Raw genomic sequence first — 54496 nt, 5'->3', positions numbered from 1 at the left:
CGGCAGGCCGCCTGCTGGAGGGCGAGACCGCGAAGCTGCTGCGCATGGAGGAGGAACTCGGCCGCCGAGTCGTTGGCCAGGCCGAGGCCGTGCGGGTCGTGTCGGACGCGGTGCGCCGCACGCGCGCCGGCGTCGCCGACCCGGACCGCCCGACGGGCTCGTTCCTGTTCCTCGGCCCCACCGGCGTCGGCAAGACGGAGCTGGCCAAGGCGCTGGCGGCGTTCCTGTTCGACGACGAGCGGGCGATGATCCGCATCGACATGAGCGAGTACTCCGAGAAGCACTCGGTGGCCCGCCTGGTCGGTGCGCCTCCCGGCTACGTCGGCTACGACCAGGGCGGCCAGCTGACCGAGTCGGTCCGCCGCCGCCCGTACTCCGTGGTGCTGCTGGACGAGGTCGAGAAGGCGCACCCGGACGTGTTCGACGTGCTGCTGCAGGTGCTGGACGACGGTCGCCTGACCGACGGCCAGGGCCGGACCGTGGACTTCCGCAACACGATCCTGGTGCTGACCTCGAACCTGGGATCCACCGCGATCGCCAATCCGTCGCTGTCGGAGGTGGAACGGCGCGACGCCGTGATGTCGGTGGTGCAACGGCACTTCAAGCCGGAGTTCCTGAACCGCCTCGACGACGTCGTGGTGTTCCACGCCCTCGCCACCGAGGAGCTGACGTCCATTGTGGACATCCAGATCGCCCGGCTGGCCGAGCGGCTGGCGGCTCGCCGGCTGACGCTGGACGTCACGGCGGCGGCTCGCGACTGGCTGGCGTTGAACGGGTTCGACCCCGTGTACGGGGCCCGGCCGTTGCGGCGGCTGGTGCAGTCGGCGATCGGTGACCAGCTGGCGAAGGAGCTGCTGGCCGGTGAGGTCCGCGACGGCGACACGGTCCGGGTCGACGTGCTGGACGACCAGTCCGGGCTGATCGTGGGCCGCGGCGTCTGACGTTCTTTCCCCCGTGGGGCCGGGTAACTTCGGCCCCATGGGGGACTTTCGATACGTGCGGTTCCAGGCGGCGCAGCCCAACGCGCGTGGTGCTTTCGCCGGGGTTTTCGGGCTGTTCAACGGGCTGGCGAGGTCCGGGCGGCTGACCGAGGAACAGGAGTCGTTCCGGCGGGTGAACAACGCCTGGTTCAACGAGGCCTACACCGACCCGTCGACGGTCGACCCGACCGTGTACGACCGGACGATCAATCCCGGCGCGACCGCGTGGTTCAAGTCCGGTGCGACGCATCTCGTGGATCGCGTTTCGGGCTATCTGGAGATCCTCGACGCCCACGGCGTGGCGTGGCAGAAGCTGGAGTCCGACGATCCCGGCCGGATCATCTACGAGGACGGCGACCAGGTCGTCGTTGTGCCGCACGACCAGTGCATCAAGCTGGATTGATGTATTGTCCCTGGTGTGTCCAGGACGCTGCCGCCGTTCCTCCGGCTGATGGCGGACCCGCTGCGCTGGCAGCTGGCGTGTGAGCTGGCTGCCGGTGACCGCAGGGTCCGCGAGCTGGTCGCTGCGGTGGCAGAACCGCAGAACCTGGTCTCCTACCACCTCAAACAGCTGCGCGACGCGGGCCTCGTGACCGCGCGGCGCAGCAGTTTCGACGGCCGCGACACCTACTACCACCTGGACCTGGAGCGGTGGGCCCAGGCGCTGGCCGAGACCGGCGCCGCCCTCACCGTCGCCGCACCGTCCGTGCCGCCAGGCACGAGGGTGCTGTTCGTGTGCACCGGAAACAGCGGCCGGTCGCCGATGGCTGAAGCGTTGCTGCGGCACCGCGCCGGCGACCGCGTCGAGGTCGCCAGTGCCGGGAGCCATCCGAAGCCGTTGCACCCGGACGCGGTGCGGGCGGTGGCCGAGCACGGCATCGCGCTCGAGCACGAGCCGACTCATCTGGACACCGTGCGTCGCAGCCGTTTCGACCTCGTCATCAGCCTGTGCGACCGGGTGCGCGAGGTGCTGCCCGCCTTCGCCGGCGGGCCGCGGCTCATCCACTGGAGCATTCCCGATCCGGCTCGTGAGGCCGAGACGTGGCCGGCGTTCCGGCGCACCGCCGCGGACCTCGCGAGCCGGATCCGACTTCTGGAGGTCTGAGATGACCACCGATCTCGTGAGCGTCAGGTACCTCGTTGACGACGTCGACGCCTCGCTCGCCTTCTACACCGGGAACTTCGGGTTCGAGGTGCGCACCAACTTCGCACCGGCGTTCGCCGACGTCGTCCGCGGCAACCTGCGTCTGCTGCTCAGCGGGCCGACCAGCTCGGCAGGACGGGAGATGCCCGACGGCACCAAGCCCGGCCCCGGCGGCTGGAACCGGATCCATCTGATCGTCGCCGACATCGACGCCGAAGTGGACCGTCTCCGCGAGCGGGGTGTCCGGTTCCGCAGCGACGTGGTGAAGGGACCTGGCGGGCAGCAGATCGTGCTCGACGACCCGTCGGGCAACCCGGTGGAGCTGTTCCAACCGGTCTAGAACCTGCGACGCGCGGAAGTGATCTTCGTTCCTCGGGCCGGACCCACTACGCTTCATTTGTGGGCATACCGGCGTGGGTCTGGTTCACCGTCGCCGCGGTGGCGGGCGTGGCGGGGTTCGCCCTGCTCGCGACCGACCGGGCGCAACGAACCGCGCGTAATCGTGAACGGCGCCGTTGGGCTGCTCTGCGCGGCTGGCAGTTCGAGGAGACAGACCACGTGCTGCCGACTCGCTGGGAGGCGGGCGCCATCGCGTACTACGGCACCGGGCTCGCCCGTGACGTGGTCGCGGGCTCGACCTTCACCGCGGACGGCAGGCGTCAGGTCTACGTGCTCGACCACGAGACCGGCGGCAAGGTCAACTCGGTGCTGGTCGGCGTGCGCTGCCGCAGAGCGCTGTCGGTGGTGATCGAGCTCTGGCTGTCGACGGTCCCGTTCCAGCGCGACAACGACAAGATGCCGATGCCGGACCTGCTCGGGCCGGTGGGCTCGCGCTACGCCTTCGTCACCGACGTGCCGGCCGCCCGCAAGATCATCACGCCGGACCTGATCGACGCCGCCGAGGAGATCGGTGGCGACGTCACGGTCGTGTGGCTGGAGAACGACTGGGTGCTGGCCGCCGCGCCGCCGAACTCCTCACCTGCGCGCCTGGAGCGGCTGCTGCGCGACATCGGCGAGCTCGCGGACGTCATCGACCCGTTCGACCCGGACCCCTCCGAGCGCGAGGAGCCGGTGGCGGAGGACGACGAGGGTGGCGAGGTCTACCGTCCGTCGTTCGGCCGGAAGCAGCCGTAACCGAGACTTTCTCGTAACACTGGGTGATCAAGTACGCGATCTACCGCGCGTCGTCGACTGCTCACCAGCGGTATTCCAGTCCGTCACCAAAGTGGTGTGACCTACGTCACACTTCACTCTGTGTAAAACATTTCCCGGTGATTCAGATACTCCGTGCGTAAGGCGTCGTGTCCCCGAACCCCCCGGAGGGAATCACGATGTACGGAGGAAAGGTAGTTCCGCCCGTAGCCGTCGCAGGCACGGCGTCCGCTGTGACGCTGGCCAACACGGGTGCATCGGTCGGATGGTTGCTGTTCGGCGGAGTCGCTCTGGTCGTTTCGGGCCTTGCACTGCGTCTGCTCGTCCTTCGTCGCCCGACGAAGAACGGAGCGTGATCATCGGCGCGCTTCCGACCCCGACCTAGATCCGACTACCGTGCCGAGGCATGCCAACCGCACTGGTGACCGGATCGACCGTCGGGATCGGGGCCGCCTTCGCCCGCAGGCTCGCCGCAGAGGGATACGACCTCGTGCTGGTCGCGCGCACGGCGTCCGCGCTCGAGGAGCTCGCGCAGCAGCTGCACGACCGTCACGGCGTGCACGTCGACGTCCTGCCCGCCGACCTCAGCGACCACGGTGACCGCGCCAAGGTCGAGGCCCGCCTGGCCGAGTCGCCCGTCGACCTGCTCGTCAACAACGCGGGCTTCGCCAACACCGGCGAGTTCTTCGCCGCGGACGTCGAGAAGCTGCAGGCCCAGCTGGACGTCAACGTCGCCACGGTGCTGCGCCTGTGCAGGGCCGCCATTCCCGGCATGATGGCGCGCGGCAAGGGCGACGTGATCAACGTGTCCAGCGTCGCCAGCTTCCTGCCCGGCCGCGGCACCAGCTACAGCGCCGACAAGGCGTGGGTGACGTCGTTCTCGGAGGGCATGTCCCTCGCGGTCGGACACTCCGGCGTGCGGATCATGGCTCTGTGCCCCGGTTTCGTGAAGACCGAGTTCCACAAGCGGGCCGGCATCGACATGTCGAAGACGCCGGACTGGCTCTACGTCGACGCCGACCGGCTCGTCCACGAAGCCCTGCGCGACCTGCGCCGCGGCAAGGTGCTGTCGATCCCCGGCGCCCAGTACAAGGCGATCGTGAGCGTCACGAAGGTGCTGCCGCGCGCCCTGGTGCGCAAGATGGCCTCCCGGTTCGCGGGCGGACGCGGCCGCACCTGAACGGAACCAGCTGGACCAACCGAGCGTCGGAGCCCCTGTGAGTGAACAGTTCCACGTCGTGCCGGACGAGCTGCGCGGGTACAGCGAGCTGCTGGACCGCAACGCCCAGCACTTCCTGACCATCAAGGATCACGCGATCTCCAAGGGCGGTGACACCAGCGGGTTCACCGGCCTGCTGGCGTTGCTGCATCCCGTCGTGACCGGCGTCGCGAACCTCTACGGGGAGACGTTGGACTTCGCGAACAAGATGATGCTCAAGGACTCCGAGGCACTGAAGAAGACAGCCGACTCCTACGAGAAGGTCGACCTCCACGGCGTCCAGCTGATGCAGAACGCGGGAGGTGGCCGATGACCACGGCCTACGCGGACGTCGAGGACCCGTCGGTCGCCCTCAGGGCGGCGGCGGAGGACCGCCCAGGACGTCAGACCACCAAGGAACTCATCGAGAAGGCCGGCTGGAAGATCCAGGGCGTCAACTGGATCTACGAGAAGGTCACCGGCGAGAACCTCGTCGAGTCGCTGATCAACCCGCTGCTCGGCGACTTCGAGAAGATCGACGCCAACGCCAACGCGTGGGACCAGGTCGCCAAGGCCCTGGACTCCGTGCGCCACAACGTGGGCGAGGGCGTCAACCAGCTCAACCCGCACTGGAACGGCAAGGCCGCGCAGGGTTTCGAACGCCGCATGGACACCATGTGGGTCATCGCGATCGAGGCGGACTCCCAGGTCGCCCGGATCATCGGCAACAAGTTCCAGTCCATGGCCCAGACCTGCCGGACGGCGTGCGGCCTCGCGCTGACGCTGCTCGACATGCTCGTCACCAAGCTGATGGAAGCCGTCATCCTGGCGCCCATCCCGGTGGTCGGCTGGGGCAAGGCCGTGTGGGTCGTCTACGACTGCATCCAGATCGTCGACCGCATCCGCAAGATCATCCTCTCGATCCAGCAGATCATCGAGGGCGTCAAGGGCATGGTCGACGGCATCAAGGCCATGGGCACCGCGCTGATGAAGCTCAAGGACGTCCGTGACGTCAACGACGCCCTCGACGTGGTCGACGGCGTGCAGGACGGCAAGCAGAAGTACGACAACGGCAAGTCGGCCGTCACCGGTGGCCTCAAGAACATCGCCTGGGACGGCTACAAGCTCGGCAAGTCCGGCCACGCCGCGTCCACCCGGTACAGCGGTGGGAACAGCGGCGGTGGCGCAGGTGCGGGTGCCGGTGCCGGCTCGGGCGGGACCGGCAACTCGGGCGGAGGACAGCAGTGACGTTCCCCTACGACCAGGCCCGGTTGCAGGCGCTGTTCGACGACGTCGACGCCAAGACCGCGGCAGCGGTGCAGGTCGCCCAGCAGGCGGCCCAGTACCAGCCGCGGTCGCGCGGTGTCAGCGAACAGGACCTCGCCGAGATCGAGCGGTACGCCCGCAGCGGCAACGCGCCCAAGGAGTTCAAGGACCTCCAGCAGCGCATCGACTCCGGTGAGTTCAGCTGGAAGGACATCGCGTCCGGCCGCGTCATGGACGAGGGCGTGCAGAAGGCGCTCGCCACCGGCGTCCCTGACCTCCAGCGCGCCTACACGGCGATCGAGGAGGGCCAGGACATCGACGACATCATCGCGTCGGGCAACCCGGCCGCTCCCCAGCCGCGCTCACGTCGTGACGACGACGAGGACGACGGCCCGAGCCACTTCCGCCAGGACGCCTGGTAGTCAGGCAGGCCAGTCCATGCTGTTGCTCAGGTGGCTGGTCCCGGTGCCGCGCACGACGTCGAAGGCGACGGCACACGCGAAGGCGAGCGAGCGCAACGGTTCGGCGGCGGTGGGATTGATCTGCACGTGATCCCGCCGGACCCGCCGGCCGTTGCGCTTGGCGCGCCTGCCGGTCTCGATGCGGCCGATGTCACCGAAGAAGCACAGCTGCTGGCCGTTCGCATCGTGCAGTGACTGCCGCCACGCGCCGTGCGTCTTGATCGTCCCGATCAGCTGCCCCTGCGGCGTGCTGACGCGCACGTGCGGCCGGCGCCCGAACCGCTTGCTGATCTGCATGAGCGGCTGGCCGTTGGGCGCCACGGCGTCCAGGTCGAACGTCGTCCAGCCGGAGAAACCGGTGTACCGCAACGGCAGCTGCAACCCGGCTCCGGTGCGCTCCCTGACCACCGCGACCGGGGCGTCGTGCTCGTCGAACACCTCCACCCGGTAGTGCGGCCGGAACAAGAGGCTCATCGCGGTCCACGGCTGTTCGACGTAGAGGGTGCTCACGGTGATGCAGGGTATGCGGCACCAGCCGCCCGTGTGTGCGAAGCTGACGACCCGTGCGAACTGAAGTGGTCTTGGACGCGAACGCGAAGTCGGAACTCGCTCGTCTGGTGAGCGAGTTGGCCGTGGTGCACGGCAAGGTGACCCTCTCCAGCGGCAAGGAAGCCGACTACTACGTCGACCTGCGCCGCGCGACGCTGCACCACGCGGCGGCCCCGTTGATCGGCAAGCTGCTGCGGCAGCTCACCAGCGACTGGGACTTCGTCGCCGTCGGCGGGCTCACCCTCGGCGCCGACCCCGTCGCCTACGCGATGATGCACTCCGCCGCGGCCGCCGGTGACGTGCTCGACGCCTTCGTCGTGCGCAAGGCCAGCAAGACGCACGGCATGCAGCGGCAGATCGAGGGCATCGACGTGCGGGGCCAGCGCGTGCTCGCCGTCGAGGACACGTCCACCACGGGCGGTTCGGTCCTCACGGCCGTCACGGCGTTGCGCGAGCACGGTGCCGAGGTCGTCGGTGTCGCCACGGTCGTCGACCGCGGTACGGGTGCCAAGGAGGCCATCGAGGCCGAGGGGCTGCCGTACCGGTACCTGCTGGACCTGAACGATCTCGGTCTTGCCTGAGGTTCATCCGGTTTATCGAGCGCGGTTCGAGCTACCCCGTCCTAGTCTGGAGGGCGGGGTGGTGCGAATGGCCAGGTTCCTTGCTGAAGCGGTCATGGCGTTGCACTTCACGGTGCTCGCGTTCCTGCTCGTGGGCGGTTTCCTGGCGTGGCGCTGGCGGTGGGTGATCTACCCGCACCTGGCCCTCGGCGCGTGGGCGGTGCTGAGCATCGTGACTCCGACGGTCTGCCCGCTCACGGTGTGGGAGAACGACCTCCGCGAGCTGGCGGGCATGCCGCTGCTGGAGACCGGGTTCATCGACCACTACATCGATGGCGTCTGGTACCCGGAGAGCGCGTCGACGCTGGTGCAGCTCGTGCTGGGGTCGATCGTGATCGTCTCGTGGATCGGCTTCTATGCTGGCCACCGTGCTGCTCGAAGGCTTTCACGCTGTTAAGCACGCGTTGCGCTTCGGTGCCGACGTGCATCCGTTGATCACCACGGACCTCAGCGCCGCGATCAGCCTCGCCGAGACGCACGCACCCGACCTGATCGAGAAGTTCAAGGCCGCCACCGAGGTCGACAAGGCCGGTTTCGTCGTCCGCGTCGGCCGCACCCACCCGACGGGCGTGGCCGGGTTCGCGGAGAGGCCGGACCTGCCGTTCGACCGCGGCGCGCCGATCGTCCTGCTCGACAACCCGCGCAACCTGGGCAACTTCGGCGCCACGATCCGCGTGGCGGCCGGTCTCGGCGCGGGTGGCGTGATCTCCACCGGTGACGTGGATCCGTGGCATCCCAACGTTCTGAGGGGCTCGGCAGGCCTGCACTTCGCGTTGCCGGTCGCCAAGGCGGAGAACCTCGACTTCGACGGCGAGCTGATCGCGTTCGACGCCGACGGTGATCTCCTGACCGGCCCGATTCCCGACAACGCCGTGCTGGCGTTCGGCTCGGAACGCCACGGGCTGTCGCAAGAGGTGCGGGACAAGGCGACCAGGATCGTGCGGTTGCCCATGCGCGAGAAGGTCAGCAGTTACAACCTGACAACTTCTGTCGCCATGGGTCTCTACCACTGGGTGATTCACCGCGCTTCTTGACCGGTCAAGCACGCACCATGACGCAGTGGTGATCGCGAAACTGCTGGCGGCGCGCGCGGGCGTCGCGGAGCGCGCGGTGTACTCCAGGCACCTGCGGCGGGTCTGGGGTGTGCCGGGCACGCTGCTCGGAGCGCGGGCGTGGCCTCCGTTGCTGCGGGACAAGCTGCACGCGAGCTTCAACTACTGGTGGCAGGCGCACCTGCTCGACTGCATGGTCGACGGCTACCTGCGCTCGCCCAGCGAGCTGCGCAAGGCGGCCATCGCCAAGGTCGTGCGGGGCATCCGGGTGCGCAACGTCCTCGGCTGGACCAACGACTTCTACGACGACGTGGCGTGGCTCGGCCTCGCCCTCCAACGCGCCGAGCAGATCGTCGGCGTCGCGAAACCCAAGGCCCTCACCGCGATCGCGGCACAGCTGCGGGACGGCTGGACCGACCACGCCGGCGGCGGCATCTGGTGGAAGCGCAAGGACGACTTCAAGAACGTGCCGGCCAACGGCCCTGCCGCGATCTTCCTGGCCCGCCAGAACGACCGCACCGACCTCGCCCGCGCGCGGTCCATCGTGGACTGGATCGAGGACAACCTCGTCGACCCCGTCAGCGGCCTCGCGTGGGACGGTCTGCACGTCCACCCCAACGGCGAGGTCAGGGAGTACGAGAAGAACATCTACACCTACTGCCAAGGGGTGCTGATCGGCGCGTGCGTCGAACTGGCCAAGCACGGCCAGCAGGCGAAGTGGCTCGAGAAGGCCGCCCGCACGATCACCGCGGTCCACGACGACCTCGCCACCAACGGCGTGATCAAGGGGCAGGGCGGTGGTGACGGCGGCCTGTTCGCCGGGATCCTCACCCGCTACCTCGCGCAGGCCGCGCTGACGATCCCCGAGTTCGAACCTGATCTCCACGACACTGCCGACCTCGCCAGGGAGCTCGTGATCCAGTCGGCGGAGGCGGCGTGGCTGAACCGCCTGATGGCGGTGAGCGGCCCGCTGTTCGGTCCGGAGTGGACGGTCCCGGCGGACGAGCGCGAGGGCCGCGACCTGTCGGTCCAGCTCGGCGGGTGGATGTGCCTGGAGGCCGCGGCGCTGCTGGAACGCCACGGCCTGAACGTCACGACGCCTTGAGGTAGCTCAGCAACGTCCTGGCGTCCTCGCGGAACTGCTCCGGCGAGTCGTCGATCACGAACTCCAGCAACGCGTTGCGCTCGATGCCGTCCCGCGCGAGCTCGGTCAGCACCGGCTTCCACAGGTCCCGGCGCGCCGCGAGCGGCAACCGGTCCTGATAACCACCGGGTCCCCACGAGAAGACGTGCGCGGTCACCGGTTCCAGCGTCCGCACCTCGTGCACCGCCGAGAACACGTCCTGGCCACCGCTCGGCTGCCAGTACGGCACCACGCCGTCGACCTCGTCGAGCAGCTGGACCGCGGACTCCAGCGTGTCGGTCAGTGTGTTGCGGTGGTACTCCAGCGCGATCCGCGTGCCCATCGCGTCCGCGTGCTCGACGGCGTGCTGCAGCGCCTCGATCACCGGTCCGCGGTCAGGGCACTCCGCCGACCCGGTCGTGCCGGCCCAGACCCGCACGAGCGGCGCGTCCAGCTCGGCAGCGGTCTCCAGGATCGGCGCCAGGTCGGCCCGATCGGACACACCGGCCCGGTAGTACGACCCGTACGCGGCCACCTTCAGCCCGGTGTCGAGCGCCCGCCGTGCCGCCGCGAAGTCACCGGGCGGCACGTGCACGTCGCCGCCCCACTCCACGGCCTGCAGCCCGCACTCCAGCGCCAGCTCACCGATCTCGGGGATCGTCAGCTGCCGGAACGTCACGGAGACGAGGCCGGGGATCAGCATCCGCAGGACTGCCGGTGCATCAGCGAGGGCGCGAGCCTGATGGTCTCCGGCGGCCGCTGCGGATCCGCGATCCGGGAGAGCAGCAGCTTCACGGCGGTCCGCCCGATCTCCTCGACCGGCTGAGCCAGGGTGGTGAGCGGCGGATCGATCAACGTGGCCCACTCGACCTCGTCGTAGGCGACGACGGCGAGATCCGTGCCGAGCTTCAGGCCGCGGGCGCGCATCTCGTGCAGCATGCCGACCGTGACGAGGTGATCGGCCGCGACGACCGCGGTCGCCGGGTCGTCCTGGTCGAGCAGCGGCGCGAGCCAGCCGCTCTGCGACACCAGCGCCTCGTCCCACTTGAGGCCCGCGCGGCCGAGGCCGAGCCGGTAGCCCAGGATGCGCTCCTCGGTCGTCGCCACGCCGGCCTTGCCGCAGACGATGCCGATCCGCCGGTGCCCCAGTTCCGCGAGGTGCTTCACCAGACCCGAGGTGGCCTGGACGTTCTCCGGCCCGACCTGGTCGATGTCCTTGGCCACGGTCAGCCGGTCGACCAGCACGGTGGGAATGCCGAGCCGCTTGAGCTCCGGCAGCACGAGGCTCCCGGCGCCAGCCGAAGGTGTCAGCAGCAACCCGTCGACTCTTCGCGAGCGCAGCATCCTGACCGCGGTCTGCTCGGATTCGGGGGTGTCCCGCGTGTCGATCAGCACGAGCGAGTAGCCGTTGCGGGTCGCTTCCGACTCGATGGCGGCGATCAGCTCGGCGAAGTACGGGTGGGAGACCAGCGACACTGCGAGGCCCAGTGACTTCGTGCCGCCCATGACCAGCGATCGCGCGATGGCGTCACCCGTGTACCCGGTTTCGTCGATCGCCTTCTGGACGCGCTCTCGCGTGTCATCGGCTACCGGCCTGGTCTCGTTGATCACGTGTGACACCGTGGTGATGGAGACCCCCGCGAGAGCCGCGACATCCCGCATGGTGACCATGGCCGGGACCTTACCCGTTTGGAGGAAGCCCAGATGGCAGCCGTGCTGTGTGTCGGGCTGACAACTCTCGACGTGACTCAGCGGGTGGACGCCTTCCCTGCTCCTGGGGAGAAGGTCCGCTCGCTCGACGCGGTGCTGTCGCCCGGCGGTCCGGCGGCCAACGCGGCGCGCGCGGTTGCGGCACTCGGCGGAAAGTCGGCACTGCTCACCGCGTTGGGTGCCGACGCACTGGGTGAATTTGTCATGGCGTCCTTGGACCCGGTCCAAGTCACCGCAGTGGCCGGTACGACGCCCGTGAGCATGGTTGTCGTCAGAGACGCAGATGGGGAGCGCACTGTTGTTTCGCGCAACGCGTCGATGCCGGTCGTCGCGCCGGATTTGTCCGGCCTGCTCGCCGCCGCGGACGTCGTCCTCTTGGACGGACACCATGAAGGCCTGGTGATCCCCGTCGCCCAGCAGGCGAAAGCGATGGGATTGCCTGTGGTGCTCGACGCCGGGAGCTGGAAACCTGTCCTCGATCACCTGTTGCCGCTGGTGGACGTTGCCGCTTGCAGTTCCGGTTTCGAACGGTCCGAGGCCGAGGTGCACTCCTACGGGGTGCCGCTGGTCATTCGCACGCACGGTGCGAAGCCGGTGACCTGGTCGCGGAACGGCTCGACCGGAGAGGTGCCCGTGCCCGCGGTGGAGGTGAAGGACACGAACGGTGCCGGTGACGTCTGGCACGGCGCGTACGCCTACGCGCTGGCGTCAGGTGCGGACCCGGTCGCCGCCATCGGCTTCGCGTCGGAGGCGGCAGCTGTTCGGGTCGGTGCGGTCGGGGACTGGGTTGAGAGGCTGGCACGGTGGCAGGACAGCAGGTCAGGTTCGAGGAGCTGCTAGAGCGGGCCCGAGCGCTCACCGATCTGGGCGAGCGCAAGATCCTCGGGATCGGCGGGGCACCCGGTTCCGGCAAGTCGACGCTCGCGCGCAGGCTCGTCGAGGCGCTCGACGGCCAGGCCGTTCTCGTCGAGATGGACGGCTTCCACCTCGCCCAGCGCGAGCTGGAACGGCTCCGGCTGGTCGAACGCAAGGGCGCGCCGGACACGTTCGACATCCCCGGTTACGTCGACCTGCTCGGCCGGATCAAGGCGTGCGGGCCGGACATGATCTACGCGCCGGAGTTCCGCCGCGAGATCGAGGAGCCGATCGCGTGCGCGGTGCCGGTGCACCCCGACGTCCCGCTCGTCGTCACCGAGGGCAACTACCTGCTGCTCAACTACGACAAGTGGAAGCGGGTCCGGATCATCCTCGACGAGGCGTGGTTCCTCTTCATCGACGAGGACGTGCGCGTGCAGCGCCTGATCGACCGGCACCTGCGGTACGGGCGCACCTTGTCGGAGGCGCGGGAACGGGTGCTGCACGGCACGGATCACGTCAACGCGCTGATGGTGAATTCGTCGAAGGGCTCAGCGGATCTGCTGATCACCGAGGTGCTCTAAGAGCACACGATGGTGAAGCAACCGAGGGCGTCGTTGTTCGAGACGTTCTTTCCACCGTCCTTCACGGTGCCCGCCGTCGCCCACATTCCGTATTGGCCGTTGTTCTCACTCGTGTTCTTGCGAACGGTGATGTCGAGTGGAACGGGAATGTCGATGCGCAGGCCGTCTCCGGCGTTGTCGGCGAAGGTGTTGCGTTCGATCACCAACGGGCCGGTGAGCGTTTCCTTCGGGTCGACGAACAGACCGGCGGATTTCATCTTCTCGAACCTGTTGCCGCGGATGACCCCGTTGACCGGCCGGTGGACGCCGAGCCAGTTGCCGCCGCTGAACGTGTTGCGCAGCAGTTCGAGCCGGCCGGTGGCGATCACCTCGAACCCGTCCAGCTCGCTGTCGCGGATGGTCAGCCGCTCGGATCCGCCGACGGTCAGGGGGTTCAGCCTGGTGTTGACGATGTCGGCCTGGACGGCGCCGACGTGGTTGATCCAGTTCGTCTGTCCCTGGTCACCCTGGATGATCAGGTGGGTCGCGCCGATCTGGTTCATGGTGAAGGTGCTGCGCAGCAGGTGGCACCGCGCACCGCAGAAGAGCCGCCACATGTCGAGCTTGCTGCGCAGGAACGTCACCGACGTCGTGCCGGTCCAGTCGTAGACCGCGTTCGAGCTCTGCCGGCCGACGGCCATGTCGACGAACCTGGTGCTGGTCGCGTCCGCCGCGACGATGTTGCCGGGAATGGTGCCGTTGCGGATCGTCGTGCCGTCGACGCCGGTCAGGCTGAGCGCGGGAGAACCGTTCAGCCTGTGCCCGTTGAGGTCGAGATTCACCCCGTTGGCTCCGATGACGAGTCCGGTGACACCCGGACATTCCAGATCGGCGGTCAACGCGATGCTCTGTCTGAGCACGTCACCGCAGTTCGGCATCGCCTCTGCCCGTGTCGGTGTTACTGCGCCGAACAGTGCAATCGAAACGACTAATACGCCGAAAAATTGCATGCCTGAACCCCTTTTGCCTTTCGGTGAAAGGCCAGGGTGGCAGGTTTTCAGCGGGCGTGGTGCTCGCTGACGTGCTCGAGGTCCTCGCTGGTCTCGTCGATCGGCTTGCGCATCTCCTGCCGGTAGCGCCAGATGCCCCACCCGGTGCCGCCGAGGAAGAACGCGATGCTCACGATCAACGCGGCCGTCTCCAGCCACGGCAGCTCCTGCAGGATGCCCGCGCCGTAGTACCCGGCGAGCACCAGCGTCGGCACCCACGCGATGGCCCCGATGGTGGTGGCCAGCGTGAAGCGGCGGACGTCCATCCGCGCGGCACCGGCGATCATCGGCGCCAGCGTGCGGATCCACGGGATCCAGCGGGCCAGCACGACGGCCCAGAACCCGCGCCGGTCGAGGAAGTCGCCCGCGCGTTTCAGGTTCTGCCGGTTCAGCACCTTGCCGCCCTTGCGGGCGAGCACGCGCGTACCGGTGTGCCTGCCGATGTAGTAGCCGACCTGGTTGCCGACAACGGCCACGACGAGCGCCACCCCGGACAGCGCCCACGCCGACAGCTCGCTGTTGTGCTGCGCCAGCACCACGCCGGCGGCGAACAGCAGCGAGTCACCGGGCAGGAACAACCCGAAGATGAACGCGCACTCGAAGAAGATGAAGCTCAGCACGATGACCCACACGGCCACCGGACCTGCGGTCTCCAACGAGGCGAAAGCATGCGCCACGGTGACCCAGCCTACGTCGTGCTGCGCCGGCGGCACGGCGACATCGGTTCAACAGGTCGAGGAAATCTGGATAGCGCACGTTCGGTCACCACGTGAACTCCCTTCTGCTGAGATCACTTTCGAGTGAACCAGTCGAATCGGACTAGCGTGGGGCGTATGGAGACCTTGCTCGACGAACTCCGCGCTGCACTGGGTGACTCCGGCGTGCTCACCGATGCCGACGTCACCGCCGGCTACCAGCGGGACATGATGCCGCTGGCACCGTACGGCAGCCCGATGGCGGTGGTGTTCCCCCTGAACACCGAGCAGGTCCAAGCGGTGGTGCGGGCCTGCGCGCGCCACCAGGTCCCCATTGTCCCCCGCGGCGCGGGCAGCGGCCTCTCCGGTGCCGCGAACGCCGTCGACGGCTGCGTCGTCCTGGTCACGACCAAGATGGACGCCATCGTCGAGATCGACGCCGACAACCGCCTCGCCGTGGTCGAGCCGGGCGTGATCAACCTCGACCTGCGCGGGGCCGTCGAGAAGAACGGCCTGTTCTACCCGCCGGACCCGAGCAGCTACGACTGGTGCACGATCGGCGGCAACCTCTCCACCAACGCGGGTGGCCTGTGCTGCGTGAAGTACGGCGTGACCACCGACTCCGTGCTCGGCCTGGAGGTGGTCCTGGCCGACGGCGAGGTGCTCAGGACCGGCCGCCGCACGGTCAAGGGCGTCGCGGGCTACGACCTGACCAAGCTCTTCATCGGCTCCGAGGGCACCCTGGGCGTGATCACCAAGGCCACGCTCGCCCTGAAGCCCCTGCCGCAGGCTCCCGCGACCCTGGTCGCCGCGTTCAGCAGCACCACCACCGCCGGTGCCGCGGTCAGCCGGATCGTCCGCGAGGGCCTGGTGCCGTCGCTGATGGAGATCATGGACCGCACCTCGATCGAGGCCGTGGAGCGGTACCTGAAGACCGAGCTGGGCGCTGGCCCCGGCTGCGCGGCTCTGTTGATCTGCCAGTCCGACGCGGGCGGTGAGCAGGCCCGGCACGAACTGCAGCAGATCGAGGCCATCTGCTCCGAGGCCGACCTCGTCTACGCGACGCACGACATCAACGAGGGCCGCGACCTGCTGACCGCGCGCCGGGCCGTGCTGACCGCCCTGGAGGTCTACGGCTCCTGGCTGACCGACGACGTGTGCGTCCCGCGCACCCGCATCGCCGAGCTGATCCAGGGCTGCGAGGACATCTCGAAGGAGGTCGGCCTCAAGATCGCCGTCGTCGGCCACGCGGGCGACGGCAACATGCACCCGACGATCGTCTACGACTCGACCTCCGAGGACGAGTTCGCCCGCGCCCAGAAGGCGTTCGACGACATCCTCGCGGTCGGGCTCGCGCTGGGCGGCACGGTCACCGGTGAGCACGGCATCGGCAAGATCAAGCGCGAGTGGCTGGCGAAGGAGATCGGGCCGGTCGGCCTCCGGGTCCACCGCGACATCAAGCGCGCGCTGGACCCGGAGAACCTGTTCAACCCCGGCTCGATGTTCAGCCTCTGACCAGCCCGCGGCCTCAGCAGCACTGCGCCTGGACAGCGCCGATCGGCTCCTGAGCCGCCTTCTCCACGTCCGCGAGCATCTGCTGCCGTTCCGCCGATCCGAGCACCCGGCCGCGGGTCAGCACGGCGTGGATCCGTTGCGTGTTGCGGATGTCCTTGAGCGGGTTGCCGTCCAGCACGACGAGGTCTGCCTCCCCGCCGGGCGTGAGCCGGGTGCCGCGCGTGCCCGCCTTCAGCGCGGCGTGCGGTGACAGGCCCGCCTCGACCAGCAGCTCCAGCTCGTCGTGCACCGAGAAGCCGGAGAACACGTACGGGTTGCCCGCGTCCGTGCCGACCAGCACCTCCACGCCGAGCTCGTGCATCTCGGCGACCTGGTCCGCACGGCGCCGGAAGAACTCGGCCTGTTGCCGGATCTCCTGCGGGGTGACCGGAACCCACCGCTTCAGGCCGTCCCGCCAGAGGTCCCGGTAGAAGGCCGGCATGTACTTCATCCGCGGGTCGTTCTCGAACCGGTCGGCGGGGCTCGCGTACACCCGCATCGCGACCATGGTCGGGCACAGCGCGGACCCGTTGCGCCGCAACAGCCTGGCGAGCTGCACGGCTTTGCCGCGGCTGTGCGACGACGCGGCCTCGCGTTCGAACTCCAGCACCTGCTTGAACCACGCGAACGGGTCAGCCGGGTCGAGCGGCAGGTCCGCGATCCGTTGGCGCAGCTCGGTTTCCCTGGAGCTCGTCGCGAGCGGCAGGCCGTACATGTGCTCGAAGGTCTTCTGTCCCAACGAGCTCGCGTCGCCGAGAGCGACGTGGTTCGAGCAGTGGCCGGCGAACGTGATGTCCTGCCGTGCACACTCGTCCGCGATCGCCGCGAGCGTCGGCCGGTCCAGGTACGAGTACACCTTGACGAAGTCGGCACCCTGGGTCTTGGCGTCACGCACGGCCTGGCGTCCCTCGTCCGGCGTGGCGACGATCAGGGCGCCGGGCAGCGTCGAGTGCGGGCCGTCGATGATCGAGCTGCCCACGACGAGTCGCGGGCCGAAGACCTCGCCCCGTTCGATGCGGGCGCGCAGCTCGTAGAGCGGCGGGAAACCCCACATCTCGCGGATGCCCGTCACGCCGTTGACCAGGCACAGCGGCAACGTGATGCGGTGCAGGAACGCGCCGTGCACGTGCATGTCCCACAGCCCCGGGATGACGAACTTGCCCGGCAGATCGAGCACTGTGGAGCCGCGCGGCAACGGCAGGTCGTGCGAGCCGACGGCGAGAATCTTGTCGTCCGCCAGCACGATGGTGGCGTTGGGGTAGACGCGTGAGGAGTCGACGAGAGTGACGCCTCGCAGCGCGGTGACGCCCACGGAGGCACTGGCCCGGCCCGGTGCGAGCAGGCCCATGCCCGCTGCCGCACCGAGCCCGGCCAGCCAGCCCAGCACTTCACGTCGAGTGGTGTCAGTCATGCCGTTCAACCAACACCTTGACGTTACGTCAGACTCAAATCCTCAAGCACCGCACGTGCTTCCTGTGCCCAGAGCGGGCTGGAGCTCAGCTCCACGAGCTCGGGCACGAGCACGGCGCGGTGTTCGGGCTCCAAGGTGTCGGCGACGTACTTCAGCGCTGTCGCCACCTGCCACGCCGTCCGGCTGGTCAATGCCCGGCGCAGCAGTGCGATGCGGTCTTCTGCCTGGTGGTGCATGGCTCAGCGCGACATCGCCTTCAGCAGCGAGTGCTGGGCGTCGTCGTGCCCGAGCTCCCACATGAACGTGCCGAGCAGGCCGCGGGAGCGGGCGAAGTCCGCGCGGAGGCCGATCGACCGCGGGTTCTCGTAGGAGACGAACTTCTTCTCGGCCGCGTTGTACAGCCACGGCGACCGCGCGACCGGGTGCCAGTACTCCTTCCAGCCGGGAGTTGCCTTCAGCTTCAGCGCCTCCTCGTAGCCGTCGACCCAGAACGCGCTGTCGTAGGCCTGGTAGAGGCCGTGCTGCGGGCCTTCGGTCTGCACGTTGAAACCGCGGCCGTAGAACGGGACGCCGAGCACCATCTTGCGCGGGGAGACGCCGTGCCGTTCGTAGTAGTTGATGGCGCCGACGACGTTGTTCCACTTGCGGTCGGCCGGCGGCATCGGGTCGTTGGAGACCTCGCGGAACGGCGCGTTGAACGTTGCCACGGGCGAGAAACCGGTGCCCATGTCGTAGGTCATGACGTTGATGAAGTCCATGATCTGCGCCAGCTCGCGGAGCTCGAACGACTTCGCCGGGTCGTACGGGCCGTCGGTCTGCAGGCGGCCGGTGGGCAGCGCGGCCGTGACGAGCCTGCGCGATCCGAGCGCCTTGCGGAAGTCGCGGGTCAGGAGCGTCATGTTGCGCTTGTCCTCCGGCCGGTCCCTGATCTCCGCAGGACCGCCGTAGACAGGGAACTCCCAGTCGAGGTCGAGACCGTCGAACGTGCCGTCGCGGAAGAAGAGGTCCACACAGGACTGAACGAGGGTCCTGCGCGATGCTGCGGTCAGCGCGGCGTCGGAGAAACCTCCCGCACCCCAGCCGCCCAGCGAGATCAGGGCCTTCAACGACGGCTTGCGCTGCTTGAGCGAACGGATGTCGGCGAAGTCCTTGGCCGCGGTCGGCGCCGGCATCACGCACTTGCCGTTCTCGATCAGCGCGAACGCGTAGAACAGGTGCGTGATCGGCGTGTCGGAGGGGATCGACGAGATCGGCTTCGAGTCGCTGTACCAGTTGCCGTAGTAGGCGCCGACGACCTTGCGTGGCGCCGCATCCGCCGCAACGACGCCAAGTGAGACGGAAAGCGCGGCCAGCGCGACCGCCAGTCCCTTGCGGAGCAACGACATCCCGGCCTCCACCGCTAGTGGTTTAGACCAAAGCAACCTAGGGGTGGTAGCCGGCGTGCCGCAACAGCGACTTCAGATACGTCTCCAGCTCCGCCGCCGTGCTCTGCTCGGGGTTGGTCAGCGAGTGGTAGAAAAGCGCACCTCCGACCATGTCCAGCACGATGTCGAGATCGGTACCGGGCGGAAATCCGGGACGCAGCAGCTTTTTCAACGCGGCCCGGCGGGGTGCGATGAACAGCTCCCAGTACCGCTTCATCAGCTCGAAGTTGTCCGCCGACGCGCCCACGATCCGGCGCAGCAGCTGGACCGACGTGGGTGTCGACATCAGCGCGGCCCAGCCCTTGATCGTCTCCTCCGGCGGTGCGACGAGCATCCGCTCCGGGTCGAGCGCCGCCACCTCGCGCGGCAGCTCGATCACGTTGAACAGCAGGTCCTCCTTCGTGGCGAACCGGCGGTAGACCGTCGCACGGGTCACGCCCGCGCGACGGGCCACCTGCTCGATCGACGTGCCGTCGAGGCCGCGTTCCAGGAACAGCTCGAAAGCCGCGCTCAGGATCGCGTTGTCCGCCTCGGGGTCGCGGGGACGCCCAGCACTTCGTTCAGCCACGCGGCAAGCCTTTCCTGGTTCGACGGGCCGCGCCACGCCAGGTGCCCGTCCGGTCGCACCAGCAGCGTCTCGCCGGCACGTTCATGGTGCACGACGTCCCCCAGTCGTTCGCGGGCCACCTCCAGGCACGTCGACGGCCCCGCGAGCACCCACCTGCCGACTCGCGTGAACGCGGGCACCCGCTCACCGCCGCGGCGTCCGGCCGCCAGCGGCCCCGAGTACTTCACGTCGAGCTGCGAGGTGAACCGCACGAGCCGCCGTTGCACCGCAGGGAGGTTCAGCACGGGCCACAACACCCGGTCCCGCACGGTCCGGCTCACCACGCCGGGCCCCATCACCAGCCGGGTCGCCGGCGTGGTCGACGCGAGCACTCGTGCCCCGACAGGACGACGTTCGGCTTCGTAGGTGTCGAGCAGCGCTTCGGAGGCCCTGCCCTGCACCACCAGGGCGAGCTTCCAGGCGAGGTTGTCGGCGTCGCCGAGCCCGGTGTTCATGCCCTGCCCGCCCAGCGGGCTGTGGATGTGCGCGGCGTCGCCCGCCAGCAGCACGTTCCCTCGCCGGTAGGTCGCCGCCTGCCGCCGGTGGATGCGGAACGTCGACTCCCACTCCACCTGCTCGATCGGCCCCGGTGTCCACCGCTCGCCGTTCGGTGACATCACCCGCCAGATGCCGCCGGGCAACGGGAAGACGCTCGTGATCGCCGACCCGTCGACGAACAGGTGGATCGACTCGCGGTCGAGGTCCCAGTCCGCGTGAACGTCCCGCAGCAGGAAGTTCTCCATCACCGACTCGCCGTCGAAGGCGATCCCCGCCATCTTCCGCACGGCGGAGTGCGCGCCGTCGCAGCCGACCAGCCAGTCCCAGTCCGACACGGACGAGATCGGCGTGTTCCACTCGATCTGCACGCCCAGCGCGGCCAGCCGGTCGCGCAGCCGTTCCTCCACCCAGGCCTGCGACAAGATCAGCTGGCCGGAGTCGCGCAGGTACTCCATGTTCAGCGCCACTTGGCCGTTGAGCCGCAACGACCGCAGCCGGACCGCCTTGTCCGGCAGGTCGCCCAGCGCCCCCAGTCGTGCCAGCACCTCGGCGCCTCGCGGCTGCACCCCCAGCGCCCGCGACGTCGTGGCCGGGCCCGAAGCCGCGTCCACGATCCGCACATCCACCCCGAACTGCCGGAGTCCGCACGCCAGCGCCAAGCCGGTCGGACCCGCCCCCGCGATAGTAACCATACAAATACAGTACAGCACTGTATTCAAATCGCGCCGGCAAAAAGGCCCGCCGGGTGACGGGCCTCAGTGCGTCAGCGCTCGACGCGCGGGATGACCTGCGTCGCGTCGTCCTGGTGGAGCTGGGCGTCCATGACCTGGGTGATGTCGTCCGCCTCCTCCTGCAGGAGCGACTTCTTCTCCCGGCGCGCCTTGATCACCTCGAAGATGATCGGCACGACCGACAGGAGCACGATGCCGATCAGCGTGATCTCGAGGTTCTTGCGGATGAACTCGACCTGGCCGAGGAAGTAGCCCAGCACGGTCAGACCCGCCGCCCACGCCACACCGCCGATCGCGGAGTAGGTGAAGTACTTCTTGGGGTCCATGCGCCCGACACCCGCCATCGCGGTGATGAACGTGCGGACGATCGGCACGAACCGCGCGAGGACGATGGCGCGCGGGCCGTACTTGTCGAAGAACTCCTGCGTCTTGTCGACGTACTCCTTCTTGAAGATCTTCGACTCCGGCTTGTTGAACAGCGCCGGACCGGCTTTGCGGCCGATGTAGTACCCGACGACGTTGCCGATGAAGGCACACACCGTCAGCAGGATGCAGACGAGCCAGAGCGGCGTCGAGATGTGCCCTGCCGCGACGAAGAGACCCGCCGTGAACAGCAGCGAGTCGCCAGGCAGGAAGAACCCGACGAGCAGCCCGCACTCGGCGAAGACGATCAAGCAAAGCCCGACGAGCATCCACGGGCCGAGCATCGTCAGCAGTTTTTCGGGATCCAGCCAGTCAGGGCCCAATGCAATCGTCACGGGCACAACGGTACAGGTCAGCTGAGCGTGATCACTGCGGCCACCGTGCCCGCTGCCAGGCCCAACAGCAGCGCGAGGCCCAGCACCAGCCACGCGGACATGGGTGCCGGGCGGTCTTCACGAACCGGGACAGGTACGGCAAATCCGGCATTCGTGCTGGTCGCCTGCGCTCGCAAGGCGTCGGTCACCAGCCGTTCCGGATCGTCCGCCATCCACCTAGTCCTTGACCCACTCGCCCCTGACCATCACGTCCCTCGGCTTCAATTCTGCATCCAGCACGACGAGGTCGGCCGCACATCCGGGCTGCAGCTTGCCGGTGTCGAGGCCGAGCAGCTCGGCGCCGCGGGTCGCGGTGGCGTACGCGGCCTCCACGAGCGACAGCCCGCAGGAGTTGACGGCGTTGCGGAACGCCATGTCCATCGTCAGCGTGCTGCCCGCGAGCGACACGCCACCGGCGAGCGTCGGAACGCCGTCGACGACGCGGACCTCCAGCCCGCCGATGTCGTACACGCCGTCGCCGACACCGGCGGCCGCGATGGCGTCGGTGATGAGGACCGTCCGCTTGAGACCGGCGTGGCGCGCGGCCAGCCGGACGGCGGTCGGGTGCAGGTGCACGAGGTCGCAGATGAGCTCGACGGTGACGCGTTCGTCGTCCAGCAGCGCGCCGATCGGGCCGGGCTCGCGGTGGTGCAGCGGGCGCATGCCGTTGAACAGGTGCGTCGCCACGGTGGCACCGGCGTCGACGGCCGGGCGGACCTGCGCCTCGGTCGCGTCGGTGTGGCCGATGGCGGCGATGATGCCCGAGTCCACCAGCTGGCGCACGGCGCTGACGGCGCCCTCCAGCTCGGGCGCGATGGTGATCATCCGGACCGTGCCCTTGCCCGCGTCCAGCAGCTTCGTCACCGCGGTCTGCTCCGGCGGGCAGAGGATGGCCGGGTCATGCGCACCGCACCGCGCGGCGGACAGGAACGGGCCTTCGAGGTGCACGCCCGCGACCACGCCCTCCTGGACCAGCTCGGCCAGCGCGGAGACCTGGTCGGCCAGCTCGGGGACGGGACGTGACACCAGCGAGGCGAGCATCGTCGTCGTGCCGTGCTTGCGGTGGGCCGCGGCGGCCCTGCGCACCTTGGCCGGATCGCTGCTGGTGAACGCGTCACCACCGCCGCCGTGGCAGTGGATGTCGACGAAGCCGGGCACGATCGTGCCGCCACCGGCGTCGGTCGTCGGGCCGTCCGGTGCGGCACCCTCGCCGACAGCGGCGATCCGGCCGTCCCTGACGCTCACCCACCCGTTCTCGAGCACCCTGTCCGGCGTGACGACCCGACCATTGGTCAGGGTCACGTCGACAGGTCCACCCCACGTGCTCATGACGCCTCCAGCATGTCGATGGCCAGCAGCGCCGCGCCGAGGAAGCCCGCCTCGTCGCCGAGCGCCGCGAGCCGCAGCTCCGGTCGGCGCTGGAAGGCGATCAGCCCGTCCAGCCTGTCCCGCAACGGCTCCACCAGCAGGTCTCCTGCGAGTGCGAGCCCGCCACCGAGCACGACGGCTTCCGGGCCGAGCAGCGTCGCCAACACCAGGATCCCCCTGGCGAGCGCGTCCACGGCCTCGTGCCACACGGCGACTGCGTCCTGCTCCCCGCCGGCCACCCTGCGTGCGACTTCGGCGGCACCGTTGACGGGGGTGCCGGTACGCGCGGTGTACCGGCGGGCGATCGCCGCGGAGGACGCCACTGTCTCCACGCAGCCGATCTGGCCACACGCGCAGGGCACGCCGTGGCCGACGTTCACATGTCCGATCTCTCCCGCGTAGCCGTCGCCGCTGAAGATCTTGCCGTCGAGCAGCAGCGCGCCGGCGATCCCGGTGCCGATGGGCATGATCACCGCGTTGCGCAGGTCCTGCGCGGCACCCATGCGGCACTCGGCGAGCCCGGCGGCGCGGACGTCGTGCCCGAATGCGACGGGGACGCCCAGCCGTTCCGTCATGACGGTGCTGAACGGGAACCGGCTCCACGGCAGGTTGGTCGTGTACACGCCGACACCGTTGGCCTCGTCCACGATCCCGGGCGCCACGATCCCCACGGCGTCGATCTCGTGCTCAGAGGCGTGCCTGAGCTCGTCGACGAGCTCGGCGATCACGGCGAGGAGCGGCTCCAGCTCGCCGGGAGTTGCGCGGCGGGCGTGCTTCTGCGCCGCCACCTCCCGCGAGGTACCGGTGACCAGCGCCGCCTTGGTTTCGGTGCCGCCGATGTCGACGGCGACCACGTGTCTGCGTGCCACGGGGACTGATCCTGCGGCATCGAAGCCCTATTGGTCTATACCAAGTACCGGATTGGGGGCGTGTTCCCGCGCACCGGAACCGCCCTCACCGGGCAAAACGGCGTTTTGTCAGCCCGCCATGATCTTCTGGAGTGCGTCCAGGGCACGAGACGCCGTCGACTTCACGGTGCCCTTCGAGATGCCGGTCGCCTCGGCGATCTCGGCCTCCGACAGGTCGCCGTAATAGCGCAGCACGAGGACCTCGCGCTGGCGCGGCGGCAGCTGCTGCAGGGCCTTGACCACGGCCTGGTGCTCGGCGGTCAGCATCGCGAGCGACTCGGCCGACCGCGCGTTCGCCACGTGCGGCGGGGTGTAGTCACGAGCGGTCTTGCGCCGGCGCAGCACGCTCCGCGAGCCGTTGACCACGGCCGTGCGGAGGTAGCCCACGGCCGCCTGGGCGTCGCGCAGACCCTTCCAGTTGCGGTGCAGGCCCGTGAAGGCCTCCTGCACCACGTCCTCTGCCGTCGCGGGCTCGTCCACCAGCAGCAGCGCGAGCCGGATGAGGCGCATGCGGTGCTGCTTGTACAGGTCTTCGAGCGTCAGAGGCCCCGTGGGAGGTCCTGCGACGCCGTCCTTGATTCGCAGGTTGGTCAGGGTGTCCTGCACGCTGCGCGGGGTTTCGTCGCCAACCACAAGGTAGGACGGTACCGGTCACCGTCGCTACGGTGGTCGCATGGCCCGCTTTGCAGTCGAATTGGTGTTCGGTCCCGAGACCGAGAAGCGTCTCTCGGTTCGCCCGGCACACCGCGAGTACATCGCCTCTCTCGTCGAGAAGGGCGTGGTCCTCGGCGCCGGTCCGTACGCGGACGACACCGGCGCGTTGATCATCTACGAGGCGGCGGACGAGCCGGCGTTGAAGGAGTTCATCGCCGCCGACCCGTACACGCCCGCGAACGTCATCACCGAGTGGAAGATCCGCGAGTGGACCCCCGTGCTCGGGTTGTGGCTCAACGACTAGCTGCTTGACCGCCCGGCCCGACCAGGCCTGACGTGTCGCTCGCGGCCATCTGCCGGTCGGCGTCGGCCACCTCTTCGACCGCCTGGCGGTCCACGACCATCGGCGTGAACGCGCGGAAGTACTTCAGCGCGCCCACCCAGCCGGGGACGTGGACCGCCTTCGCACGTTTCTCGACGCCCCGCACGACGGCCTTCCCGACGTTGCGGACGGGGTACTTCTTGCCGGCCAGACCGGGCATGCCCTTGCGGAGCTTGCCGAACACCGGGTGCTCGTCGGCGCTGTTGACCATGTCCGTGGCGATCCACGAGAAGTACGCGGTGCCGACGTCCACGCCCAGGTGCCTGACCTCGGCCCGCAGGCTGTCCGCAAACGCTTCACAGCCCGCCTTGGCCGCCGAGTAGGCCGCGTTGCCGGGGATGTGCACGATCGCCGCCAGCGACGACACGACCAGGCAGTAGCCGCGGCTGCGGATCAGGTGCGGCAGCGCCGTGCGGACCGTGCGCCACACACCGAGCAGATTGACCTCGACGACCCGTTCGAAGGCCTTCGGGTCCATCGAGCGCACGAACCCGGTGGCCGCGATGCCCGCGTTCGCGATGACGACGTCGATGCCGCCGAAGTGCTCGGCGGCTTCCTGGAACGCGGTTTCGAGCGCGTCCCAGTCCGTGACATCGGCTTCCCACGCCTTGCCGCCCGTCTGCCGGGCCACCTCTTCGAGCTGGGCCTTCTCGAGCCCGACGAGCGCGAGACGAGCCCCGCGCGCGGCCAGTTGCCTCGCCACCTCGGCGCCGATGCCCCTGGCCGCGCCGGTGATCAGTACCACCTTGCCCGTGACGTCCATGCCGTCACGGTAACGCAACCTACTCCCAGTAAGCTACTGGCAAGTTAAATTGCACTCAGGCGGTCCACCTCGGCCTGGGTGAGTTCGAGCTCGAGGACCGGCGTGAGGTCGCTGAGCTGCTCCAACGTCCTGGCGGACGCGATCGGCGCGGCCACCGTGGGCTGCTGGGCGAGCCACGCGAGAGCCACGGCGGCCACCGTGGTCCGGTGCGTCTCGGCCAGCTCGTCGAGCACCTCCAGCACCTGCAGGCCGTGCTCGTCGAGGTGCTTCGAGGCCGCACCCGCCCGCGGGCTGTGCACCTCGACCCCTGGCCGGTACTTGCCGGTGAGGAAGCCCCTGGCCAGCCCGTAGTACGGGACGGTCGCGAGGCCGTTCTTCGCGACGACGTCCCGCACGTCGCCCTCGAACTTCTCGCGGCTCACCAGGTTGTACTCGGGCTGCAACGCGACGAACTTCGCGAAGCCCTCGCGTTCCTGGATCTCCAGCGCCCGCGCCAGCCGTTCGGCGCTGAAGTTCGACGCGGCGACGTAGCGGACCTTGCCGTCGCGGACGAGCTGGTCGTAGGCGGCCAGCGTCTCCTCGAGCGGCGTGTTCGGGTCGTCGCGGTGGTTGTAGTAGAGATCGATGTGGTCGACGCCGAGCCGCTTCAACGAGCGCTCGGCGCTGGTCAGGATCGTGTCGCGCTTCTGGTTGTCGAACCCGGCGAGCATGCCGACCTTCGTCGCCACCACGATCTGGTCGCGGTCGGTGCGCTTGGCCAGCCACTTGCCGATGATCGTCTCCGACTCGCCGCCGGAGTTGCCCTCCGCCCAGGCCGAGTACACGTCGGCGGTGTCGATGAAGTTGCCGCCCGCCGCGGCATAGGCGTCGAGCACGGCGAACGACTGGTCCTCGTCGGCGGTCCAGCCGAACACGTTGCCGCCCAGGCAGAGGCGGGACACGTTCAGATCGGTTGTGCTCAAGATCGGCATAACCCGAACGTAGCCGGTGTTGCTGAACGACATGAGCGAGAATTTGGGGAAGTTCGGAGTCTGGGGATCGCGGCACCAGTGGGCGGACCGGGTTGACGAGGTCGCCGAGCTGGAGGCGCTCGGCTACGGCACGTTCTGGCTCGGCAGCTCGCCAGAGTCGGACCTGGCGCTGCCGGAGCAGCTGCTCGGCGCGACGAAGTCGATGACCATCGCGACCGGCATCATCAACGTGTGGCAGACCGAGCCGGAGGACGTCTCCCGGTCGTTCCACCGGATCGGCAGCGACCGGCTCGTGCTCGGCATCGGCGTCGGCCACAAGCAGATCGACCAGGCCTACGAGAAGCCGTACCCGAAGCTGGTGTCGTACCTGGACCGGCTGGACGTGCCCGCCGACAGGGTGGTGCTCGCCGCGCTCGGCCCGAAGGTCCTGAAGCTCGCGGCCGACCGCACCGCAGGTGCCCACCCGTACCTGGTGCCGGTCGAGCACACCGCGCAGGCGCGCGAGGTGCTCGGCGACAAGATCCTCGCGCCCGAGGTCACGGTGGTCGTCGAGGAGGATCCAGAGGCGGCCCGCGCGATCGCACGTGAGCAGCTGGCGTACTACTTCTCGCTCACCAACTACACGAACAGCTGGCAGCGGTGGGGCTTCAGCGCGGAGGAGGTCGCCGCGCCCGGCTCCGACCGGCTCATCGACGCACTGGTGGCGCACGGCAGCCCCGAGCAGGTGGCCGCGAAGCTGCGTGCGCACGTCGACGCGGGTGCCGACCACGTCGCGATCCAGTCGTTGAACGGCCACTACGCCGAACTGGCTGAGGCCCTGCGGCTCAAGGGGTGATCTCGACGCCCTTCCAGAACGCCACGCGGCCCTTGATCTGCGCCGCTGCCTCCTTCGGCTCGGCGTAGTACCAGGCCGCGTTGGCGTTCTCGGCACCGTTGACCTGCAACGAGTAGTAGTTGGCCGTGCCCTTCCACGGGCAGAAGCTGGTGTGGTCGGACGGCTTGAGCACCGACGCGTCCACGGACTCGAGGGGGAAGTAGTGGTTGCCTTCGACGACGACCGTGTCGTCGCTCGAAGCGATGATCTTGTCGTTCCACCGGGCGGTTGCCATGTCATCCAGTGTGCCCGTACCGGCCGGTAGCGTCCGAGCAGGCACTACGCCGAATTGGCCGCCGCGTTGGTCCTGCGACAACCCTCGTAGGATGCGGTCGACACGGCGTTCAGGGCACCTGAGGAGGACGACCGATGCCCATCGCAACCCCCGAGGTCTACGCGGAGATGCTGGACCGGGCCAAGGCGAACGAGTTCGCCTACCCCGCGATCAACGTCACGTCGTCGGAGACTCTCAACGCGGCTCTGCGCGGATTCGCTGAAGCCGAGAGCGACGGCATCATCCAGATCTCGACCGGTGGTGCCGAGTTCGCCTCGGGCACCAAGGTCAAGGACATGGTGACCGGCGCTGTGGCGCTCGCGGAGTTCGCGCACGTCGTCGCGGCGAAGTACCCGGTGAACATCGCGCTGCACACCGACCACTGCCCGAAGGACAAGCTCGACGGGTACGTGCGTCCGCTGATCGCGATCAGCCAGGAGCGGGTGGACTCCGGCGGCAACCCGCTCTTCCAGTCGCACATGTGGGACGGCTCGGCCGTGCCGCTGGAGGAGAACCTCCAGATCGCGAGCGAGCTGCTCGACCTCTCCGCCAAGGCGAAGATCGTCCTCGAGATCGAGGTCGGCGTCGTCGGTGGCGAGGAGGACGGCGTCGACAACGAGATCAACGACAAGCTCTACACGACGCCAGAGGACTACCTGAAGACCGTCGACGCGCTCGGCGCCGGTGAGAAGGGCCGCTACCTGCTCGCCGCGACGTTCGGCAACGTGCACGGCGTCTACAAGCCGGGCAACGTCAAGCTGCGTCCGGAGATCCTCAAGCAGGGCCAGGACGTGGCGGCGGAGAAGCTCGGCCTGCCGGCCGGCTCGAAGCCGTTCGACCTCGTCTTCCACGGCGGCTCCGGCTCGCTGCTCGAGGAGATCCACGAGGCCGTGTCGTACGGCGTCATCAAGATGAACATCGACACGGACACGCAGTACGCCTTCACCCGCCCGATCGCGGCGCACATGTTCACCAACTACGACGGTGTGCTGAAGATCGACGGCGAGGTCGGCAACAAGAAGACCTACGACCCGCGCAGCTACCTCAAGGTCGCTGAGCAGGCCATGGCCGCCCGCATCGCCCAGGCGTGCGAGCACCTCAAGTCGTCGGGCCGCATGATCGCGGGCTGACCCTCTTTGACGATGAAGGGCTCCTTCATCCACGTGAGGTGGATGAAGGAGCCCTTCATCGTTTGTCAGCTCAGTTTGAGGCGGGAGGCCAGCAGTTGGGCTTCCGGGCGGTGGATCACCATGTCGCCGACCGTCCAGAGGATTGCCAGAAGGACGGCCGTGACCGCCGCTGAGGAGAACGAGATCGGCGGCCCCCACAGGTACTCCTGCTGGAACCAGATGCCGACGTAACCGACGGTCGTGACGGCGGCCGATCCGAGCACGGCGGCGGCGGGTGTGGGCATCTTGACCACGTGCGCGGCGTCGATCGCGAGGCCCACGAGGATCAGGAACAACGGCACCGCGGACTTCGGGAAGTCGATGCCCGCGAGCAACGGCCAGATCAGGCACCGATAGGCGACGTAACCGCCCGCGACGGCCGTGGCCGCCAACGGCTTGTCGATCGTGCGCCGCGCGATCACCAGCACGACGGCCGCCGCGACCAGTCCCCACACCGGGTAGACCCAGTCCGCGATCGGCAACGCGAAGTGCACGACCGCCTCGCGTCCGATCGGAACGCCGAGCTGATCGGCGGCGAACTGCAGCAGGATCGGCTCGGCCTCGGGCCTGCCGTTGTCCCAGGCCTGCAACGCGCGCACGCCGTACTCCTGGTGCTGGTTGGGGAACCAGACGTTCTCCAGGAAGAAGAACCACAGCGCGACGAGCCCGAACGTCCTGCCGTTGCCCTCGGGGAAGTACTTCATCCACCCGCGGATCGCGCCGGCCAGCATGACCGCCGTGCCCAGGTAGAGCAGCGCGTGCGACCCGGACCAGCTCGTGATGTCGAGCCCGTTGATCCGGTGGTTGATGACGTCGATCGGCAGGGCGACGAGGAAGATCCCGCACCCGATCTGCATCAGCCTGACGGTCAGCTTGTCGGCGCCGTACCCCGTGAACGTGTGGAACAACGTCAGGCCCACCACGATCACCGTGCCGACCGTGTTGATCAGGTGCGGCGGTGCCAGGTCGTCGCGCAGCCACTTGAAGTGCCACGAGACGTCCCACGAGGACCCGATCAGCTTGAGCAGCAGGCCGACGAGCCACAGCCGGTAGAGCTGCCTGGTGAGCGCTGCCGGTGTCTCCCTGCCCGGCGCGCCCCGCTCCCAGTACTGGTCCCGGAACTGCCTTACCCCCTGAATCATCCGAACATCATGAGCGTTCGTCCGGACTCCAGGAAGCCGAACTCACCCTGGTTTTACCCTGATGTTTCCATTTCGTGTGCACGTTCGGGTGAACGGCGTTGATCTGGACGGGCTAGCGCGGAACCATGCTCGGCCATGAACAAGAAGATCATCGCTGGGGTGCTCGTGGCCGCGTTGTTGCTGGCCGTTGTGGCCGCGGTCATGCGGGTCTTCATCTCGTAGGTCCGGGTTGTGCGGCACGATGGGCCGCATGGTTGAGAACCTCCTCGGGCCCGAGCCGACTCGTCTTCCTGACCGTCCTGAGGCTCAGGCCGCTGCTGACGGTGGTACGGATCCGGCCAAGATCGTGCGGGCCTATCCGGACTTTTCCGAGGCTTGGGCCTTGTTGGCTGAACGCGCGTTGCACGCTGGGGATCCTGTGGCTGCCTATGCGTATGCGCGGACTGGATACCACCGTGGGCTCGACCAGCTGCGTCGGGCTGGGTGGAAGGGGTTTGGGCCTGTGCCTTGGGATCACCGGCCTAACCAGGGGTTTTTGCGGGCGCTTGCGGCGTTGGCTCGGGCTGCTCGGGAGATCGGGGAGGACGAGGAGTGGGAGCGGTGCTCTCAGTTCCTGGCTGATTCTGACCCCAAGGCGCCGGCTGCTCTTGGGTTGAGCTGAGGGTGTCCGTAGGTGGGCGCGTGCCGTAGTCATGTGCCGGTTGATTTCTGGGGCTCCGCCCCAGACCCCGCCAATCTGATCAAAGACCCACCAGCGCCTTCAGCGGGTTGATGGCACGCCGGTTGCGTTGGGCGCGGCGAACGATCAGGCACGACTCGTGACGGGACCCACCCCACCAGCCGGGTATGCCAAGGACTGCTCGGCATCGCCCTCGCGGGAGATCTGTGGTCTCTCTGTGTGAGGCATCGCAGGTTGTGCCTGGTGGTCGTTGGACCAAGACTGACGACCACTAGGCCTAGTGCGGACGAGGTGAGTGGTGGGTGCGGTCAGGGAAGCGGTCGGGCGTGCGCTGACGCGGTGGCGCGGGGCGGCGTTGGTGATCGTGCAGACTGCGCTGTCCGCTGGGCTTGCCTGGGTTGTGGCGACGCTTGTTGTTGGGCACCAGCATCCGTTCTTTGCGCCGATTGCCGCGGTTGTCTGCCTTGGGGTTTCGTTGGGGCAGCGGTTGCGGCGGGTCAGTGAGCTCGTGGTCGGGGTGTCGGTTGGTGTTGGGGTCGGGGACGCGCTGATCGGGTGGATCGGTAGTGGGCCCTGGCAGATCGCCTTGGTTGTGGCGCTGGCGATGTCGGCGGCCGTGTTGTTGGACGGTGGCTCGGTCATCGCGTTGCAGGCCGGGAGCAGTGCGGTTCTGGTGGCGACGTTGCTGCCGCCCAGTGCCGGGGGCGGGTTCGACCGGATGATCGACGCGTTGACCGGTGGGCTGGTGGGGCTGGCTGTGGCGGCGTTGTTGCCTGCGAATCCGGTCACTGTGGCTCAGCGGCAGTTGAAGGCGCTCACCAACACGCTCAGCAGTGCGTTGCGGAACCTCGCCGAGGCGCTGGCGGAGAAGGACGCGGTCAAGGCTGCTGGGGTGCTCGCGGAGTTGCGGACCAGTCAGGGCACGATCGACGACTTCAAGACGGCGTTGCAGACCGGGAGTGAGATCACGAAGATCGCGCCCATCCGGTGGCGGTCCAAGGACGAGCTCGGCAGGTATCACACGGCGGCTGGGCCTGTGGACTACGCGATTCGCAACACTCGGGTGCTGGCTCGCAGGAGCATGGCGGCGTTGAAGGCGGGCGAGCGGATTCCGGACGGGGTGCCGGAGGTGTTGAAGGACTACGCGGATGCCGTGGACTGCCTGAAGGGTGAGTTGGAGAAGGGCAGGGAGCCTCGGCAGACGCGGGAGGCCGTGCGGGACGCCGCGCGGCTGTTGACCGCGCGGCGTCTCGGTGGGGACGGGTTTTCGTCCAAGGTCGTGCTGGCGCAGATCCGGAGTGTCGCGGTGGATCTGTTGCAGGCGACCGGGTTGAGTCGTGGAGAGGCGATGGAGGCGTTGCCGCCGCTCAGCCCTCCGGGCGATGCAGGAGACCGTGCAGGAGTTGGTGAACCTGCTCGTGATCGCGAGGATCGGCCAGGGCGCACGAACCGCCCGTGATGGCGTACCACTCCTCCGCGCCTTCGTAGCGGACCAGTGCGCGGAGCTTTCCGTCTTCGGAGAGTTCGGTGCACAGTTCCAGGTCGCCCGTGATGACGCCTACCTCGTCGGTCATCACGCCGCCTGGGCCCGCCGTGAAAAGCGTGGAGAGTGTGGCCATCAGCAGGTTCCGAGCATTTCCGTCAACGCCGCCTTCTCGCTGGACTGCACAGTCAGGTGGTACTCGTCCTTGATACGTACCCACATCTTGGCGTAAGTGCACCAGTAGGACCGCAGCGGCGGTTTCCAGGAGGCCGGGTCCTGGTCGCCCTTGGCCTGGTTGACGTTGTCGGTCACGGCGATCAGCTGCGGGTGTTGCGTGTCGTTGGCGAAGGTCTGGCGGGTGGTCTGGGTCCAGGACGAGGCGCCGGAGCGCCAGGCTTCCGCCAGGGGCACGATGTGGTCGATGTCCACGTCCGAGGCCGCCGTCCAGGTCGCGCCGTCGTAGGGCGAGTACCAGCGGCCGGAGGTGGCGGCGCAGCTGGAGTCGGTCACGACGTTCGTGCCGTCCCGCTTGAGGACGTACTCACGGGTGTTGCAGGTGCCCTCCTTGGTGATCCAGTGAGGGAACTTGTCCCGCGAATAGCCCGTCATCGAGCCCTCCGTGCGCACCGTCAGGCTCGCGAGCTGGCTTTTGGCGTCGGTGAGCGAGGGGATGCCGATGGGTGTCGCAAGTGCAGGGGAAACAAAACCAAAGGTGAGTGCCAGGGCGGCAACGGAAACACCGATGGTTCGGTTAACTTTTGACATTCTCCCGACCTTCCTTGTTGGAAGTGATCGGGACATACCCTTAGTGACCGTATGGAATTAGGCAATACCTTTGGGTGACACCCAAGTGAACGACGAGCGCCGAGCTAGACGCCTCGGACCAGCCTCAGGTCCTCGGTGTGGCGGTACCAGGTCCACTTGTCGACCGGGCGCGGGTGCTTGTGACCGTCCTGAACGGCTGTCGTGGGGAGGCAGCCGAGCTGGAAGGCGCGGGGGCGGCTTTCGCGGACCCGCGAGCCGATGAGGCGTTTGTTGATGATTCGGATGACCAGGCCCAAGCCGCCGTCCGGGTCCGGGGTGCACTCGATCCGGGAGGCCTGGCCGCGCAGCACGTTGTCCGCGTCGCTGTAACCGACGCCACGGACGGGTGACAGCACGCCGAGGCCCATCAGCACGCCGCCGACGTCGTCGCGGACGAACGGGACGGGATCTACGTCACCGTTCTGGGCGATGTCGAGGGCGCGGGTGGGGTCGGTCGAGAGGCCCCAGAGGGCGGCGACGGGCGAGTTGCCCACCGGGACGTAACCGAGCGCTACCGAGGCGAGCTTTTCCTTGCGCAGCAACCGCAGTGCGACGGCGGCGAGATCGGCGTCGGTACCCACGACGATGAGCCGTTCCGCGTCCAGGTGTTGATCGACGTGGTCCTTGCCGGGGCGGGACGGGACGACGTGGACGTCGTCACGTTGAGTGATCATTGGCAACTGCGAGTTTCCGCAGGCCAACACGATTCCGTGCACGGTCATCTCCTGGTCTACCCTCGCTTACCGGCGTTCGCTCGAACCAGTCCAAGCGCTTGGAGTTTCACATGCCGGCCGTCGTGCTGATCGGTGCCCAGTGGGGCGATGAGGGCAAGGGCAAGGCCACCGACATCCTCGGTGAGCGTGTCCAGTGGATCGTCCGCTACCAGGGTGGCAACAACGCGGGTCACACCGTGGTCCTTCCGGACGGCCAGAAGTTCGCCCTGCACCTCATCCCGTCCGGCATCCTCACGCCCGGTGTGAAGAACGTCATCGGCAACGGTGTCGTGGTCGACCCCGGCGTGCTGCTCGAGGAGCTCGCGGGGCTGGAGGAGAAGGGCGTCGACACCAGCGGCCTGCTGATCTCGTCGGACGCGCACTTGATCATGCCGTACCACGTGGCCATCGACAAGGTGACCGAGCGCTACCTGGGCAAGGCGAAGATCGGCACCACCGGCCGCGGCATCGGGCCCGCCTACCAGGACAAGCTCGCCCGCGTCGGCGTGCGCGTGCAGGACCTGCTGGACGAGAAGATCCTCCGGCAGAAGGTCGAGGCCGCGCTCGACTTCAAGAACCAGGTGCTGGTCAAGGTCTACAACCGCAAGGCGCTCGACCCCGACCAGGTCGTCGACCAGGTGCTGGAGCGCGGTCAGCACTTCGTGCACCGCATCGCGGACACCCGGCTGCTGCTCAACCAGGCGCTCGACCGCGACGAGATCGTGGTGCTCGAGGGCTCGCAGGGCACCCTGCTCGACGTCGACCACGGCACCTACCCGTTCGTCACGTCGTCCAACCCGACCTCGGGTGGCGCGACGGTCGGCTCCGGTGTCGGGCCGACCCGCATCAGCACCGTGATCGGCATCCTGAAGGCCTACACGACCCGCGTGGGCTCCGGTCCGTTCCCGACCGAGCTCCACGACGACCAGGGCGAGTACCTGCGCAAGCAGGGCGGTGAGTTCGGTGTCACCACCGGGCGTTCGCGCCGCACCGGCTGGTTCGACGCCGTGATCGCCCGGTACGCCTCGCGCGTCAACGGCATCACCGACTACTTCCTCACCAAGCTCGACGTGTTGTCCGGCCTGGAGAAGGTGCCCGTCTGCGTCGCGTACGAAGTGGACGGTCGCCGCGTCGACGAGATGCCGATGACGCAGACCGACGTGCACCACGCCGTGCCGGTGTACGAGGAGCTGCAGGGCTGGTTCGAGGACATCTCGCACTGCCGCTCGTTCGACGAGCTGCCGGCCAACGCCAAGGCCTACGTCGAGTACCTGGAGAGCATCATCGGCGCCCGCGTGTCGGCGATCGGTGTCGGCCCCGGCCGCGACCAGACGATCGTCCGCCACGACGTCCTCGCCTAGAAAAGATCGCGGCACCGATTATCTCCAGGTACGACGCTTTTTCACGATTTGGGCGTCGTTGACGAAGGGACACGGCTCGCCTGTAATTCGGGCCGTGGCCCTTTCTCTTGCTCGAAAACCCGCGCTGCAGGTGCGCTGGATCAGCCCTGTCGCGCTGGTTCTTCTGTGGCAACTGGCCAGCTCAACGGGTGTGCTGCCGCCCGAGAAACTGGCCTCGCCGCTGACCGTCGCGCAGTCGGCCGGTGAGCTGATCGCGGACGGCCAATTAGCGGACGCATTCGTCGTTTCACTGGGCCGCGTTTTCTTCGGATTTCTCATCGGCGGCATCATCGGTGTCGCGCTGGGCCTGGTTTCCGGTCTTTCCCGGTGGGGCGAGACGTTGCTGGATCCGCCGGTCCAGATGTTGCGGACGTTGCCGCACCTCGGCCTGATCCCGCTGTTCATCCTCTGGTTCGGCATCGGTGAGGAGCCCAAGCTCGCGCTCGTCGCCGCCGGCGTGGCGTTCCCGCTGTACCTCAACCTGCACGCGGGCATCCGGCAGACCGATCCCGGCCTGGTCGAGGCCGCGAAAGTCCTGGGCTACAGCCGGATCGAACGGATCGTGCACGTCGTGCTGCCGTCCGCGGTGCCGCAAACCCTGGTGGGACTGCGGATCGCGCTCGGCACGGCCTGGTTGTCGCTGATCGTCGGCGAGCAGATCAACGCCGACGCCGGCCTCGGCTTCCTGATCAACAACGCCCGCGAGTTCCTCCGCACCGACGTCGTGGTCGTCGGCCTCGTGGTCTACGCGCTGCTCGGCCTGACCACCGACGCGCTGGTGCGGTTGCTGGAGAGGAGGGTCCTGCGATGGCGAACCCGGTGAGCCTTCGCGGTCTGCGCAAGGCTTTCGGCGCACGAACCGTGCTGGACGGAATCGACCTGGAGATCGCGCCCGGCGAGTTCGTGGCGCTGCTCGGGCGCAGCGGCTGCGGCAAGTCGACGTTGCTGCGGATCCTGGCGGGCCTCGATCGCGAGATCGACGGGGAGGCGCGCGTCTCCGGTGCGGTGTCGATCGCGTTCCAGCAGCCGCGTCTGCTGCCGTGGCGCAAGGTGTGGCGCAACATCGCTCTGGGCCTGCACAAACCGGATGGCCGCTCGATCGCCCTGAAAGCGCTGCAAGAGGTGCGGTTGCCCGATCACGCCGACGCGTGGCCGCTGACGCTGTCCGGCGGTGAGGCGCAACGGGTCTCGCTCGCGCGGGCGCTGGTCCGCGAACCCGATGTGTTGCTGCTGGACGAACCGTTCGGCGCGCTGGACGCGTTGACCCGCCTCGCCATGCACCACCTGGTGGAGGACCTGTGGGCCAGGCACCGGCCCGCTGTGCTGCTCGTGACGCACGACGTCGACGAGGCGTTGCTGCTGGCCGATCGGATCCTCGTGCTCGACGAAGGCCGGATCGTCGCCACGCACCACGTCGACCTGCCCCGCCCGCGCCGCCGGGCTTCCGTTGTGGAGCAACGCACCCGCGTGCTCGCCGACCTGGGAGTGGATGTTGAAACAGCTGCTTAGCCTGCTCGCCGCGATTCTGTTCACGACCGGGTGCTCGGCGGCCGCACAAGACACCCCGGCCGGTGAGGTCGTGCTGAAGGTCGGCGACCAGAAGGGCGGGGCGAAGGCGCTGCTCACGGCCGCCGGTCTGCTCAACGACTTCCCGTACAAGATCGAGTGGTCGACCTTCACCTCCGGACCGCCCCTGCTGGAGGCCGCCTCCGCAGGCGCGATCGACATCGGTGGTGTCGGCAACACGCCGCCGATCTTCGCGGCCGCCGCGAACGCCAAGATCGCCGCCGTCGGCGCGTCGAAGGGCGACGTCGAGGCCGACGCGATCCTCGTGCCGGAGAACTCGCCGCTGAAGTCCGCCGCCGATCTCAAGGGCAGGAACATCGCGGTGGCCAAGGGCAGCTCGGCACACGGCCAGGTGCTGCTCACGTTGCGCGCCAACGGTTTGTCGACCAAGGACGTCACGCTGAACTTCCTCCAGCCGTCCGACGCGTACGGCGCGTTCACCCAGGGCAAGGTCGACGCGTGGGCGATCTGGGACCCCTACACCGCGCAGGCGCAGCAGGAGACCAAGGCACGCGTGCTCACCACCGGTGAGGGCAGGGCGAACGGGTACGGCTTCCAGGTCGCCGGTCGCAAGGCGTTGGACGACAAGGGTAAGAACCCGGCGCTGAAGGAGTACCTGGTCCGCTACTACAAGGCGCAGAAGTGGGCCGACACGCACCGCGAGGAGTGGGCGAAGGCGTGGGCCGCCGAGACGGGGCTCAAGTACGAGGTCGCGCTCGCCGCCGTGAACCGCAACGGCGACCTGCCGGTGAAGATCGACGACACGCTGATCAGGTCAGAGCAGGAGCTCGCGGACGCGTTCACCGAGGACAAGACGTTGCCGGGCAAGGTCGACTTCGCGAAGTTCGTCGACACGAGGTTCCAGGGAGATCTCGCATGAGCGTCACGCTGCACTGGTTCCTGCCGACGTCCGGGGACGGGCGCACGGTCGTGGAGCACTTCCACGCGCAACGGGCACCTGCCGCCGGGGCACGGCGTGAGCCGGACATCGACTACCTGGCGCAGATCGCCCGCACGGCCGAGCAGGTCGGGTTCACCGGCGTGCTCACGCCGACCGGGACGTGGTGCGAGGACGCGTGGCTGACGACGGCCGCGTTGATCGGGCTGACGTCCCGCCTGAAGTTCCTGGTGGCGTTCCGGCCGGGCGTGCTGTCACCGACGCTCGCCGCGCAGATGGCCTCGACGTACCAGCGCATTTCCCGCGGACGGCTGCTGCTGAACGTCGTGACCGGTGGTGATTCCGTTGAGCAGCAACGGTTCGGCGACTGGCTCGACCACGACCAGCGGTACTCGCGCACCGACGAGTTCCTCCAGATCGTGCGCGGAGTCTGGACCGGGCAGCCGTACTCGTTCCAGGGCGAGCACTACCGGGTGCAGGACGCGACAGTGCTGGCCGCGCCGGATCCGGTGCCACCGATCTATTTCGGTGGCTCGTCCGACGCCGCTCTGCCGGTGGCTGCGCGCAACGCGGACGTGTACCTGACCTGGGGAGAACCGCCGGCCGACGTCGCCGCGAAGATCGAGCGGGTCCGTGCGTTGACGGACCGGCCCATCCGGTTCGGCATCCGGCTGCACACGATCAGCCGCGACACGTCGGCGGAAGCGTGGGCGGCGGCTTCGCGGTTGCTCGACGCGCTGGACCCGGCCGCGGTGGCGAAGGCGCAGGAGCAGCTGCGGACGTCGGAATCCGTTGGCCAGCAACGGATGCTGGCGCTGCACGGTGGTGATCTCGGCCGCGGGGTGCGAGGCCTGGAGATCTACCCGAACCTGTGGGCCGGTGTCGGACTGGTGCGCGGTGGCGCGGGAACCGCGCTCGTCGGATCGCACTCGGAGGTCGCCGATCTCATCGAGGAGTACCACTCCATCGGCATCAGCGAGTTCGTCCTCTCCGGCTACCCGCACCTGGAGGAGGCGTACTGGTTCGGCGAGGGCGTGCGGCCCCTGCTGAAGCAACGCGGGTTGCTCGACGGGGACCGCACGCTCGCACTGGCTAGCGCTTGACCTTGGCCTCGACGGCCGTGTCGGGGTTGTCGGCGAACAGGCCGTCGAGCCCCGTCTTGAAGAACAGGTCGTACTCCTCGAAGGCCCGGCCGTACGCGGCCGGGTCGGTCGAGGACCTGAAGTCGGCTGGCAGGAACGAGTTCTCGTTGCGGAACGTCCACGCGTGCACGATCAGGCCGGCCTTGTGCGCGTCCTTGACGACCGTCGTCGGCTGCTTGAGGAAGCCGTTGGAGTCGCGCGGGATGATCAGGTCCTTGGTCAGGCCGACGCCGTCCGCGTACGACCGGATCTCACGCAGACCGGCCGGGGTCACCAGGTCGGCGTAGGTGCGCTTGTCACCGGCCACGACGAAGTCATAGGGCGCGCCGGAGCCGTTGACGAGCTGAACCAGCGGCACCCGCAGCGACTTGTTCAGCTCCTTGAGGTTCGCGACCTCGAACGACTGCACGAACACCTTGGCGTTGCGCCGGTTGAGGCCGTTGCGGTTGAGCACGTCGACGAGCTTCGGCTCCAGCGGGAGACCGATGGTCTTGAAGTACGTCGGGTGCTTGGTCTCGGGGTAGATGCCGATCTCGCGGTGCAGCTCGCGGGACAGGCGCCTGGTGAGGTCGATGACCTCCTGCAGCGTCGGCACCTCGAAGCGGCCGTCGTAGAGGGTGTTGCGCGAGCGGATCGCCGGGATGCGTTCCTTCGCGCGCAACGTCTTCAGCTCGGCCAGGGTGAAGTCCTCGGTGAACCAGCCGGTGATCGACGTGCCGTCGATGACCTTGGTCTTCTTGCGATCGGCAAACTGCGACCTGGTCGACACGTCGGTGGTGCCGCCGATCTCGTTCTCGTGCCTGGCCACCAGCTGGCCGTCCTTTGTGGACACCAGGTCCGGCTCGACGAAGTCCGCGCCCATGCGGGCAGCGAGTTCGTAGGACGCCAGCGTGTGTTCTGGCCGGTACGCCGACGCACCGCGGTGCCCGATGACGATGGGCCCCTTGTCGTCGTGTGCCGACGCGGAGGGCAGGGATGCCACCACCGCGCCCGCGAAGACGAGGACCGCGGCGGCAAGACCACGGGTCCGGATTCTTCTGGGGTACATCGTTCGACCTCCCATTTCGGTTGAGAGCGCACCCAAGCATCGCAACACGAAATGCAGGTGAACGGTTATTCACGAGAGAGTGCGGCTTCCTCCAGGTCCAGCTCCCGCAGCACGCGGAACAGCACCTCGTCGTCGATCTCGCCGGCGTCCCTGGCCTTGATGAACTCGTCACGCTCCGCGCTCAGCATCACCCTGCGCAGCCTGCGGTACGCGGCGGCCGGGCTCTCCTCCTCCTGGCGGCCGAGCCGTTCCCACGCGGCGTTGCCCCGGTGTTCGGCGAGAGCCCGCAGCTGGTCGCGGACGTGGTCGGGCACGTCCTCGATCTCCTCGTCCAGCCTGGTCACCGCCGCCTGTGCGGCCCGGTGCTGGATCTGGGCCTCGGCCAGCGCGTCCTTGCGGGCGTCGTCACCCTCGAAGCCGATCTTGTTGATCACCCACGGCAACGTCGTGCCCTGCAACAGCAACGTTGAGACGGTGACCACGAACGCGCAGAACAGGATGATGTCCCGGCCGGGAACGTCCGGCGGGATCGCGGCCGCCGCGGCGAGCGTCACCACGCCGCGCATACCGGCCCACGCGATCACGGTGACCTGGCCGAGGTGCGGCCACCGCTCGCGTTCGCGCAGGCGTTTGGACAGGTACATCGGCACGTAAGAGGCGGGGTACATCCAGACGAACCGCGCGAGGATCGTGGCCAGCAGCACGGCTCCCGCGCCGAGCAACAGCCCGGCGTTCAGGTCGACGTCGCTGATGATTGCCGACACCTGCAGGCCGATGAGCGCGAAGACGAACGACTCCAGCAGCACGTCCACCGACCGCCACACCGCCGCGTCCTGCAGCCGGGTCGTGTAGGTGCCGCGCGGCGAGTGGTGGCCGACGTAGAGGCCCGCGACCACGACCGCGAGCACCCCGGAGACGTGGGCGGCCTCCTCCGCGAGCAGGTAGGCGCCGAACGGCACGAGCAGACCCAGCGCGCTCTCCAGCACACCCTCGCAGAGCCGTTTGCGCAGGAACCTGACCACCACGCCCACGACCAGGCCGATCGCGATGCCCCCAGCCGTGACGAGCAGGAACAGCCCGACCCCCTTGACGGGGTGCATGGCCGCTCCCGCCGCGGCCGCCACGGCGACCTTGAACGCCGTCAGCGCCGTGGCGTCGTTGATCAGGCTCTCGCCGACCAGCAGCGTCATCGCCCGGCGTTGCAGGCCGAGCTTGCGACCGATCGCGACAGCGGCGACGGCGTCCGGCGGGGCGACCACCGCGCCGAGCACGAGCGCGGCGGCGAACGGCAGGTCCGGGAAGACGAGCTTGGCGGTGATGCCGACGACGAACGTCGTGAACAGCACCAGCCCGACCGCGAGCAGGCCGATGGGCCGCAGGTTCGCGCGGATGTTCAGGTACGAGCTGTCCAGCGCGGCGCTGTAGAGCAGCGGTGGCAGGACCAGCACCAGGATCAGGTGCGGATCGAGCTCGAACTCCGGCACGCCGGGGATGAACGAGACCACGAGCCCGACCGCGACCAGCACCAGTGGCGCCGACCAGTTCAGCCGGCGGGCGATGGAGGTGACGACCAGCGCCCCGAGCAACAGCAGCAGAAGTTCAGGCCCGTGCATGCGCTCATTCTGCGTAAAGATGGAGACCATGACCTGTTCGCACGTGGGAGCGCTGCCCCAGTCGGTGGCGCCGGAGTCGACCGAGGGCTGTGTCGACTGTCTCGCTCTGGGTGAGCACAACTGGGCTCACCTGCGGATGTGCCTTTCCTGCGGGCACGTGGCGTGCTGCGACTCGAGCCCCGGCAAGCACGCGACCAAGCACTACACCGCGTCCCAGCATCCGGTCATGCGCTCGTTCGAGCCGGGCGAGGACTGGCGCTGGTGCTATGTGGACAGTGCTGTGGTGTGAGTCTTTGCAATTCCTTTGGATTGATCGTCTGACGTTGTGATCGGCCCCACAGTACGGTGCGAGCGTGGCCAACCCGGACCTCGCCCGCATCGTCGCGGAGCACGACGAGGAGATGCCCTCGCGGTCGCTCTCACCCAGGTGGGAGCGGGCGCTGTGGATCGCCGGCCTGCTGATCGCCCTGTTGGTGCTCAAGCAGGTGTTCTTCCCGTTCGCCAAGGGGAGCCAGTACTACCTGGTGATCTTCCTGGCGGTGACGCTGCCGCTGGTCTTCCTGTCGTACGGCCGCGGGCACTCGCCGAAGATCGTCGACTGGGTGCTGGCGGCGCTGGCCTTCGTGGCCGGCGCGTATCCGCTGTTCGGGGGCTTTGACGAGTTCCTGAACCGGCAGGGGCAGCTCACGTCGTTGGACGTGGCGGCAGGTGCCGTGCTGCTCGTGCTGATCCTGGAGGCGTGCCGCCGCACGACCGGATGGGTGCTGCCGGTGGTGTGTCTGGCGTTCGTCGCCTATGCCTACTACGGCGGGTTCCTGCCGCCGTCGTGGTCGATCGCGCACTCCGGCGTCGACTTCAACCAGATCATCAACGGGTTCTTCAACGACGCCAGCGGGTTCTACGGCACGCCGTTGGACGTCGCGGCGACCTACATCGTGCTGTTCACGATCTACGGCGCGGTCCTGAACGCCTCCGGTGCCGGGAAGTTCTTCGTCGACATCAGCTTCGCGGCCTTCCGCAAGTCGCGGACGGCACCCGGCCGCACCGCGGCGACCGCCGGGTTCCTGCTGGGCACCGTGTCCGGGTCGGGCACCGCGACGACCGTGTCGCTGGGCGCGGTGACGTGGCCGATGCTGAAGAAGGCCGGATATCCCAAGGAGAACGCGGGCGGGCTGCTCGCGGCCTCGGGCATCGGCGCGATCCTGTCGCCGCCGACGCTGGGTGCCGCCGCGTTCATCATCGCGGAGTACCTGCAGGTGTCGTACCTGTCGGTGCTGATCTGGGCGATCATCCCGACGTTGCTCTACTACCTGGGCATCGCGCTGGCGGTGGAGGCGGACGCGCGGCGGTTCGGAGCGAAGCCGGTCGACGTCGACGCGCCGCGGTTCTCCGATGTGCTGAAGCTCGGCTGGTACCACTTCCTGTCGCTCGGGATCATCATCGTCTTCCTGGCGCTCGACATCCCCGTCTACAAGGCCGTCGTGTACGCGACGGGCGTGGCGGCGCTGTTCGCGTTGATCAACCACCGGCGGGACTGGTTCCGGCTGGTGGCCGACGCGCTGTCGACCGGTGTGCGCTCGGCGTTGCCGGTGATCGCCGTGTGCGCGGCGGCGGGCGTGATCACGTCGACGATCACCAAGACCGGTCTGGGGCAAGCGCTTGCGGGCTCGTTGGTGGACCTGGCGTCGGCGCTGTCCTCGTCCGAGACGGTGGTCCTGATGCTGACGGCGGTGTTCGCGGCCGTCGCGGTGTCGGTGCTCGGTCTGGCCGTGCCGGTGACGGCGTCGTTCATCATCTCGTGGGTCGTCATCGGGCCGGCGTTGATCACGCTGGGCGTGGAGCCGGCCGAGACCGCGATGTTCATCTTCTACTACGCGGTGTTGTCCGAGGTCACGCCGCCGACGGCGCTGGCTGCGGTGGCTGCTGCCGCCCTGACCGGTGGCGACGTCATGAAGACGATGTGGCAGACGTGGAAGTACACGTTGCCCGCGTTCCTCGTCCCGCTGGCGTTCGTGCTCACTGATTCCGGTGCCGCGCTGCTGTTGCGCGGGCCGTTGCTGGACTCGGTGTGGGCCTTCGGTGCGTCCGCGCTCGGTGTGGCCGCTCTCGCCGTGCTGACGGGCGGCTGGCTGTTCGGTCCTGCGCGCTGGCCTGAGCGGGTGTTGTGCGTTCCGGCGGCGGTGTTCCTGCTTTACCTGCAGCCGTTGACGATCGCCATCGGGGCCGGGTTCCTCGTGGTGGCCGTGGCGGTCCACCTGGTTACTCGTGGGAGGGTTCGTGATGCTGCGTAAGTACGCGATCGGCGCGATCGCACTGGCGCTCGTGGTTTCCGGGTGTGGCGGCAAGCGCACGCCCACGACGCCGGACGCGTCGGGTGGCGGTGCGTCGTGCGAGGCGTCCGACGGCCGGATCACCATCGCGACCGGCAACTCCGGTGGCGTCTACTTCGTGGTCGGCGGCGGCCTCGCGAAGCTGATCAGTGACAACACCAAGCTGAAGGCGTCCGCCGCGGAGACGGGCGCGTCCGTGCAGAACATCCAGCAGCTCGTCGGCGGCACGTACGACATCGCGTTCTCGCTCGCCGACACGGCGGCGGACGCGGTGAACGGCACCGGGGCGTTCAACGGCAAGAAGGAGAAGATCGCGGCGCTGTCGCGGATCTACCCGAACTACACGCAGGTCCTCGTCCGCGCCGACGCCGGGATCAACTCGATCGCGGACATGAAGGGCAAGCGGATCTCGACCGGGTCGCCGAAGTCCGGCACCGAGGTGATCGCGGGCAGGCTGCTGAAGTCGGCGGGGCTCAACATCGACTCCGACGTCCAGGCCCAGCGCCTCGACCTGACCAAGACCGCGGACGGGATGAAGGACGGCAGCATCGACGGCCTCATCTGGTCGGGCGGCCTGCCGACGCCGCAGATCACCGACATCACGACGTCGATGAAGGACCGGGTGAAGTTCGTCGACATCACCCCGCTGCTGCCGGAGATGAAGAAGATCAGCCCGGTGTACGACACGGGGACGATCCCGGCTGCGACGTACGGAGTCTCCGAGGTCAAGACGATCGTCGTACCGAACCTGCTGCTCGTGCGCGAGGACTTCGCGGCGAACAACGCGTGCGCCGTGACCAAGCTGATCTTCGACAAGAAGGCTGACCTGGAGAAGGTGCACCCGGCCGTGAAGGACATCTCCCGCGACAAGGCCGCGGCGTCCGACCCCGTCCCGCTGCACCCTGGAGCGAAGCAGGCGCTCGGCTGAACTACGCTGGGGCATCGTGCGCGTCCTGGTCATCGGGTCTGGAGCCCGTGAGCATGCCCTTGTCCTCGCGTTGTCGCGCGACCCTCAGCTGACTGCTCTGGCGTGCGCGCCGGGCAACGCAGGCATCGCGGGGCACGCCGAGATCTACGGTGTGGACGTCGCCGACGCCTCGGCGGTCGCCACCCTCGCGAAGGAGTGGAAGGCCGACCTCGTCGTCATCGGCCCCGAACAACCGCTGGTGGTCGGGGCCGCTGACGCGGTCCGAGCTGCGGGAATCCCCTGTTTCGGGCCGTCCCGCGCGGCCGCTCGCATCGAGGGCTCCAAGGCGTTCGCGAAGGACGTCATGAACGCGGCGGGCGTGCCGACCGCGCACAGCGAGGTCGTGGACAACCCGGCCCGCCTCGACGCCGCGCTCGGGCGCTTCGGCCCGACGTGGGTCGTGAAGGACGACGGCCTGGCCGCCGGCAAGGGCGTCGTCGTGACCTCCGACCTGGCTGCCGCTCGCGCGCACGCGATGACGTTGCTCGACGGCGGGCACCCGGTGCTGCTGGAGTCCTTCCTGGACGGTCCCGAGGTGTCGCTGTTCTGCGTCACCGACGGTGTGACCGTCGTGCCGCTGATCCCGGCGCAGGACTTCAAGCGCGTGGGTGACGGAGACCATGGTCCCAACACGGGCGGCATGGGTGCTTACGCTCCGCTGCCGTGGGCGCCTTCCGGGCTGGTCGAAGAGATCGTTTCACGGTGCGTGCAGCCCGTGGTCGACGAGCTGCGGTCGCGCGAGACGCCGTTCGTCGGTCTGCTGTACGCGGGCCTGGCACTCACGTCGTCCGGCGTGCAGGTGATCGAGTTCAACTGCCGCTTCGGCGACCCGGAGACCCAGTCGGTTCTGGCACTGCTGAAGTCGCCCATCTCCTCGCTGTTCCTGGCCGCGGCCACCGGGAAGCTCGCCGAGCTGCCCGCTCTGGAGTGGGAGAACGGCTACGCGGTGACCGTGGTCGTGGCCGCGGAGGGCTACCCCGGCCGCCCGCGCACGGGTGACGTGATCACCGGCTCCGAGTCCGAGGGCGTGCTGCACGCAGGCACGCGCCGCCGCGAGGACGGTGCCGTGGTGTCGGCGGGCGGCCGCGTGCTGTCGGTCGTGGGCACGGGCAAGTCGCTGGCGAAGGCCCGTGAGCGCGCCTACAAGAAGATCGCGGACATCCACCTCACCGGCTCGCACCACCGTTCGGACATCGCCCTGAAGGCGGTCGACGGCAAGATCACGGTGCCGTGAGCCTGCTCGGCTGCGTTCTCGGCGGGGCCGTGGGCGACGGCCTGGGCGCGCCGATCGAGTTCTCCTCGATCGACGTGATCCGCCGGCTCTACGGGGATGCCGGTGTCGTCGATCTGCCCCAGCTGGAGATCACCGACGACACCCAGATGGTTCTGTTCACTTTGGAGGGTCTGCTGCTCGCGCGGCAGCACGGCATCGACCCGGTGCTGGCCGTGCGCGCGGCGTACGGCCGCTGGCTGCACACCCAGGGCGGCCCTCTCGTCGCAAACGACGGCTGGCTGATGGCGGACCAGCGCCTGCACTCACGGCGGGCGCCGGGCCACACGTGCATCAACGCCTTGAAGCACAACGAGAAGAACAACTCGAAGGGCTGCGGCGGCGTGATGCGCGCCGCCCCCGTCGCCGTGTGGTCCCGCGACGTGCGCGAGGTGTTCACGTTGGCGGCGGAGACGGCGCGACTGACCCACCACCACCCGAGCGGCTACCTGTCGGCAGGCGTCCTGGCGGTGATCGTGCAGGCGTTGCTGGGCGGCACCGACCTGCTGTCGGCGGTGGCCGTGGCACGAGCGGAACTGGTCCGCTGGGAAGGCCACGAGGAACAGACCACGTTGCTGGACAAGGTGGTCGGCCTGGGCCCGCTGACCCCGGAAGAGATCGAATCCGAACTGGGCGGCGGCTGGGTGGGCGAAGAGGCCCTGGCCATCGGCCTGCACGCGGCCCTGGTGGCGCCCGACTTCCCGACCGCCGTGCGCATCGCCGTCAATCATTCAGGCGACAGCGACTCGACGGGCTCGATCTGCGGCAACATCCTGGGCGCCCGCGACGGCGTTGCCGTGATCCCCGACTCCTGGCTTTCCGTGCTGGAACTGCGAGACGTGATCGAACGCCTGGCCCTCAGCTGGTGACGGGAATCCACAACTCGGCCTTGGCCGTGTCCCCGTCGATCTGCGTGCGCAACATCGACGGCCCTTCGACGCTCTGGTAGCTGTTGGACGGGAACCACTGCGTGTAAACGTCCCGCCACATGTACTGAATCGTCTCGGGGTAGGGCCCCTCGCTCGTGAACACGGCCCACGTGTTCTTCGGCACGGTCATCACCTCCATGTCCTCCGGCGCGTCCTTGCTGGTCACGACACCGTGGAAGTAGTCGAGGTGATCCCCCTCCTCGTTGCCCTCCTGGTTGCTGGTGAGCGCCACCAGCCCATCCGGCTCCCCGTCACCGAGCTGTTTCATCCGCTCCAACGCCGGCATCCCGATGCCCTTGATGAACTCCACGATCGCGGGGTTCATCCCCAAGTGCACCAACGGCACCCGCGTCCCCCGCCCAACAACCCGAAACGCATCCTTCTCGACGATGCGGTACTCCATGCTCGTACTCCCCTCGACAATCAGCTTGAACGTGAGAATCTGCTGCGACCGCAACGGCGTCCTGCTGACCCGCGCCTCCTGCGGCCCGACCCCGTGCATGGCCTTGAACGCCCGCGCAAAGGCCTCGTTGGACCCGTAACCCCACCTGACGGCGATGTCCAGCAACGAGTCCTGTCCACTGAGGACCTCACTCGCCGCCTTCGTGAGCCGCCGGCGCCGCACGTACTCGCTCAACGGAATCCCGGCGAGCGCGCTGAACATCCTGCGCAGGTGGTACTCACTGGTGCCCGCGATCCGCGCGAGCTGCCTGACGTCGACCTCGCCGCCGAGGTCTTCCTCGATGCGGGCCATGGCCTGGTTGAGTCGCTCCAACACGTTGCCAACGCTATTGGGGGTGGACGGTCGGCACCCGACTTCTTGTGCCCTGTTCGATCGCCTCGTGCACCTCGTTGACCACCCGCTGGGCAATCGGTGTGAAGGCTCTGACGTACTCCTCCGGACTGTCCGGTGCCCAGTCGCCGTATCCAGTGAGCGTGACCTGGGTGCGGCCTGCCACGAACGAGATCGTCGGCGAGTTGACCACCCGGAAGCTGCAGGCCGCGAAGTCTCCGATCTTCTCCTCGGCCATCACGGCATCTCCGGTGATGTTGCGAGAGGGCGAGATCGGGTTGCAGTCCTTTGCGTCCTTCGCCGCCATGCCGGCCTCGCGGTAGGTCGTCAGGTCGACCTTCAACGCCTTGCCGTTGCGGCGCTTCTGGCCGAACCACTCAGGGGAGACGCGCCTGCACTCTTGCTTGTTCGAGTAGAAGTGACCCACTTCGCCCTTGTCGTTCTCGAACCGGTCGAAGTACTCCTGCTCGTAGTAGTCGGCCTCGACCACGCCGGAGTCCTTGCCCTGCGTGATCTCCTGGAACAGCTTGTTGCTCAGCACGTCGCAGGCGTTGGGCACGCTCTGGTAGCGGCCGGTGTGCACATGCGTCGTCAGCCCCTGCGGACCTTTGGCCCAGCGTTGCCGGCATGACGGCGCAGGCGTCGACCACCGCCAAGTTCCTGTACCTGATCATCTCCGGCGTGGTCTTCCGCGCGATGACGCTGACCTCCGCCGGTTCGGGTGGCTGCTCCGTCGCCTGCCTGCTGTCGCCCTTGATCAGAATTGCCGCAGTGACACCTCCGGCAACCAGCACCGCCGCCGCAAAGATCACGACAACGATCAGTCCGGTGCACCTTTTCTTCGGTCGTCGAGTGTTCCTCCCCGTTCGCGGAAGCTACCGGAATTGCCACGGTCTGCCAGCGGGAACAGAACTCAGAGTGACGTGGAACCAACCAGGGGTGGTCTTCGTCCAACCACAGGTACGTCTTACGCGGGCGTTGGTAGCCTGCGAAGCGGGACCGAACCGTTACCAACCGTACGGGGGTAGGACGTCGTGACACAGGAGAGCGCGGGGGCGGATGCCGCTCTCAGTGCCGTCGGGGCTGTGGCCGGGGGTGTTGTCGGGGCTGCGGTCAGTGCGTTCCAGTCGGCGTCGGCCTTTCTGGACGGCCTGACATCGGGCCCGTCGACGCAGAGCTTCCACGTCAACAAGGACAACGTCCTCAAGGCTGGCAAGATCATCCAGGACCAGGCCAAGGAGCTTCGGCGTGCGCTGGTCTCGGCCCAGCACAATCTTCGAGTTTACGTTGACGCGAAGTCGGCTGGTGAAGTCAGTGAGAACATCGCAGGTTTGTGGAATCGTCGCTTGACGACGGACGATGATTCCTATGTGGGCCGAATCGAGAAGTACGCCGAAAGTCTCGAAAATCTGGGCCTGCAGCTGAAGGAATCGGCCAAGCAGTACGGGTTCACTGACGACGAGATCAACAATGTGTTCGGAAAGATGAAGTGAGCAAAGCATCCCTCAAGATCATCGCCGCAGCGTCGTTGCTGTTGGCCGCCACGGCATGCACGAGCAGCGGGGAGAAGGGCAAGCCCAACCCTACGTCGGGTGCTTCTCCTACTTCAGGATCGTCGGGCTCGGCTCGTGAACTGCCGAAGCGTCCGGCTGAGCTGAAGCTTGATGGTGTCGACGCATGCAAGTTGCTCACCCAAGCCCAGATGGACCAGGTGAAGGTCGCGGAAACGGTGCCGCGAAAGCTTGAGGTGGCAAACCTCGGTGAAGCGCCTGGCTGCTTCTACGAGAACGGTCTCAAATACACCTACGCGGCCAGTCTGATCACAAACAAGGGTGTGCCGTTCTGGCTCAGCGGTTCCGGAAACGTGGACGTGAAGGTCGTGGACGTGGCTGGGTACGGTGCCGCCCAGATCACGCTCACCGGTACTCAAGGCTTCGACTGCGCCGTTGCGGTCGACGTTGCAGAAGGTCAGCAGCTGCACTTCCTGTATTCGCCTGGTAGCGAGAAGGGCGACTCGCAGGAACAGATGTGCAGCAAGGTCAACAAGGCCGCTGCGCTCGCGGTCGAGACTCTCAAGACCTTGAAGTGAGGGGGAGCTATGTCGGGTGAACAGCTCACTGACTGGAACTTCGACGGTTGGTCAAACGAAAAGCTCGCGGACGAGGTCCACAAACTCCAGACCGGCAGCGGTGAACTCGCCCGGCAGTTCGCCAAGGCTTCCGACGTCCTCCGCGATCTGGCGGGCAGCCTCCAGGAGGTGGACCAGGAGCTGCGCACCCAGCTGAAGGCCCTGGGCATCGACTGGGGTGGCGCGGCTGGCGAGCAAGGCCAGCAGCAGACGAAGGTCACCTCGGAAGGGTTCGAGGACGCGGGCCAGGCGACGGTCGGCAACTCCGACGCGATGGCCCGGCAGGGTGAGAGCACCACCTCGGCGCGACACAGCTCACCCGACGCGGAGACGCTGCGCAAGGACTCCGAGAAGACCCTGCTTGACAAGGGCGCTGGTCTGATCGGCATCGAGACCGACCACGCGGCTGAGGTCGAGGCCACGAACCGGGCTCGCCAGCAGGCCATTGACAGCCTCAACGGCTACACGAAGAACAGTCAAAGCGCGATCGACTCGTTCCGCACGCCCAACCCGCCGCCGGACATCGTTGTGGCCAGCGGTGCCGTCAGCACGCCCGTCGGACCTCCCGTGGGCGTACCCCACGCCACCCCTCCGGGCATCCCCGGCGGCCCTGGCTTCCCCGGCACCCCGGGCACTCCCGGCTCCCCAGGCGTCCCGGTCGGTCCCACCCCGAACATCCCGGGCAACTCGACGGGCATCCTCCCCGGCCCCGGCACCCCGAACCCGATCGCGGCGGGCACGGGCCTGCCCAAGCCGTTCCCGAGCACCCTCCCGGTAGGCATTGCCGCGGCAGGCGCCGCAGCAACCGGCCTCGCAGGCGCGTCGACCACGGCACGCGGTGCCCAGGTCGTCGGCGGCGGCCGCGGCCCGAGCCAGGCCCCGAAGACCCCCATCGCCCCGGCTGGTCCGAAGGGTGCGCCGAGCACGATCGGCGCAGGCAAGGGCGGTCCGGGTGCGCCCGGTGCGCCGGGTGGTCCTGGCGCGACGGGCAAGGGTCCCGGCGGCACGATGACGCCCGGTGGCGCTACTGGCGTTGGGCCCGAGGGGAACCGTCCCGGGGCTGCGGCGGCCAAGGGTGGTGCGCCCGGCAAGGGGGCCGGGTCGCTCATGTCGCCTGCGGCCGGTGCGGCCAAGGGTGAGGGCGAGGAGGACGGCGAGCACGTGCGCAAGTACGGTGTCGACTCCGACGACGTGTTCGGCGACGAACGCATGGTGGTGCAGTCCGTCATCGGCGAAGACCCGAAGGACCAGTAATCCCTTGAGCTCACCAGGTTCTGTGGTTTTGTCCACAGTGGAGTTCGCCGTGGTCTGGGAGGCGCAGCGCCTCCCGGCCGCGCACGTCGCGCTGGACACGCGGATTCCCTCCATCACCCACACCGAGAAGGCCGAGGTGGTGAAGCGGGCCTGGGAGTCGCTGGAGGCGCGCGGCCTGGCCGCCAACGGCCGGGTCGTGCCCGAGCTGGCCGATGGGTTTGCCCTGCTGGCCAACGCGACCACCTCGATCGACCTGTGGATCTGGGCCGACCGGCAGATCAGCGGGCTCGCTGCTTCCATCGGGGACGAGGCGATCCTCGCTGTGCAGGATCGGGACGAGATGTGGTTGATCGAGGCTCGTGGCACGGCGCTGGCCGAGGCCGCGGTGTCGGTGGCCGGGGAGATGCCCGCCGGGTTCGGGCGGTCGATCAGCCTGCCCTACGACGAGTTGGTCAAGGCTGCCAAGGACGTCGGGCTGGACGCGCAGCGGTTGATCACCACGTTGGAGCGGCAGGGGATGCGGCTCGGTGATGCGCAGGAGCTCGCCGGGATGCTCGACGGCACGTCGACGCGCGGGCAGTTCGGTGCGCAGCGCAACGGGCGGCGGGCCGGTCGGGTGGTTTCGTTCCACGACACGCACAACGGACGGTATCTGCGGCAGCTCAAGCCGAGCAGTGACGGGCGGCAGTGGTGCACGATCACGCCGGTGGACAACCATCGGCTCGCCGCGGCCGTGTGGGAGCTTCTGCAAGAGGTCTGAGCGGAACGGCAAAGTCGGCGCCTGCGTCCTAACAATCACCCGGCCGTGCGGAGCAATTCGTTCTAAGGTCGGCGTGGACACGTTTAGGGGGTAGGCGCATGGCTGTGGCCAAGTTCAACAGCGAAGCCATGGAACAGTGCCGCACGACGGTGAGCAGTCAGGCCGGGCAATTCGGTGCGATCGGTGACGGCTTTTCCAATCAGTACGGCAATCCGGACATTTTCGGGAAACTCGGCGCATCCGGTGCGATCTCGGGCGCGGTGACCGCGATGGACCAGGCGGGCAGCCAGGAGTTCGAGGCGGCCGAGAAGGTGCTGCGCAAGGTGGAGACCGCGCTCGACGCGATCCAGACCAACGTCGCGGACACCGAGGAAGCCAACAAGAACGCGATGAGGGCGGTGTGACGTGAGCGCGATGGACGAGGTCGCGGCGCTGCCCGGCGGGGCCGAGCTGGCCGCGCTCGCTGACAAGATCGAGACCGCGCAGCCGCAGGCCGTGCGCGACATCGCGAACCGCTGGAAGCAGGCGGCGGGCAAGTGCGGTGACCAGACGAACGCCATGCAGAGGTCGGTCAGCCAGCTCGACGGTGCCTGGGAGGGCAAGTCGGCGGACGGCTTCGTCGCCTACATGGGCAACCTCATGAAGTGCGGCACCTCGATGACCGACGCGCTCAACGGCGCCGCGGCCGACCTGGAGGCGGCCGCGAACGCGTTGGAGTCCGCGAAGACCTCGATGACCAGCATCTGCGAAAACCTGCTGAGCAGGGCCCGGCAGGCACGCCAGCAGCTGCACGGCCAGCCGCAGGAGGACGTCGACAGCGTCATCCGCAGCTACTGCGCGGAGGCCACGAGCGACGCGAAACCCGTCATCGCCCAGGCGGAGAACGCCGTGAACGCCGCGGCGGGCTCCCTCAAGGGCCGTCCCGGCTCGCTGTCGCCGAAGTTCTCGTCGATCGAGGACCCGAACACGCAGTCGTTCACGCCGGCGCCGGGCAAACCGATCGAGTGGGCGCCGACCCCGCCGCCAGACGACTCCACCAAGACGTCCTCTTCGGACTCGCCGCCCCAGCAGCAGCAACACCAACCGGCTCCCTCCCAGCACCAAGGCGGTGGTGGCGGCGGCGGAGGTGGCGGCGGCGCATCAGGTGGCGGAGGTGGCGGCGGTGGCGGCCTCGGCCCCAGCGGCGGCCCGCCCTCGGGCAGCCCTCCTCCCGGCAACGTCGAGGAGTGGATCCGCGAGGCCATCAAGATCCTGCAGGCCAACGGAATCCCGGTCACCGACGACAACATCGACGAGATCTGGAAGATCATCGAGAAGGAGTCGAGCGGCAACCCGCACGCCATCAACCTCTGGGACTCGAACGCGCAGGCCGGCCACCCGTCCAAGGGTCTGATGCAGTGCATCGACTCGACGTTCAACGCCCACAAGCTGCCCGGCCACGACGACATCTGGAACCCGGTCGACAACATCATCGCCGGTGTCCGGTACACGTTCTCGCGCTACGGCGGCTTCGAGGGACACCCCGGTCTCAAGGCGATGGCGCAGGGCGGCGGCTACCAGGGCTACTGACCTGCGAGTTAGCCTGGCGGCATGCTGACCGTGGCCGCCCGCGCCGACGTACCGCCCTTCCACGTCATGGACGTGCTCTCCGCTGCCGCACAAAGGCAGCGGACGCACGGCGACGTGATCCTGCTGGCCGCCGGGCAGCCCTCCAGCCCGGCGCCGGCACCGGTCCGCCAGGCGGCAGCCAAGGCCCTGAACGAGCACGCGCTGGGCTACACCGAGCAGCTGGGGATCCCCGAGCTGCGCGCGGCCATCGCCGGGCACTACCGGCGCCAGTACGACCTCGACGTGACGGCCGACGACGTGGTGATCACGACCGGGTCGTCCGGCGCGTTCACGCTCGCGTTCCTCGCCGCCTTCGACGCGGGTGACCGGGTCGCCCTGGCGCGACCCGGCTATCCCGCCTACCGCAACATCCTGAAGGCGCTGGGATGTGAGGTCGTCGAACTGCCGTGCGGGCCGGAGACGCGTTTCCAGCCCACCGTGGAAATGCTCGACGAAGGCCTCAAGGGCGTGATCGTCGCCAGCCCGGCCAATCCCACCGGCACCACGGTGGACGTCGGTCCGATCGCGCGGTGGTGCGAGACCAACGGCGTGCAGCTGGTCAGCGACGAGATCTACCACGGCATCAGCTACGGCGAACCGCTGCACTGCGCCTGGGAGACGTCCAGGGAGGCGATCGTCGTCAACTCCTTCTCGAAGGCGTTCGCGATGACGGGCTGGCGGCTCGGCTGGATGTTGCTGCCGGAACGACTGCGCCGGGCCGTGGACTGCCTGACCGGCAACTTCACGCTCTGCCCGCCCGCTCTGGCCCAGTACGCCGCCGTGGAGGCGTTCCACCCCGACTCCTACGCGGAAACGGCCGAACACCTCAAGCGGTACAAGACCAACCGCGACCTCCTCCTCGAAGGGCTCACGAACCTCGGCATCGACAAGCTCGCACCGGCCGACGGCGCGTTCTACGTCTACGCGGACATCAGGCACCTGACGGACGACTCGATGGACTTCTGCCGGCGGTTCCTGGACGACACCGGCGTCGCGGTGGTGCCCGGCATCGACTTCGACCCGGTCGACGGCCACCACTTCGTCCGGATGTCCTTCGCGGGTGCCACCCAGGACATCGAGGAGGCCCTGCGCCGCCTGAAGGCCTGGCTCTAGACCCGCGTTCCGCACGTGGGGGTTGATCAACTCTGGTGATCATTTCTGAGGCGG

The 54496-nt window shown here is 68.2% G+C and carries 64 protein-coding genes (1 of these 64 cut by a window edge); 39 read left to right on the top strand and 25 right to left on the bottom strand.

Going from position 1 to position 54496, the window contains the following annotated elements:
* From clpB to IEZ09_RS04400, 9 genes are all read left to right on the top strand, one after another.
* On the top strand, nucleotides 1–941 hold the end of the coding sequence (gene clpB / locus IEZ09_RS04440; RefSeq protein ID WP_189252276.1) for an ATP-dependent chaperone ClpB. Its footprint begins 1645 nt before the window's first position; the window shows 941 of its 2586 coding nt (coding positions 1646–2586); its start codon lies off the left edge, out of view; it ends in the stop codon at nucleotides 939–941.
* A gap of 37 nt (nucleotides 942–978) precedes the next feature.
* Nucleotides 979–1383 carry a hypothetical protein gene (locus tag IEZ09_RS04435; RefSeq protein WP_189252275.1) on the top strand — a complete coding sequence of 135 codons (405 nt, stop codon included), beginning with the start codon at nucleotides 979–981 and terminating at the stop codon, nucleotides 1381–1383.
* A gap of 15 nt (nucleotides 1384–1398) precedes the next feature.
* The gene (locus IEZ09_RS47660) at nucleotides 1399–2085 is read left to right on the top strand and encodes a metalloregulator ArsR/SmtB family transcription factor (RefSeq protein ID WP_308202366.1); all 687 of its coding nucleotides are present in this window, start codon (nucleotides 1399–1401) and stop codon (nucleotides 2083–2085) included.
* Between the two features lies 1 nt (nucleotide 2086).
* Nucleotides 2087–2464: a VOC family protein gene (locus IEZ09_RS04425; protein WP_189252274.1), complete on the top strand. Its 378-nt coding sequence runs from the start codon at nucleotides 2087–2089 to the stop codon at nucleotides 2462–2464.
* 59 nt (nucleotides 2465–2523) lie between these two features.
* On the top strand, nucleotides 2524–3258 hold the full coding sequence (locus IEZ09_RS04420) for a TtfA family protein (protein WP_112226517.1): 735 nt from the start codon (nucleotides 2524–2526) through the stop codon (nucleotides 3256–3258).
* A 424-nt stretch (nucleotides 3259–3682) separates the two neighbouring features.
* Complete coding sequence (locus IEZ09_RS04415) at nucleotides 3683–4456, top strand: SDR family NAD(P)-dependent oxidoreductase (RefSeq protein WP_189252273.1); 774 nt, start codon at nucleotides 3683–3685, stop codon at nucleotides 4454–4456.
* Nucleotides 4457–4493: 37 nt separating this feature from the next.
* Nucleotides 4494–4808, top strand: a complete 315-nt coding sequence (locus IEZ09_RS04410; protein ID WP_189252272.1) for a hypothetical protein — start codon at nucleotides 4494–4496, stop codon at nucleotides 4806–4808.
* Complete coding sequence (locus tag IEZ09_RS04405) at nucleotides 4805–5722, top strand: WXG100 family type VII secretion target (RefSeq protein ID WP_189252271.1); 918 nt, start codon at nucleotides 4805–4807, stop codon at nucleotides 5720–5722. Before IEZ09_RS04410 ends, IEZ09_RS04405 begins: the two co-directional genes overlap by 4 nt.
* Nucleotides 5719–6162 (top strand): hypothetical protein, encoded by a 444-nt coding sequence (locus IEZ09_RS04400; protein WP_189252270.1) that lies wholly within the window; start codon nucleotides 5719–5721, stop codon nucleotides 6160–6162. The genes IEZ09_RS04405 and IEZ09_RS04400 overlap by 4 nt, the downstream gene beginning before the upstream one ends.
* On the opposite strand, the gene IEZ09_RS04395 is transcribed toward IEZ09_RS04400, so the two are convergent.
* Entirely contained in the window at nucleotides 6163–6711 is a 549-nt protein-coding gene (locus tag IEZ09_RS04395; protein ID WP_189252269.1) for a hypothetical protein, read from the bottom strand.
* A 65-nt stretch (nucleotides 6712–6776) separates the two neighbouring features.
* Here IEZ09_RS04395 and pyrE point away from each other — a divergent pair, with 65 nt between their 5' ends.
* The 4 genes from pyrE (at nucleotide 6777) to IEZ09_RS04375 (ending at nucleotide 9527) form a co-directional block, all read left to right on the top strand.
* Nucleotides 6777–7331, top strand: coding sequence for an orotate phosphoribosyltransferase (gene pyrE, locus IEZ09_RS04390; protein WP_189252652.1), 555 nt, complete (start codon nucleotides 6777–6779; stop codon nucleotides 7329–7331).
* Nucleotides 7332–7398: 67 nt separating this feature from the next.
* Nucleotides 7399–7767, top strand: a complete 369-nt coding sequence (locus IEZ09_RS04385; RefSeq protein ID WP_189252268.1) for a DUF2784 domain-containing protein — start codon at nucleotides 7399–7401, stop codon at nucleotides 7765–7767.
* Complete coding sequence (locus IEZ09_RS04380) at nucleotides 7727–8404, top strand: TrmH family RNA methyltransferase (protein ID WP_189252267.1); 678 nt, start codon at nucleotides 7727–7729, stop codon at nucleotides 8402–8404. Before IEZ09_RS04385 ends, IEZ09_RS04380 begins: the two co-directional genes overlap by 41 nt.
* Before the next feature lie 25 nt (nucleotides 8405–8429).
* Nucleotides 8430–9527: a glycoside hydrolase family 76 protein gene (locus IEZ09_RS04375; RefSeq protein WP_189252266.1), complete on the top strand. Its 1098-nt coding sequence runs from the start codon at nucleotides 8430–8432 to the stop codon at nucleotides 9525–9527.
* Here the strand turns inward: IEZ09_RS04375 and IEZ09_RS04370 are convergent.
* Together IEZ09_RS04370 and IEZ09_RS04365 are read right to left on the bottom strand one after the other, a co-directional pair.
* Nucleotides 9514–10248: a sugar phosphate isomerase/epimerase family protein gene (locus tag IEZ09_RS04370; protein ID WP_189252265.1), complete on the bottom strand. Its 735-nt coding sequence runs from the start codon at nucleotides 10246–10248 to the stop codon at nucleotides 9514–9516. The genes IEZ09_RS04375 and IEZ09_RS04370 overlap by 14 nt on opposite strands.
* Nucleotides 10242–11216, bottom strand: a complete 975-nt coding sequence (locus tag IEZ09_RS04365) for a LacI family DNA-binding transcriptional regulator (protein WP_189252264.1) — start codon at nucleotides 11214–11216, stop codon at nucleotides 10242–10244. The genes IEZ09_RS04370 and IEZ09_RS04365 overlap by 7 nt, the downstream gene beginning before the upstream one ends.
* A 33-nt stretch (nucleotides 11217–11249) precedes the next feature.
* Between IEZ09_RS04365 and IEZ09_RS04360 the strand changes: the two genes are divergently transcribed.
* Together IEZ09_RS04360 and IEZ09_RS04355 are read left to right on the top strand one after the other, a co-directional pair.
* Entirely contained in the window at nucleotides 11250–12095 is an 846-nt protein-coding gene (locus tag IEZ09_RS04360; RefSeq protein WP_189252263.1) for a PfkB family carbohydrate kinase, read from the top strand.
* Complete coding sequence (locus tag IEZ09_RS04355; protein WP_189252262.1) at nucleotides 12059–12694, top strand: nucleoside/nucleotide kinase family protein; 636 nt, start codon at nucleotides 12059–12061, stop codon at nucleotides 12692–12694. Before IEZ09_RS04360 ends, IEZ09_RS04355 begins: the two co-directional genes overlap by 37 nt.
* Here IEZ09_RS04355 and IEZ09_RS04350 read toward each other — a convergent pair.
* Together IEZ09_RS04350 and IEZ09_RS04345 are read right to left on the bottom strand one after the other, a co-directional pair.
* Complete coding sequence (locus tag IEZ09_RS04350; protein WP_189252261.1) at nucleotides 12691–13593, bottom strand: right-handed parallel beta-helix repeat-containing protein; 903 nt, start codon at nucleotides 13591–13593, stop codon at nucleotides 12691–12693. The genes IEZ09_RS04355 and IEZ09_RS04350 overlap by 4 nt on opposite strands.
* 137 nt (nucleotides 13594–13730) lie before the next feature.
* Complete coding sequence (locus IEZ09_RS04345; RefSeq protein ID WP_189252260.1) at nucleotides 13731–14399, bottom strand: DedA family protein; 669 nt, start codon at nucleotides 14397–14399, stop codon at nucleotides 13731–13733.
* A 156-nt stretch (nucleotides 14400–14555) separates the two neighbouring features.
* On the opposite strand from IEZ09_RS04345, the gene IEZ09_RS04340 reads away from it, so the two are divergent.
* A complete protein-coding gene (locus tag IEZ09_RS04340) occupies nucleotides 14556–15932 on the top strand; it encodes an FAD-binding oxidoreductase (protein ID WP_189252259.1) in 1377 nt (458 codons plus the stop codon).
* 13 nt (nucleotides 15933–15945) lie between these two features.
* Here IEZ09_RS04340 and IEZ09_RS04335 read toward each other — a convergent pair whose 3' ends face one another.
* The 10 genes from IEZ09_RS04335 to IEZ09_RS04290 form a co-directional block, all read right to left on the bottom strand.
* Complete coding sequence (locus IEZ09_RS04335) at nucleotides 15946–17382, bottom strand: amidohydrolase family protein (protein ID WP_189252258.1); 1437 nt, start codon at nucleotides 17380–17382, stop codon at nucleotides 15946–15948.
* 23 nt (nucleotides 17383–17405) lie between these two features.
* The gene (locus tag IEZ09_RS04330) at nucleotides 17406–17618 is read right to left on the bottom strand and encodes a hypothetical protein (RefSeq protein WP_189252257.1); all 213 of its coding nucleotides are present in this window, start codon (nucleotides 17616–17618) and stop codon (nucleotides 17406–17408) included.
* A 3-nt stretch (nucleotides 17619–17621) separates the two neighbouring features.
* Complete coding sequence (locus tag IEZ09_RS04325; RefSeq protein WP_189252256.1) at nucleotides 17622–18767, bottom strand: glycoside hydrolase family 18 protein; 1146 nt, start codon at nucleotides 18765–18767, stop codon at nucleotides 17622–17624.
* 37 nt (nucleotides 18768–18804) lie between these two features.
* Nucleotides 18805–19374, bottom strand: a complete 570-nt coding sequence (locus tag IEZ09_RS47390) for a TetR/AcrR family transcriptional regulator (protein WP_189252255.1) — start codon at nucleotides 19372–19374, stop codon at nucleotides 18805–18807.
* Nucleotides 19317–20603 carry an FAD-dependent oxidoreductase gene (locus IEZ09_RS04315; RefSeq protein WP_189252254.1) on the bottom strand — a complete coding sequence of 429 codons (1287 nt, stop codon included), beginning with the start codon at nucleotides 20601–20603 and terminating at the stop codon, nucleotides 19317–19319. Before IEZ09_RS04315 ends, IEZ09_RS47390 begins: the two co-directional genes overlap by 58 nt.
* Before the next feature lie 71 nt (nucleotides 20604–20674).
* Complete coding sequence (locus tag IEZ09_RS04310) at nucleotides 20675–21349, bottom strand: DedA family protein (RefSeq protein WP_189252651.1); 675 nt, start codon at nucleotides 21347–21349, stop codon at nucleotides 20675–20677.
* A 68-nt stretch (nucleotides 21350–21417) separates the two neighbouring features.
* On the bottom strand, nucleotides 21418–21612 hold the full coding sequence (locus IEZ09_RS04305; protein WP_189252253.1) for a hypothetical protein: 195 nt from the start codon (nucleotides 21610–21612) through the stop codon (nucleotides 21418–21420).
* 4 nt (nucleotides 21613–21616) lie between these two features.
* Entirely contained in the window at nucleotides 21617–22768 is a 1152-nt protein-coding gene (gene nagA / locus IEZ09_RS04300) for an N-acetylglucosamine-6-phosphate deacetylase (RefSeq protein WP_189252252.1), read from the bottom strand.
* Complete coding sequence (locus IEZ09_RS04295) at nucleotides 22765–23676, bottom strand: ROK family protein (RefSeq protein WP_229812239.1); 912 nt, start codon at nucleotides 23674–23676, stop codon at nucleotides 22765–22767. Before IEZ09_RS04295 ends, nagA begins: the two co-directional genes overlap by 4 nt.
* Nucleotides 23677–23784: 108 nt before the next feature.
* On the bottom strand, nucleotides 23785–24348 hold the full coding sequence (locus tag IEZ09_RS04290; protein WP_189252251.1) for a SigE family RNA polymerase sigma factor: 564 nt from the start codon (nucleotides 24346–24348) through the stop codon (nucleotides 23785–23787).
* Nucleotides 24349–24388: 40 nt separating this feature from the next.
* Between IEZ09_RS04290 and IEZ09_RS04285 the strand changes: the two genes are divergently transcribed.
* On the top strand, nucleotides 24389–24673 hold the full coding sequence (locus tag IEZ09_RS04285; protein WP_189252250.1) for a YciI family protein: 285 nt from the start codon (nucleotides 24389–24391) through the stop codon (nucleotides 24671–24673).
* Here IEZ09_RS04285 and IEZ09_RS04280 read toward each other — a convergent pair.
* Complete coding sequence (locus tag IEZ09_RS04280) at nucleotides 24663–25514, bottom strand: SDR family oxidoreductase (RefSeq protein WP_189252249.1); 852 nt, start codon at nucleotides 25512–25514, stop codon at nucleotides 24663–24665. The genes IEZ09_RS04285 and IEZ09_RS04280 overlap by 11 nt on opposite strands.
* A 44-nt stretch (nucleotides 25515–25558) precedes the next feature.
* Nucleotides 25559–26485, bottom strand: a complete 927-nt coding sequence (locus tag IEZ09_RS04275; protein WP_189252248.1) for an aldo/keto reductase — start codon at nucleotides 26483–26485, stop codon at nucleotides 25559–25561.
* Between the two features lie 31 nt (nucleotides 26486–26516).
* Between IEZ09_RS04275 and IEZ09_RS04270 the strand changes: the two genes are divergently transcribed.
* Entirely contained in the window at nucleotides 26517–27320 is an 804-nt protein-coding gene (locus IEZ09_RS04270; protein WP_189252247.1) for an LLM class F420-dependent oxidoreductase, read from the top strand.
* Here IEZ09_RS04270 and IEZ09_RS04265 read toward each other — a convergent pair.
* A complete protein-coding gene (locus IEZ09_RS04265) occupies nucleotides 27310–27594 on the bottom strand; it encodes a DUF427 domain-containing protein (RefSeq protein WP_189252246.1) in 285 nt (94 codons plus the stop codon). The two genes, IEZ09_RS04270 and IEZ09_RS04265, sit on opposite strands and share 11 nt — an antisense overlap.
* Nucleotides 27595–27728: 134 nt before the next feature.
* Between IEZ09_RS04265 and fbaA the strand changes: the two genes are divergently transcribed.
* Nucleotides 27729–28763 carry a class II fructose-bisphosphate aldolase gene (fbaA, locus tag IEZ09_RS04260; RefSeq protein WP_189252245.1) on the top strand — a complete coding sequence of 345 codons (1035 nt, stop codon included), beginning with the start codon at nucleotides 27729–27731 and terminating at the stop codon, nucleotides 28761–28763.
* Between the two features lie 65 nt (nucleotides 28764–28828).
* Here the strand turns inward: fbaA and IEZ09_RS04255 are convergent, their stop codons facing one another.
* A complete protein-coding gene (locus tag IEZ09_RS04255; protein WP_189252244.1) occupies nucleotides 28829–29944 on the bottom strand; it encodes a hypothetical protein in 1116 nt (371 codons plus the stop codon).
* A 250-nt stretch (nucleotides 29945–30194) separates the two neighbouring features.
* Between IEZ09_RS04255 and IEZ09_RS04250 the strand changes: the two genes are divergently transcribed.
* Together IEZ09_RS04250 and IEZ09_RS04245 are read left to right on the top strand one after the other, a co-directional pair.
* Complete coding sequence (locus tag IEZ09_RS04250) at nucleotides 30195–30605, top strand: DUF3151 domain-containing protein (protein ID WP_189252243.1); 411 nt, start codon at nucleotides 30195–30197, stop codon at nucleotides 30603–30605.
* Nucleotides 30606–30918: 313 nt separating this feature from the next.
* Entirely contained in the window at nucleotides 30919–32082 is a 1164-nt protein-coding gene (locus tag IEZ09_RS04245; protein WP_308202365.1) for an FUSC family protein, read from the top strand.
* A 159-nt stretch (nucleotides 32083–32241) separates the two neighbouring features.
* Here IEZ09_RS04245 and IEZ09_RS04240 read toward each other — a convergent pair whose 3' ends face one another.
* Both IEZ09_RS04240 and IEZ09_RS04235 read right to left on the bottom strand, forming a co-directional pair.
* Nucleotides 32242–32871 (bottom strand): HNH endonuclease family protein, encoded by a 630-nt coding sequence (locus IEZ09_RS04240; RefSeq protein WP_189252649.1) that lies wholly within the window; start codon nucleotides 32869–32871, stop codon nucleotides 32242–32244.
* A 104-nt stretch (nucleotides 32872–32975) separates the two neighbouring features.
* Nucleotides 32976–33584: a hypothetical protein gene (locus IEZ09_RS04235; protein ID WP_189252241.1), complete on the bottom strand. Its 609-nt coding sequence runs from the start codon at nucleotides 33582–33584 to the stop codon at nucleotides 32976–32978.
* Nucleotides 33585–33694: 110 nt separating this feature from the next.
* Here IEZ09_RS04235 and IEZ09_RS04230 point away from each other — a divergent pair, with 110 nt between their 5' ends.
* The 5 genes from IEZ09_RS04230 to IEZ09_RS04210 all read left to right on the top strand — a co-directional run bounded on the left by IEZ09_RS04230 (nucleotide 33695) and on the right by IEZ09_RS04210 (nucleotide 38590).
* Entirely contained in the window at nucleotides 33695–34984 is a 1290-nt protein-coding gene (locus tag IEZ09_RS04230; protein ID WP_189252240.1) for an adenylosuccinate synthase, read from the top strand.
* A 94-nt stretch (nucleotides 34985–35078) separates the two neighbouring features.
* Nucleotides 35079–35846 carry an ABC transporter permease gene (locus IEZ09_RS04225; protein ID WP_229812238.1) on the top strand — a complete coding sequence of 256 codons (768 nt, stop codon included), beginning with the start codon at nucleotides 35079–35081 and terminating at the stop codon, nucleotides 35844–35846.
* On the top strand, nucleotides 35831–36532 hold the full coding sequence (locus IEZ09_RS04220) for an ABC transporter ATP-binding protein (RefSeq protein ID WP_189252239.1): 702 nt from the start codon (nucleotides 35831–35833) through the stop codon (nucleotides 36530–36532). The genes IEZ09_RS04225 and IEZ09_RS04220 overlap by 16 nt, the downstream gene beginning before the upstream one ends.
* Nucleotides 36516–37469, top strand: a complete 954-nt coding sequence (locus tag IEZ09_RS04215; RefSeq protein WP_370467631.1) for an ABC transporter substrate-binding protein — start codon at nucleotides 36516–36518, stop codon at nucleotides 37467–37469. Before IEZ09_RS04220 ends, IEZ09_RS04215 begins: the two co-directional genes overlap by 17 nt.
* Complete coding sequence (locus IEZ09_RS04210) at nucleotides 37466–38590, top strand: LLM class flavin-dependent oxidoreductase (protein WP_189252237.1); 1125 nt, start codon at nucleotides 37466–37468, stop codon at nucleotides 38588–38590. Before IEZ09_RS04215 ends, IEZ09_RS04210 begins: the two co-directional genes overlap by 4 nt.
* Here the strand turns inward: IEZ09_RS04210 and IEZ09_RS04205 are convergent.
* Nucleotides 38580–39677, bottom strand: a complete 1098-nt coding sequence (locus IEZ09_RS04205) for a glycerophosphodiester phosphodiesterase (RefSeq protein WP_189252236.1) — start codon at nucleotides 39675–39677, stop codon at nucleotides 38580–38582. The two genes, IEZ09_RS04210 and IEZ09_RS04205, sit on opposite strands and share 11 nt — an antisense overlap.
* A gap of 65 nt (nucleotides 39678–39742) precedes the next feature.
* The gene (locus IEZ09_RS04200) at nucleotides 39743–41290 is read right to left on the bottom strand and encodes a Na+/H+ antiporter (protein WP_189252235.1); all 1548 of its coding nucleotides are present in this window, start codon (nucleotides 41288–41290) and stop codon (nucleotides 39743–39745) included.
* Nucleotides 41291–41318: 28 nt separating this feature from the next.
* Here IEZ09_RS04200 and IEZ09_RS04195 point away from each other — a divergent pair, with 28 nt between their 5' ends.
* The 5 genes from IEZ09_RS04195 (at nucleotide 41319) to IEZ09_RS04175 (ending at nucleotide 46726) form a co-directional block, all read left to right on the top strand.
* The gene (locus IEZ09_RS04195; RefSeq protein WP_189252647.1) at nucleotides 41319–41579 is read left to right on the top strand and encodes a UBP-type zinc finger domain-containing protein; all 261 of its coding nucleotides are present in this window, start codon (nucleotides 41319–41321) and stop codon (nucleotides 41577–41579) included.
* Nucleotides 41580–41691: 112 nt separating this feature from the next.
* Entirely contained in the window at nucleotides 41692–43581 is a 1890-nt protein-coding gene (locus IEZ09_RS04190; protein ID WP_189252646.1) for a TRAP transporter permease, read from the top strand.
* Entirely contained in the window at nucleotides 43571–44548 is a 978-nt protein-coding gene (locus IEZ09_RS04185) for a TAXI family TRAP transporter solute-binding subunit (protein WP_189252645.1), read from the top strand. The genes IEZ09_RS04190 and IEZ09_RS04185 overlap by 11 nt, the downstream gene beginning before the upstream one ends.
* Nucleotides 44549–44564: 16 nt before the next feature.
* Complete coding sequence (gene purD, locus IEZ09_RS04180; protein WP_189252234.1) at nucleotides 44565–45821, top strand: phosphoribosylamine--glycine ligase; 1257 nt, start codon at nucleotides 44565–44567, stop codon at nucleotides 45819–45821.
* The gene (locus IEZ09_RS04175) at nucleotides 45818–46726 is read left to right on the top strand and encodes an ADP-ribosylglycohydrolase family protein (protein ID WP_189252233.1); all 909 of its coding nucleotides are present in this window, start codon (nucleotides 45818–45820) and stop codon (nucleotides 46724–46726) included. Before purD ends, IEZ09_RS04175 begins: the two co-directional genes overlap by 4 nt.
* Here IEZ09_RS04175 and IEZ09_RS04170 read toward each other — a convergent pair.
* Nucleotides 46716–47564, bottom strand: coding sequence for an AraC family transcriptional regulator (locus IEZ09_RS04170; RefSeq protein ID WP_189252232.1), 849 nt, complete (start codon nucleotides 47562–47564; stop codon nucleotides 46716–46718). The two genes, IEZ09_RS04175 and IEZ09_RS04170, sit on opposite strands and share 11 nt — an antisense overlap.
* A 10-nt stretch (nucleotides 47565–47574) precedes the next feature.
* Complete coding sequence (locus IEZ09_RS04165; protein WP_189252231.1) at nucleotides 47575–48162, bottom strand: hypothetical protein; 588 nt, start codon at nucleotides 48160–48162, stop codon at nucleotides 47575–47577.
* 44 nt (nucleotides 48163–48206) lie between these two features.
* On the opposite strand from IEZ09_RS04165, the gene IEZ09_RS04160 reads away from it, so the two are divergent.
* The 8 genes from IEZ09_RS04160 to IEZ09_RS04125 all read left to right on the top strand — a co-directional run bounded on the left by IEZ09_RS04160 (nucleotide 48207) and on the right by IEZ09_RS04125 (nucleotide 54442).
* On the top strand, nucleotides 48207–48617 hold the full coding sequence (locus IEZ09_RS04160; protein WP_189252230.1) for a hypothetical protein: 411 nt from the start codon (nucleotides 48207–48209) through the stop codon (nucleotides 48615–48617).
* Nucleotides 48614–49072: a hypothetical protein gene (locus tag IEZ09_RS04155; protein WP_189252229.1), complete on the top strand. Its 459-nt coding sequence runs from the start codon at nucleotides 48614–48616 to the stop codon at nucleotides 49070–49072. Before IEZ09_RS04160 ends, IEZ09_RS04155 begins: the two co-directional genes overlap by 4 nt.
* Nucleotides 49069–49668, top strand: a complete 600-nt coding sequence (locus IEZ09_RS04150; protein WP_189252228.1) for a DUF3558 domain-containing protein — start codon at nucleotides 49069–49071, stop codon at nucleotides 49666–49668. Before IEZ09_RS04155 ends, IEZ09_RS04150 begins: the two co-directional genes overlap by 4 nt.
* Nucleotides 49669–49677: 9 nt before the next feature.
* Entirely contained in the window at nucleotides 49678–50961 is a 1284-nt protein-coding gene (locus IEZ09_RS04145; protein WP_189252227.1) for a hypothetical protein, read from the top strand.
* 22 nt (nucleotides 50962–50983) lie between these two features.
* On the top strand, nucleotides 50984–51721 hold the full coding sequence (locus IEZ09_RS04140; protein ID WP_229812237.1) for an ESX secretion-associated protein EspG: 738 nt from the start codon (nucleotides 50984–50986) through the stop codon (nucleotides 51719–51721).
* A gap of 98 nt (nucleotides 51722–51819) precedes the next feature.
* Complete coding sequence (locus IEZ09_RS04135; protein WP_204764844.1) at nucleotides 51820–52125, top strand: hypothetical protein; 306 nt, start codon at nucleotides 51820–51822, stop codon at nucleotides 52123–52125.
* A 1-nt stretch (nucleotide 52126) separates the two neighbouring features.
* On the top strand, nucleotides 52127–53290 hold the full coding sequence (locus IEZ09_RS04130; protein WP_229812236.1) for a WXG100 family type VII secretion target: 1164 nt from the start codon (nucleotides 52127–52129) through the stop codon (nucleotides 53288–53290).
* 21 nt (nucleotides 53291–53311) lie between these two features.
* Nucleotides 53312–54442, top strand: a complete 1131-nt coding sequence (locus IEZ09_RS04125; RefSeq protein ID WP_189252223.1) for a pyridoxal phosphate-dependent aminotransferase — start codon at nucleotides 53312–53314, stop codon at nucleotides 54440–54442.
* Nucleotides 54443–54496: the final 54 nt, after the last annotated feature.

Origin of the sequence: Lentzea flava (assembly GCF_014648475.1) — a bacterium.
Taxonomy (GTDB): Bacteria; Actinomycetota; Actinomycetes; order Mycobacteriales; family Pseudonocardiaceae; genus Lentzea; species Lentzea flava.
This window is presented reverse-complemented; position numbering and strand designations above follow the sequence as displayed.

Excerpts from the sequence above, each read along its gene's own strand:
- IEZ09_RS04325 (WP_189252256.1), bottom strand. The coding sequence starts at position 18,767 with ATGTCGTTGCTCCGCAAGGGACTGGCGGTCGCGCTGGCCGCGCTTTCC.
- IEZ09_RS04125 (WP_189252223.1), top strand. The coding sequence starts at position 53,312 with ATGCTGACCGTGGCCGCCCGCGCCGACGTACCGCCCTTCCACGTCATG.
- IEZ09_RS04185 (WP_189252645.1), top strand. The coding sequence starts at position 43,571 with ATGCTGCGTAAGTACGCGATCGGCGCGATCGCACTGGCGCTCGTGGTT.
- IEZ09_RS04160 (WP_189252230.1), top strand. The coding sequence starts at position 48,207 with ATGACGGCGCAGGCGTCGACCACCGCCAAGTTCCTGTACCTGATCATC.
- IEZ09_RS04330 (WP_189252257.1), bottom strand. The coding sequence starts at position 17,618 with ATGCACCACCAGGCAGAAGACCGCATCGCACTGCTGCGCCGGGCATTG.
- fbaA (WP_189252245.1), top strand. The coding sequence starts at position 27,729 with ATGCCCATCGCAACCCCCGAGGTCTACGCGGAGATGCTGGACCGGGCC.
- IEZ09_RS04435 (WP_189252275.1), top strand. The coding sequence starts at position 979 with ATGGGGGACTTTCGATACGTGCGGTTCCAGGCGGCGCAGCCCAACGCG.
- IEZ09_RS04190 (WP_189252646.1), top strand. The coding sequence starts at position 41,692 with ATGCCCTCGCGGTCGCTCTCACCCAGGTGGGAGCGGGCGCTGTGGATC.
- IEZ09_RS04210 (WP_189252237.1), top strand. The coding sequence starts at position 37,466 with ATGAGCGTCACGCTGCACTGGTTCCTGCCGACGTCCGGGGACGGGCGC.
- IEZ09_RS04280 (WP_189252249.1), bottom strand. The coding sequence starts at position 25,514 with ATGGACGTCACGGGCAAGGTGGTACTGATCACCGGCGCGGCCAGGGGC.
- IEZ09_RS04415 (WP_189252273.1), top strand. The coding sequence starts at position 3,683 with ATGCCAACCGCACTGGTGACCGGATCGACCGTCGGGATCGGGGCCGCC.
- IEZ09_RS04285 (WP_189252250.1), top strand. The coding sequence starts at position 24,389 with ATGGCCCGCTTTGCAGTCGAATTGGTGTTCGGTCCCGAGACCGAGAAG.
- IEZ09_RS04270 (WP_189252247.1), top strand. The coding sequence starts at position 26,517 with ATGAGCGAGAATTTGGGGAAGTTCGGAGTCTGGGGATCGCGGCACCAG.
- IEZ09_RS04145 (WP_189252227.1), top strand. The coding sequence starts at position 49,678 with ATGTCGGGTGAACAGCTCACTGACTGGAACTTCGACGGTTGGTCAAAC.
- IEZ09_RS04235 (WP_189252241.1), bottom strand. The coding sequence starts at position 33,584 with ATGATCACTCAACGTGACGACGTCCACGTCGTCCCGTCCCGCCCCGGC.
- IEZ09_RS04275 (WP_189252248.1), bottom strand. The coding sequence starts at position 26,485 with ATGCCGATCTTGAGCACAACCGATCTGAACGTGTCCCGCCTCTGCCTG.
- IEZ09_RS04220 (WP_189252239.1), top strand. The coding sequence starts at position 35,831 with ATGGCGAACCCGGTGAGCCTTCGCGGTCTGCGCAAGGCTTTCGGCGCA.
- IEZ09_RS04370 (WP_189252265.1), bottom strand. The coding sequence starts at position 10,248 with ATGCTGATCCCCGGCCTCGTCTCCGTGACGTTCCGGCAGCTGACGATC.
- IEZ09_RS04385 (WP_189252268.1), top strand. The coding sequence starts at position 7,399 with ATGGCCAGGTTCCTTGCTGAAGCGGTCATGGCGTTGCACTTCACGGTG.
- IEZ09_RS04240 (WP_189252649.1), bottom strand. The coding sequence starts at position 32,871 with ATGTCAAAAGTTAACCGAACCATCGGTGTTTCCGTTGCCGCCCTGGCA.
- IEZ09_RS04250 (WP_189252243.1), top strand. The coding sequence starts at position 30,195 with ATGGTTGAGAACCTCCTCGGGCCCGAGCCGACTCGTCTTCCTGACCGT.
- IEZ09_RS04230 (WP_189252240.1), top strand. The coding sequence starts at position 33,695 with ATGCCGGCCGTCGTGCTGATCGGTGCCCAGTGGGGCGATGAGGGCAAG.
- IEZ09_RS04405 (WP_189252271.1), top strand. The coding sequence starts at position 4,805 with ATGACCACGGCCTACGCGGACGTCGAGGACCCGTCGGTCGCCCTCAGG.
- IEZ09_RS04360 (WP_189252263.1), top strand. The coding sequence starts at position 11,250 with ATGGCAGCCGTGCTGTGTGTCGGGCTGACAACTCTCGACGTGACTCAG.
- IEZ09_RS04425 (WP_189252274.1), top strand. The coding sequence starts at position 2,087 with ATGACCACCGATCTCGTGAGCGTCAGGTACCTCGTTGACGACGTCGAC.
- IEZ09_RS04310 (WP_189252651.1), bottom strand. The coding sequence starts at position 21,349 with ATGCTCGGCCCGTGGATGCTCGTCGGGCTTTGCTTGATCGTCTTCGCC.
- IEZ09_RS04265 (WP_189252246.1), bottom strand. The coding sequence starts at position 27,594 with ATGGCAACCGCCCGGTGGAACGACAAGATCATCGCTTCGAGCGACGAC.
- IEZ09_RS04380 (WP_189252267.1), top strand. The coding sequence starts at position 7,727 with ATGCTGGCCACCGTGCTGCTCGAAGGCTTTCACGCTGTTAAGCACGCG.
- IEZ09_RS04335 (WP_189252258.1), bottom strand. The coding sequence starts at position 17,382 with ATGACTGACACCACTCGACGTGAAGTGCTGGGCTGGCTGGCCGGGCTC.
- IEZ09_RS04205 (WP_189252236.1), bottom strand. The coding sequence starts at position 39,677 with ATGTACCCCAGAAGAATCCGGACCCGTGGTCTTGCCGCCGCGGTCCTC.
- IEZ09_RS04340 (WP_189252259.1), top strand. The coding sequence starts at position 14,556 with ATGGAGACCTTGCTCGACGAACTCCGCGCTGCACTGGGTGACTCCGGC.
- IEZ09_RS04195 (WP_189252647.1), top strand. The coding sequence starts at position 41,319 with ATGACCTGTTCGCACGTGGGAGCGCTGCCCCAGTCGGTGGCGCCGGAG.
- IEZ09_RS04255 (WP_189252244.1), bottom strand. The coding sequence starts at position 29,944 with ATGATTCAGGGGGTAAGGCAGTTCCGGGACCAGTACTGGGAGCGGGGC.
- IEZ09_RS04305 (WP_189252253.1), bottom strand. The coding sequence starts at position 21,612 with ATGGCGGACGATCCGGAACGGCTGGTGACCGACGCCTTGCGAGCGCAG.
- IEZ09_RS04315 (WP_189252254.1), bottom strand. The coding sequence starts at position 20,603 with ATGGTTACTATCGCGGGGGCGGGTCCGACCGGCTTGGCGCTGGCGTGC.
- IEZ09_RS04200 (WP_189252235.1), bottom strand. The coding sequence starts at position 41,290 with ATGCACGGGCCTGAACTTCTGCTGCTGTTGCTCGGGGCGCTGGTCGTC.
- IEZ09_RS04135 (WP_204764844.1), top strand. The coding sequence starts at position 51,820 with ATGGCTGTGGCCAAGTTCAACAGCGAAGCCATGGAACAGTGCCGCACG.
- IEZ09_RS04365 (WP_189252264.1), bottom strand. The coding sequence starts at position 11,216 with ATGGTCACCATGCGGGATGTCGCGGCTCTCGCGGGGGTCTCCATCACC.
- nagA (WP_189252252.1), bottom strand. The coding sequence starts at position 22,768 with ATGAGCACGTGGGGTGGACCTGTCGACGTGACCCTGACCAATGGTCGG.